The following is a 57671-nucleotide window of genomic DNA, read 5'->3' on the forward strand; positions in this document are numbered from 1 at the left end:
AGGTTGGGTAACACTAACTGGAGGACCGAACCGACTAATGTTGAAAAATTAGCGGATGACTTGTGGCTGGGGGTGAAAGGCCAATCAAACCGGGAGATAGCTGGTTCTCCCCGAAATCTATTTAGGTAGAGCCTTGAGCGGACACCTTCGGGGGTAGAGCACTGTTTCGGCTAGGGGTCCATCCCGGATTACCAACCCGATGCAAACTACGAATACCGAAGAGTGATACTCAGGAGACACACGGCGGGTGCTAACGTCCGTCGTGGAGAGGGAAACAACCCAGACCGCCAGCTAAGGTCCCAAAGTCTATATTAAGTGGGAAACGAAGTGGGAAGGCTTAGACAGCTAGGATGTTGGCTTAGAAGCAGCCATCATTTAAAGAAAGCGTAATAGCTCACTAGTCGAGTCGGCCTGCGCGGAAGATGTAACGGGGCTCAAATATAGCACCGAAGCTGCGGCATCAGACGAAAGTCTGTTGGGTAGGGGAGCGTTGTGTAAGCGGATGAAGGTGTGTTGAGAAGCATGCTGGACGTATCACAAGTGCGAATGCTGACATAAGTAACGATAAAACGGGTGAAAAACCCGTTCGCCGGAAGACCAAGGGTTCCTGTCCAACGTTAATCGGGGCAGGGTGAGTCGGCCCTAAGGCGAGGCTGAAGAGCGTAGTCGATGGGAAACAGGTTAATATTCCTGTACTTGGTAAAGCTGCGATGTGGGGACGGAGTAGGTTAGGTTATCGCACTGTTGGATATGTGCGTTTAAGTTGGTAGGTGGGAAGTTTAGGCAAATCCGGACTTCCTTAACACTGAGAGATGATGACGAGGCTCTACGGAGTTGAAGTAACTGATACCACACTTCCAGGAAAAGCCACTAAGCGAAAGGCTTTACTAAACCGTACTGAAAACCGACACAGGTGGTCAGGTAGAGAATACTCAGGCGCTTGAGAGAACTCGGGTGAAGGAACTAGGCAAAATAGCACCGTAACTTCGGGAGAAGGTGCGCCGGCGTAGATTGTAGTCCCTCGCGGGCGAAGGTTGAACCGGTCGAAGATACCAGCTGGCTGCAACTGTTTATTAAAAACACAGCACTCTGCAAACACGAAAGTGGACGTATAGGGTGTGATGCCTGCCCGGTGCTGGAAGGTTAATTGATGGTGTAATCGAAAGAGAAGCTCCTGATCGAAGCCCCAGTAAACGGCGGCCGTAACTATAACGGTCCTAAGGTAGCGAAATTCCTTGTCGGGTAAGTTCCGACCTGCACGAATGGCATAATGATGGCCAGGCTGTCTCCACCCGAGACTCAGTGAAATTGAAATCGCCGTGAAGATGCGGTGTACCCGCGGCTAGACGGAAAGACCCCGTGAACCTTTACTATAGCTTGACACTGAACATTGAATTTTGATGTGTAGGATAGGTGGGAGACTTAGAAGTAGTCACGCCAGTGATTATGGAGTCGTCCTTGAAATACCACCCTTTAACGTTTGATGTTCTAACGAAGATTACGAAACGTGGTCTCGGACAGTGTCTGGTGGGTAGTTTGACTGGGGCGGTCTCCTCCCAAAGAGTAACGGAGGAGCACGAAGGTTTGCTAATGACGGTCGGACATCGTCAGGTTAGTGCAATGGTATAAGCAAGCTTAACTGCGAGACAGACAAGTCGAGCAGGTACGAAAGTAGGTCATAGTGATCCGGTGGTTCTGAATGGAAGGGCCATCGCTCAACGGATAAAAGGTACTCCGGGGATAACAGGCTGATACCGCCCAAGAGTTCATATCGACGGCGGTGTTTGGCACCTCGATGTCGGCTCATCACATCCTGGGGCTGAAGTAGGTCCCAAGGGTATGGCTGTTCGCCATTTAAAGTGGTACGCGAGCTGGGTTTAGAACGTCGTGAGACAGTTCGGTCCCTATCTGCCGTGGGCGTTGGAGAATTGATTGGGGCTGCTCCTAGTACGAGAGGACCGGAGTGGACGCACCACTGGTGTTCCGGTTGTGTCGCCAGACGCATTGCCGGGTAGCTAAGTGCGGAAGAGATAAGTGCTGAAAGCATCTAAGCACGAAACTTGCCAAGAGATGAGTTCTCCCAGATTACAAATCTGTAAGGGTTGTTTAAGACTAAGACGTAGATAGGCATGGTGTGTAAGCGGTGTGAACCGTTGAGCTAACATGTACTAATTGCCCGAGAGGCTTAACTATACAACGCTCAAGGGTTTTGGGTGTTGTAATGATACAAAGACGAAACTCAGAGAAGAAAGAGAAAGTATTGAAGGTGAATCAGCTTGTTTGGTTGTGAGACGCTAGAGATAGCGGAGCAGAGAGAAATAGAAAAGTTATTAAAGGAATAATCCTGGCGGCGATAGAGCGGTGGTCCCACCTGACCCCATACCGAACTCAGAAGTGAAACGCCGATGCGCCGATGGTAGTGTGGGGCTTCCCCATGTGAGAGTAGGACACCGCCAGGTACTTTTTATTTTGTTAGTTTATTTTTAGAGTAAATTAACAAAATAAAAATTTTGGCAGCAACAGTGCAATGGTCCCACCTGAATCCATATCGAACTCAGAAGTGAAACATTGTTACGCCGATAGTAGTGTGGGGCTTCCCCATGTGAGAGTAGGTCACTGCCAATTATACCTCATTTAGCGGAGTGGTAGTTCAGCTGGTTAGAATACCTGCCTGTCACGCAGGGGGTCGCGGGTTCGAGTCCCGTCCATTCCGCCAATTCTTAATACCAATAGGGGCGTAGTTCAATTGGTAGAGCACCGGTCTCCAAAACCGGGTGTTGGGAGTTCGAGCCTCTCCGCCCCTGCCATTATTCCATATCAATTTATCTTTAATTTTTTATAAGAATATTGTCTATTTTGTTATTCGTTTTATACTAATTGCATTTTAGTGTTTCAGAGATATTCTTATGCGTTATTCTATTCAAGATTTTATTCAATTAATTGCACAATTACGTAATCCTAATGGAGGCTGTCCTTGGGATCTTAAACAAAATTATGACTCCATGATTCCTTGTTTAACTGAAGAAACTTATGAAGCCATTGATGCCATCCAAAAGAAAGATATTGCTAATTTAAGAGAAGAGCTTGGTGATCTTTTATTACAGGTGGTGTTTTTCAGTCAGCTGGCTTCAGAGGATGGTTATTTTACATTTGATGATGTTCTTAATGATGTTTCTGAAAAGATTGTACGTCGCCATCCCCATGTATTTGCTGATGCTACAGCTGGAAATGAAGAAGAAGCGTTATCCCGTTGGAACAGTATCAAAGCACAAGAAAAATCAGCTCAAAAACAACAGTCTATTTTAGATAATGTTCCGAATGCTTTTCCTGCATTGTTAAGAGCACAGAAAATGCAAAAACAATGTTCAAAGATAGGATTTGATTGGAATGAACTTGAACCTGTATTGGCAAAAGTAGAAGAAGAATTACAAGAAGTACGGGATGAAGTTAATCAAATGCCTCGCAATCAAGAAAAAATAGAAGAGGAAATCGGGGATTTATTTTTCGCAATGGTTAATTTGTCTCGACATCTCAAATGTAATGCAGAAGAGGCTTTGCGTAAGGCGAATAATAAATTTGAACAACGTTTTCGTAAAGTAGAAGAAAAGGCATTGGAACGAGGTTCATCAGTTAAGGATCTTTCTTTAATCGAAATGGATATCCTATGGGATGAAGTGAAAAGAGAAGAAAGATAATTGAAATGGCAGAGGACATTCTCCTCTGCCATTTTTTATTTTATAGCATGGATAAGTAACATATAGGCACTGATCAACAATAGAATAATGCCTAATAGTTTTTTGACTAAGTGCGGTGATAATTTACCTCGGATTTTCATCGAAAAAAATCCGGTTACAAAAGCGCTGAGTACGACAATAATCACAATCGAAAAATTAACATAACCGATTTGCCAACCAAAGTAATGGGGAGAGCTTTTTGAAAGATAGCCATAAAGGCTACCTAGCCCCCCAATAAACATCATCGCATTGGTATAAGGGGCAATTTGATGGGCTTTAACGGATTTTAACTGACCAATTAAAGGCGCCATAATTGAGCCTCCTCCAATGCCTGTCATGCCGGCAATAAACCCGCCTACCGTTGAAAGACCGATTCCTTTAATCGTTTCATCTGCTGTAGATTGCTGAGTTATAGCGGTTTCTTTACTAAAAATAGTACGAATTGCCAATAGGGAAAGAGTGATAACAAACACACTGATAATAGCAATATCAGGTACATAAAAACTGGATTCGAATCCTAGCTGCACACCAATAATCATACCCACAGACCAAATGAGCATCGCTTTGTAATTAATCGATATTTTTTGTTTGTAAAAATAAATTAAGTTAATAAAGGATGAGCCCATGACAATCGTCAATGATGTCGCGGCAATCATTTGTAAAGGAAACTGTGGGAATAAGGTGTAAAGAATAGGCACCATCAATACGCCGCCACCAATGCCAAAAATAGCGGACATCATATTTGTCATCACACCACATAAAATTAAAATAAAAATTAACTGTAAGCTCATTTCAAACTCCTTTTTTGTGGGAGTACGGCATTATTATTCTTTTGGATAAATAAATAATTTATGATCTTGCTCATAATTATCTATAAAAACAGACTTTATTTTAATTTTGTGATCCTTCTCACACAATCAGTATGACAATTATCATATGCTCTTTATACACCTAGCAGTAGTCTATAAATGGAATTTAATAATGGCTTCTACAAGGAGGAGTGTATGCTATTAACGGTTTCGAGTTTCCTCATCGTAACGGCTTTAGTGGCCTATATTTCATGGCTACGTACTAAAAACGATGATTTAACCACCTCGAAAGGTTATTTCTTAGCGGGACGAGGATTAAGCGGTATTGTGATTGGTTGCTCAATGGTGCTAACTTCACTTTCTACTGAGCAATTGATTGGCGTGAATGCCGTTTCTTATCAAAATAACTTTTCTATTATTGCATGGACAGTGCCAACTGTGATTCCGCTTTGTTTTTTGGCACTTTATATGTTGCCGAAATATTTGCGTAACGGTTATACCACCATCCCTGAATTCTTTGAAAATCGCTTTGATCGACAAACGCGTTTGATTATGTCAGGGTTATTCTTAGTCTTCTATCTTTTAATCGTTATTCCGACCGCACTTTATACTGGAGCAATAGCCTTTAATAAAATCTTCAATTTAGAGACTATCTTTGGATTAAGCTACGCTCAAGCGATTGTCTATACGGTGATTGCTATTGGTGTAGTGGGGGCGATTTATGCGATTTTTGGTGGGTTAAAAGCGGTGGCGGTTTCCGATACCATCAATGCGGTAATCTTAGTGATTGGTGCATTGCTTGTACCTGTCTTTGCGTTGCTTTATTTAGGTAATGGCAGTATTTCAGAAGGCTTGAATATTATCACCACCACTCACGTTGAAAAATGGAACGCTATTGGTAGTTCAACCGACTCTACCCTTGGCCAACAATCTTTACCGGTATTATGGTTGTTCACTTCTTCTATTGGACAACAAACCAAGCTATCGTACAACGTTGTTTAGGGGCGAAGGATTTAGCATCGGGTCAAAAAGGGATTTTAATTGCTGCACTTTTCCTACTCACATTACCGATTATTCTTAATTTACCAGGTTTATTAAGTTTCCATATTTTAGGTGAAGGATTAGATCCAATTGATACCTCTTATCCATTATTGGTCAATAAAGTGATGCCGACTGCATTACAAGGCTTCTTTATTGCCGCACTTTTCGGTGCAATTTTAAGTACCTTTAACTCATTCTTAAACTCTGCAGCGACCATTTATTGTAAAGACTTATTACCATCTATCAGTAAAAAACAACGTACCGATCAAGAGTTGATCGTTTATGCGAAAAAAGTCTCTACCATTATGGCGATTGTGACCATGATTATTGGTCCACTTTTGATGTTCGGTACAGATGGTATTTTCTTAATCACTAAACGCTTTGCCGGTTTTGTGAATATTCCAATCGTGGCGTTATTTGCTGTGGGTTTATTTAATAAAACTGTTTCTGGCTTGGCTGCACGTATTGCTTTACTTGTACACGTAGTACTTTATTTCAGTATTGTGTGGGTGTTCAATGTGAAAATCAATTTCGTGTATGTAATGGGTGGATTATTCGTATTTGATGTTGTTTTCATGTTGATTCTAGGTCAATTCTTAAAACGTGAACCTTATGTGGAAAATACCATCAATAAAGGCGATGTAGACTTAACCAATTGGAAATACATTAAAGTAACATCTGTTTCATTAATTCTTGGTTTAATTGCGCTTTATGCTTTCTTATCACCAATTGGTATTGCTTCTACAGACGGTAATCCAATGTTAGTGTTGAAAGTGTATGCGGTATTACAACTCATCGTGTTGATTGTCTTTAGACCAAAAAATGAAAAAACAGAACATCAATTACATCTTTCTAACCAACATTAACCAGTCGGGCGTACATCACGTACGCCCTTAAAATAGATAAGGATTGTGTATGAACATTATCTATATTTTACTCGACCAAGTGCGTAAAGATATGTTGGGGGCTTATGGTCACCAGATCGTTAAAACCCCGAATATTGACCGTCTAGCTAAAGATGGCGTACGTTTTAATAATGCTTTTACGCCAGCCTCCGTTTGTGGACCCGCACGGACTTCACTTTTTACCGGTTTAATGCCATCCACACATGGCATCATTCGTAATGGTGAAAAAGGTGGTACAGGAGAAGTGAGCGAAACTGCACCAAATATCGGCAAACTAGACGGCTATAATACCTATGTCGTAGGAAAATGGCACGTTGGGACCAAATCTGTACCAGAAGATTATGGGATCAAAGGGCATAACTTTGATGGCTATGGTTACCCAGGTAGTGGCGTGTATAAAAATTTAGTGTTCAACCAACCGCCGACACATTCCAATCGTTATAAAGAATGGTTAGATGAAAAAGGTTATGAGATCCCTGAAGTGAGTCGTGCTTATTTCGGTGATAACCCACATTTGCGAGTGCAAGAGCTTTGCGGTTTACTTTCAGGCACAAAAGAACAAACCATCCCGTATTTCATCATTGATGAAGCGAAAAGCTATATTAGTGAATCACTTGCTGAAAATAAACCGTTCTTTACATGGATTAATTTCTGGGGACCGCATACGCCTTGTATCGTGCCAGAACCGTATTATTCCATGTATCGAAAAGAAGATGTGGTGCTAGATGAAAGCTTCTTCAAGCCACTAGAAGGCAAACCAGGACACTATCGTACCATCTCTAAAATGTGGGGAATGTGGGAAGCGAGCGAAGATCATTGGAAAGAAGTGATCACAAAATTCTGGGGTTATATCACCTTAATTGATGATGCAATTGGTGAGCTATTTTCCTTCTTAGAAAACAACGGCATTTATGACCGCACTTTTATTGTGGCAACTGCTGACCATGGGGATGCGATGGGTGCTCATCGAATGATTGAGAAGGGGGAGTTCATGTTCGATACCACCTACAACATTCCGATGATTATCAAAGACCCAAATTCAAATCGCGTTAATCAACAAGATGATAACCTTGTCTATCTCCATGATTTAACCTCTACCGTTTATGATCTCGCTAATCAGCCGATTCCTTCTGCCTTTGAAGGAGAAAGTATTTTGCCGATCGTTCGTCAAAATCAAGATAATCAACGCAAAGGGATATTGGCACAGTTGGCAGGGCATTTCGTTTATTTTGAACAACGCATGTGGCACCGTAAAGACTATAAATTGGTGTTTAATGCCTCGGACATTTGTGAGCTTTATGACGTAAAAAATGATCCGGCTGAAATGCATAATTTGTTCTATAAGCCAGAATATGAAGCAGTTAAAAAAGAGATGCTAGAAGAAATGCGTCAAGAAATGAAACGCTTAAATGATCCGCTAGAAAACTGGGTATATCGAATTATTCACGAAGTATAAAAAACAAAGAAAAAACTGACCGCACTTTGAAGGACGTTTATGGAAAATTGCTCAATCAAGCCTACTGAGTTATCGCATTGTCAGCTCACCGAGTTACATCACTTGCCGAAAGGCTCCTTCTTGTATCAACAAGGTGAGGTGGCACATGAGTTTTATTATGTGCAATCAGGCTTGATTGGCTTATTTCATACCCTTGAAAATGGCAAGGAAAGCTTGGTACGGTTATATTCTAAAGGGGATTATTTTGGTTTTCGAACCTTATTTTCCATGACGGATAAACACTATCATTGCAATGCGAAAGTCTTAATTGATGCAGAGATTACTCGCATCAAGCCCAATGTAGTGAGCGAGTTTTTTACGCATAATACGGTGATGAGCCAATGTTTACTGCAGATCTTGGCAGATGAACTACGTGAAGCCGAAGAGCGTTTAGCAAAAAGTGCCTATTTGCGCACCTTAGATCGTGTGATGGATAGTTTATATTTCCTCAAACAACATTTTCCTGATTATAATTGGACGTATCGCGAAATTGCAGAATATGCTGGTTGTGAAACCGAAACCGCCATTCGTATTGCGAAAGAACTCAAACAAAACGGTGCATTTGATCGAATATCAGGTCATAAATAATGTTGTAACAAAGGATGGTTGATGTCTATTTTTCCACCACAAGCTTATTTTCACTTAATGGCGAAACCAAGCAGTTTTCACTGTAACATTCAGTGTGAATATTGCTTCTATTTGGAAAAATCAGAACAGTTTGGGCAATATGCGCCTTTTATGTCAAAAGACACCTTAAAACATTACGTCAAAAACTATATCCAATCTCACGCCGGCAATGTGGTTGAATTTGCTTGGCAAGGTGGTGAACCCACTCTTTTAGGCTTAGATTTTTATCGACAAGCCGTTGAATATCAGCAGGAATTTGCTCAAGGTAAACAGATCACAAACGCCTTTCAAACCAATGGTATCTCACTTAATCAGCAATGGGCTGCATTTTTCAAACAGCATCATTTTCTCATTGGGCTTTCTATTGACGGTTTAAGTGCTGTGCATAATCGTTATCGAATTTCAGGTAACGGTAATCCCACCTTTGAAAAAGTTGTGAAAGCATTAAATTTACTTCAAGAATATGGTGTGGAATTTAATACGCTTACCGTCATTAATGATCAAAACTGGCAAAAAGGAAGAGAAACTTATTTAGCACTCAAACAGCTTGGCTCGGCTTATATGCAGTTTATTCCTATTGTCGAACGTCATGCACAAACACAATCTGTCACTGATTTTTCAGTGCCATCAGAAGGTTATGGACAATTTCTCGTAGATGTCTTTCATGAATGGTATGAGCATGATGTAGGAAAAATTTATGTATCGCAGTTTGATAATCTGCTTGGACAATGGCTTGGTTATCCTTCCACAACCTGTGTTCATCAACCTACTTGCGGGCAATCGCTTGTCACGGAAGCCAATGGCGATGTGTATACTTGCGATCATTTTGTGTATCCCGAATACAAGGTCGGCAATCTAACTCAGCAACCTTTAACGGAGATTGTGCTTTCCAGTAAACAGCAACAATTCGGTTTAGAAAAATCACAAAAATTGACCGCACTTTGCCGTCATTGTGAGTTTCGTAAACTCTGTTATGGCGGTTGCCCGAAACATCGTTTTGTTTCTCTCGAAAATGAGCCCAATCCACATAATTATTTATGTGCCTCTTACCGTTATTTCTTTGAACAAACGGCGCCTTATATGCAAGCCATGGCTCGCCAAATTCGGTTACATCCATCAGCCGCTTAAGGTAGAATAGAATTTTCTACTTTACGTTTTGATTGATATGAACCCTTGGACATTACTTGCTATCTCTATTTGCCTTGAAATCGTGGCAACGAATTTATTAAAAGTCAGTGATGGCTTTACCAAATTTTTACCCACCGTTGGCTCATTAGCGCTATACTCCATTTCATTTTATTTTGTTTCCATTGTTTTCCGAACACTTTCTGTTGGCTTGGTTTACGCCATTTGGTCGGGCGTCGGCATTGTTCTGACCGCCATTGTGGCATATTTCGCTTTTGGTCAGAAAATCGATACTGCAGGGCTAATAGGTATGGCCCTGATTATCAGTGGCGTTTTAGTGATTAACTTGTTTTCTCAAACAGGACATTAATCCTTCAAATGAAACGTGATCAAGCTCACAAATTTTATTTTTCTTCAAAATAAAATTATGTCAGCAATCGATTCACCGCTATAACTCCCCGGCATTTTTAACCGCACTTTGTGCAACTTTAAAGGAAATTCTATGAAAAAATTACTTTGCTCATTATTTGCGCTTTCTGCAATTAGTACTGCAATGGCACAAGAAGTGAATATTAAATTATTAGGGACCTCCGATGTTCACGGCCGTATCGTACCTTGGAGCTATGGTGCAGACGTAGAGGACAAATCAGGTTCTTATGCACAAATTGCAACTTATGTGAAAGATGTGCGTAAAAATAATAAAAACGTGGTGTTAGTGGAAGTTGGTGATGCGATCCAAGATAACCAAGTCGATGTGTTCGCAAAAGATAAAAAATATTACAAAAATCACCCAATTCCAAAAGTATTAAACGAAATGAATTATGATATTTTCGTATTGGGTAACCACGAGTTTAACTTTGGGATGAAAGCGTTAGATGAAATCCTAAAAGATATCAAAGCGAAAAAATTAACCGCCAACTTCTATCATAAGAAAAATGACAAACGTTATATTGATGCGACAACCATCATTGAAAAAGATGGTGTGAAGCTAGGGATTATTGGTTTAAGTACTCCGATGTCCTCAAAATTTGAAGAAGACACGGGCAACCTAAAAGACATGAAGTTTACGTCACCAACGGAAGAAGCGCGTACACAAGTTGAGAAATTAAAAGCAAAAGGCGTGGATGCGATTATTGCGGTGACTCACATGGGTATCGAAAATGAAAATAATATTCCTGATACCGGTATGCGTGATGTGATCAATGCGGTAGATGGAATTGATGTAGTTATCGCAGGTCACATGCATAAAGATGTACCAAGTGAAACCATCAAAAATACACTAATCACTGAACCACACCGTTACGGTACCGTGGTATCTGAAGTGGATTTAACTTTTGATATCAAGGATAAAAAAGAAGTGAAATTAGTGAAGAAAGAATCTAAAACGGTTCCAGTTAAAGCACTTGAAGCAGATAAGAAAATTGAGGAAATTTACAAGCCTTACCATGAGAAATTACGTGAATTAAACAACGTAGTAATCGGTCAAACTGCGAATGAAATGGTACCTCAAGAGACTAAACACGGTGTATCTGCTGCATTCTCAAAAGATACCGGTTTATCTTCATTCATTAATGATGTTGAACAATATTACAGTGGTGCAGATGTTGTCACTTTCTCTTTCGACCATCAAAAAGCACGTATGGATAAAGGCGATATCAAGAAAAAAGACATCATCTTTAACTATCGTTATGCGGGCGGTGATGTCACTGTTTATGAAATGACAGGTAAACAATTGAAAGAATATATGGAATGGTCTGCGAACTACTTCGATACTATTCAACCAGGTGACACTGAATACCGTTACAATGCGGAGCGTAAAAAATCAAAATATGTGACTTACGACATTTTCGGTGGCGTAAATTACAAAATTGACTTACGTAATCCACAAGGTAGCAAAATCGTTGATTTAACCCTTGCTGACGGCAAACCGGTAACTGACGATATGAAATTAAAAGTGGGTATGAACTCATATCGTTTCGCTCAATTAAACGGTAAAGGTGGTATTTGGGAAGGTCAACAAATTCCGGTACTTTGGGAATCTAAAGTGGCAATGGGCCGTGAAAAAGGCACTATCCAAAATATGATGATCGATTACATCACCAACGTAAAAAAAGGTAAAATCGATGGTCAATCTCACAATCGTTGGGAAATCATTGGATTAAACTAATCGGTCTTTTTAAAATACGATAAAAACCAACCGCACTTTGAGGCAATTGAATCAAGTGCGGTTATTTTTTTCTTTGTTTTCAGATAAAACTTGTAAATAATCAAGGTAAAATTGAGCTCAACGTAGTAAACTACAAGCACTTTTATCCTTTAGGAGATAACAAATGAAACCTTATTTAATCGCCCCTTCTATCCTTTCTGCAGATCTTGCTCGTCTTGGTGATGATGTGCAAAACGTATTGAATGCTGGTGCGGATGTAATTCATTTTGATGTAATGGATAATCACTATGTGCCGAATTTAACCTTTGGCCCAGCGGTGTGTAAAGCTTTGCGTGATTACGGTATTAAAGCACCTATTGATGTGCATTTAATGGTGAAACCAGTCGATCGTATCATTCCTGATTTTGCCAAAGCCGGTGCGGATTACATTACATTTCATCCTGAAGCCAGTGAACATATTGAGCGCTCTTTGCAGCTCATTCGTGATCACGGTTGTAAATCTGGTTTAGTGTTTAATCCAGCAACGCCATTAAGTTATTTGGATTATGTATTAGATAAGGTGGATGTGATTTTGTTAATGTCCGTGAATCCAGGATTTGGTGGGCAATCCTTTTTACCTTCCACATTGAAAAAATTAAAACAGGCACGTCGTCTGATTGATGAAAGTGGTTTAGATATCCGTTTAGAAGTTGATGGTGGGGTAAAAGTAGATAATATTGCAGAAATTGCCGCAGCCGGTGCAGATATGTTTGTGGCAGGCTCAGCGATTTTTGGTAAACCAGATTATAAACAAATCATTGATAAAATGCGTACGCAATTAGCTTCAGTAAAATAAATGGTAGTAAGAATGAACACTCAATTTAAAGTTATCGGTTTTGATTTAGATGGTACGCTCGTGAATAGTTTGCCAGATTTAGCGTTGTCTGTGAACTCTGCTTTAGCAGACTTTGGTTTACCTCAAGCACCAGAAGAGTTAGTGTTAACTTGGATTGGTAATGGGGCACCTGTATTGATTGCTCGCGCTTTAGAATGGGCAAAAGGGCAAACAGGTAAAGACTTTTCAGATGCTGAAATGGAGCAAGTGAAAGAGCGTTTTAATGTGTATTACGCGGAGAATCTTTGTAATGTGAGCCGTTTATATCCAAATGTAAAAGAAACATTGGAAACTTTAAAGGCTCGCGGTTATACCTTAGCCGTGGTAACGAACAAACCAACTCGACATGTTCAGCCAGTATTGGCGGCATTTGGTATCGATCATCTATTCAGTGAAATGCTTGGTGGGCAATCATTACCCGCGATTAAACCACATCCAGGTCCATTGTATTATTTATGTGGCAAATTCGGTGTAGAGCCTCGCCAAGTGTTGTTTGTAGGTGACTCTCGAAATGACATTCTCGCGGCACATTCAGCAGGTTGCCCAGTTGTGGGTTTAACTTACGGTTATAACTACAACATTCCAATTGTGGAATCAAACCCCGATTGGGTGTTTGACGACTTTGCGAAGTTATTAGAGATTCTTTAATCTATCTTAAAGCGTAAAGTGCGGTCAAAAATGATCTGCACCCCAAAAGTTGGACTCAACAAACCAACAATTGAGGTGCAGATTTTTTTATGGGTAAACACTACACAATCGAATTTAAATTACAGGCTCTCCAACCTATTTTGAATGGAAAAATGAGTATTAGAGAAGCTGCGCGTTTTTACAATATTCCTTCCAACGCCCTAGTCGGGACATGGTTGAAACGGTTTGAAAAAAGTGGCATAAAAGGACTTATTCCCCGTAAACCATCAGGACGACCGCCGATGAAACCCAAATATGCAAAAATGCCACCGCCACCCAAAACTGAAGAAGACCGTTTACGCCTGAGAATTTTACAGCTTGAAGCGGAGGTGGCCTACCTAAAGGAGTTGAGAAGGCTCAGACTTCAGGACGAAGCCGAGCAACGGAAATTATCCAAAGGTTAAGAACACGCTATCCGTTAAAATGGCTTTTAGGCTTTGCACAGTTAGCGCGTAGTACGTTTTTTGCGAAACGTCAGATTAAACCGGATAAGGATGAGTTGTTGAAAAAGACCATTAAACGCATCAAAGCCAATCATCCTGATTATGGCTACCGACGAGTTCATGCCAGCTTGCCAGGCGTGAATCATAAAAAAGTTCAACGTTTAATGCAGGCACTTGGGCTTCAAGTGCGGTCAAGAAAAAGCAAGAAATTTACCACCTATCGAGGCACAATAGGCCATATTGCTCCGAATCGTCTTGAGCGAGATTTTAGTGCAACGGCCCCGAAACAAAAATGGGTGACCGATATCACAGAGTTTAAGGCGAAAGATGGGAGTAAAGTCTATTTATCTCCAATTTTAGACTTATTTAACAATGAGATAATCTCCTATAACCTCAGCTATTCCCCAAACTGGGCGCAAGTAGAGGACATGTTAATGCAAGCCGTCAAAGGATTAAATAAAGCTTGTGGTGTCATTTTACATTCAGACCAGGGATGGCAATATCAAATGGTAGCTTATCGTCGAATCTTGGCTGAACATGGCATCATTCAAAGTATGTCGAGAAAAGGGAATTGCTTAGATAACGCCGCAATGGAAAGTTTCTTTGGGCGATTAAAAACGGAATGTTTTTATGGTCGGGAATTTAAAACAAAAGAAGAGATAGTTGATGCTGTCAGAGATTATTTGGATTACTATAATCATCGACGGATTCAACTAAAATTAAAAGGACTGAGTCCGATACAATATCGAAAACAATCCTTTAAATAACAGTCTAACTTTTTGGGGTCAGATCAAAAATGACCGCACTTTTTCTTAAACCTCCCACCAAATTAACGCCCATTTGTGTTGTCCGTGTTTTATCGGTTCATTGTTTATTTGTTTTTGTTGATAGAATTGAGACAAACTTTGTTTTTCTTTTTCGGTGAGATTGCCGAGAGAAAACTCCACAGAATTTAATAAATCTTCAAAGGTTTCGCCTTGGAAATGGCCTGATTCGGTTTCAATAAAACTCACATTCGCGTGAATGCCTTTTTGGTAAAGGCGATTAACTAAATAAATATAAGTTGGGAAGCCTACATCATCACGGCCAATGGCTTCAAATACACCTTCATCGAGAAAATGGCGTTGTGTCACCGAGGTTAAAAAGACGCGTTTTTTTGCCTTACTTTGCAGCTTTTCAATCATGTCATCCAAATCATCCACAAGCGTCGAGCGAGAGGCGAGTATAACATCCGCTTGAGGTACATCATCCCAGTTATCCGACCATGATTTATGTAGAAGCGTAATATTATTCAGTTGATGCTTTTCTTTATATTGCTGAACCATCTCTAACATGCCTTGGCTGTAATCGAGGGCATACACAGCTTGGCATTGTTGGGCTAAAGGAATCACAAACGTTCCGGGGCCACAGCCGATATCTAATACGGTTTCATCAGGTTGTACATTCATGGCTTTGAGTAACGTTTCATTATAACGACTTGGTTTGCCCACTAAATTCTCAGCCATTTTAGGGGCTTTTTTATCCCACTTTGTTGGTGGAAGATTATAGTGATTACAGGATTTTAGATGTTGTTGATAGAGATCGTTGAAATTGATGTCGTTGATGATCATAGTGACGCCCCAAAGTGCGGTTAGTTTTCAGATTGTTTTGAATTGCTTGCTGATTATATGCTTTCTCCTACTTAAAATCATTTGAAAATGATTGACGCAAACGTTTTCGTTTTAGTGCGTTTTCCTTTATAATAGCCCGCGATTTTCATCTCAAACACAACTCAAAGGTACCCGTATGTTTCAAACTTTTCGTGGCTCACCCGCCCTTTCTGAATTCCGTATTCAAGGCTTAATGCAAAAATTCCAACAAAATCAATTACCGGTGAAATCGGTTTATGCGGAATATTTGCATTTTGTGGAATTAAATCGACCGCTTGTTAGCGAGCAGGAAGCTAAGTTAAAAGCGTTGTTACATTACGGTCCAACCTTGGCTGAACACGATGCCAAAGGCAAAACTTTTATTGTGATTCCACGCGTCGGCACGATTTCTTCTTGGTCTTCTAAAGCAACGGATATTGCGCATAACTGTGGTTTAAGTGAAGTGGAGCGTATTGAGCGTGGTTTGGCGTATTATTTTGAGTTAAGCCAACCGCTTGATGAGAAAACGACAGAAAAATTGACCGCACTTTTACACGACAGAATGATGGAAACTGTGGTGCGTCGTCCTGAAGATGCAGAGATCTTATTCCGCCATCAAGATCCGAAACCATTCAAAACTGTGGATATTTTAAAAGGTGGACGCGAAGCTTTGGTGACTGCTAACGTAGAATTAGGTTTGGCGCTGGCAGAAGATGAAATTGATTATTTGGTGGAAAACTTCACACAATTAGGGCGCAATCCGCACGATATTGAACTTTATATGTTCGCGCAAGCCAACTCTGAGCACTGCCGTCATAAAATCTTTAATGCAGATTGGATTATTGACGGCAAAAAACAGGATAAATCCCTGTTTAAAATGATTAAAAATACCTTTGAGAAAACTCCTGATTTCGTACTTTCAGCCTATAAAGATAATGCTGCAGTAATGGAAGGCTCAAAAGTCGGCCGTTTCTTTGCGGACCAAGATGGGCAATATCGCTATCACAATGAAGATGCACATATCTTAATGAAAGTGGAAACCCACAACCACCCAACCGCGATTTCGCCATTCCCAGGAGCGGCAACAGGTTCGGGCGGTGAAATTCGTGATGAAGGTGCAACGGGTCGTGGTGCAAAACCAAAAGCAGGTTTAACCGGGTTTTCGGTATCAAACCTTATCATTCCAAACTTTGAACAACCTTGGGAAAATCCACTTTCCAAACCAAATCGTATTGCCTCTGCCTTAAATATTATGATTGAAGGCCCATTAGGTGGCGCTGCATTTAACAATGAATTTGGTCGCCCTGCCTTATTGGGTTATTTCCGCACCTATGAAGAGAAAGTCAACAGCTTCAACGGTGAAGAAGTGCGTGGTTATCACAAGCCGATTATGTTAGCGGGCGGTATCGGTAATATTCGTAGCGAACACGTTCAAAAAGGCGAAATTCCCGTTGGTGCGAAATTGATCGTATTAGGCGGTCCAGCCATGAACATCGGCTTAGGCGGTGGCGCCGCTTCTTCTATGGACAGCGGTAAATCAAAAGAAGATCTAGATTTTGCCTCTGTTCAACGTGAAAACCCAGAAATGGAACGCCGCTGCCAAGAGGTGATTGACCGCTGCTGGCAATTAGGCGAAGAAAACCCAATTCTCTTTATCCACGATGTGGGTGCAGGCGGTTTATCAAACGCAATGCCTGAATTAGTGCACGATGGCGAACGTGGCGGTAAATTTGATTTACGCTCAATTCTTTGCGATGAAAAAGGCATGTCACCATTAGAAATTTGGTGTAACGAATCACAAGAACGTTATGTCTTAGCCGTTGCGCCAGAAAAACTCGAATTATTTACCGCACTTTGTGAGCGTGAGCGTGCGCCGTTTGCGGTCATTGGTGAGGCAGCGGAAGAGAAACATTTAACCTTGCACGATAGTCATTTCGACAATAACCCAATTGATTTGCCAATGAATGTGTTATTAGGCAAAACGCCGAAAATGACGCGCGAGGTTTCGTCAAAAACTGTCGAAAATCGACCGCTTGCAACGGAAAATATTCAATTAAAAGAAGCCTTCCATCGCGTATTACGCTTACCGGTGGTGGCAGAAAAAACTTTCTTAATCACCATTGGCGACCGTTCGGTAACGGGTATGGTGGCGCGCGATCAAATGGTCGGCCCATGGCAAATTCCGGTATCTGATGTGGCCGTCACAACCGCTTCATTAGACAGCTATCACGGCGAAGCGATGGCAATGGGCGAACGTGCACCAGTGGCATTATTAGACTTTGGTGCTTCTGCACGTTTAGCGGTGGCTGAATCTATCACTAATATTGCGGGCACCAACATTGGCGATATTAAACGCATCAAACTTTCTGCAAACTGGATGTCTGCAGCAGGACACGGTGGTGAAGACGCAGGCTTATATGAAGCGGTGAAAGCGGTGGGCGAAGAACTTTGCCCAGCATTAGGCATTACCATTCCAGTGGGTAAAGACTCCATGTCGATGAAAACCACTTGGGAAGAAAATGGCGAGAAAAAATCAGTAACAGCTCCGCTTTCTTTAGTGATTTCATCTTTTGCTCGCGTGGAAGATGTCCGCAAAACCGTGACACCTCAATTACGCACAGACAAAGGCGCAAGCCGTTTATTGTTGATTGATTTAGGCGAAAGAAAAAATCGCTTAGGCGCGACCGCACTTGCGCAAGTGTATAAACAATTAGGTGACAAACCAGCCGATGTGGTGAACGTAGCCAAACTGAAAAACTTCTTTGATGCAATGCAAGCATTGGTGGCAGAGCGTAAATTATTGGCTTACCACGACCGTTCAGATGGTGGTTTAATTACCACACTTGCAGAAATGGCGTTTGCGGGTAACTGTGGCGTGGATGTGGATATTTCTGCATTAGGCGACAATGATTTAGCAGTGTTATTCAATGAAGAATTGGGCGCAGTGATTCAAGTCTCTGAAAACGAATTAAGCGCAGTGCGTGAGGTATTAAAAGCCCATGACTTGCTTGGTTTAACTTATGAACTTGGTTCTGTAAGCACAGAAGATCGTTTTGAAATCACGCGTGGTAGCAAAAAACTATTAAGTGAAAAACGCTCTGAATTGCGCGGTATTTGGGCAGAGCTCACTCACCAAATGCAACGCTTACGTGATAACCCAGAATGTGCTGATCAAGAATTTGAAGCGAAAAAAGCAACAGATAACAAAGGTTTATCTGCTCACTTAACCTATGATGTGAATGAAGATATTGCTGCGCCTTACATCAGCAAAGGCGTGAAACCAAAAGTAGCCGTATTGCGTGAACAAGGCGTAAACAGCCACGTTGAAATGGCAGCGGCTTTTGACCGTGCAGGCTTTGCAGCGATTGATGTTCACATGAGTGATTTAATGGCAGGTCGTTACAATTTAAACGACTTTAATGCGATGGTGGCCTGTGGTGGCTTTTCTTACGGTGACGTATTAGGTGCAAGTGGTGGCTGGGCGAAATCCATTTTGTTTAATCCACAATTACGCGATCAATTCAGCCAATTCTTCGCCAATGAAAACACCCTTTCATTAGGTGTATGTAACGGCTGTCAACTTATCTCCACCCTTGCAGAAATTATCCCAGGTGTAGAAAACTGGCCACGTTTCGTGCGTAATAAATCAGAACGTTTTGAAGCCCGTGCTGCGATGGTGAAAATCAACGACACCAACTCATTGTGGTTTAAAGGCATGGCAGGTTCACATATGCCGATTGCGGTTGCTCATGGTGAGGGGCGCGTAGAATTCAAAACACCAGAAAACTTGACCGCACTTCAATCCCAAAACTTGATTGTGGCACAGTATATCGACAGCCATTTAAATGTGACTGAAACCTATCCGGCCAACCCAAATGGCTCGGCATTAGGGATTACTGCCATTTCTAACGTCGATGGCCGTATTGCGGCGATGATGCCACACCCTGAGCGTGTATTCCGTGCCGTGAGCAACTCATGGTATCCAGAAGATTGGTCTGAAGATGGTGCTTGGATGCGAATTTTTAGAAATGCGAGAGTGAATTTCAAATAATGTGAGATTGTTCACAGCAAATTAATACAAAATAAGAGATACTAAGAAATTGGTATCTCTTTTTTATTGCATAACCTGAGTAATAAAAAAATGCCAACAATATTAGAGAGTAATATTGTTAATGATTTATATAAATACTTTATATAAAAATTCTTGGACATTATGCCCGTAATATCAATTGAACTATATAAGGAGTTCTAAATGAGTGCATTAGTTACATTGCTAGCTAATATTGTTGCGCCATTGCAACGTCAATTTATTAACTTTATCCGCATTGCGATTTGTGTGGTGATGGTTTGGATTGGAGGTTTAAAAGTTTGCCAATATGAGGCAGATGGTATCGCACACTTTGTGTCAAATAGTCCTTTCTTAAGCTTCCTTTACAAAAACGGTGCAAATGAAGTGACAAATGATAAGGGTGTTTTAGTGAAAGAATATACCTTATATAAAAACCCTGAAGGCAAAATGGTCGCAAAAAATATCGAATGGCATAAAGCTAATGGCACCTATACAGCTTCTTATATTATTGGCGCAATCATTGTGACAATTGGTATTTTAGTATTAGCGGGGATTTGGTCACCAACTCTCGGGCTATTTGGAGGCTTACTCACCTTTGGTATGTCGATAGTCACGCTGTCGTTCCTCATATTTACACCAGAAACCTGGGTGCCGAATTTAGGTGGGGACTTCCCAACACCTAATTATGGCTTTCCATATCTCTCAGGTGCTGGCCGACTCGTGATTAAAGATATTATTATGATGGCGGGTGGTTTAGTTGCTGCAGCAGAATGTGCGAAACGCTATTTAGAGAATAAAAAGCAGTTTGCGTAGTAAATAGATTTTAAAGGGCTTGCTGGGATAAGCAGCAAGCTTTTTTACTAAGATATAAAAAAGTAGTAGTTAATAATACTCAAATATTGATTATTGCAATAATTAGTGCCTAGAATATGTAGGCTACTAGTTGACTAAATCTTATAGTATCTAAAGATTGGTCTGAAAATGTTGTTTGGATGTTGATTTTAGAAACAATAGAGTAAATTTCAATAAAATTGAAAAATAAGGGATATTAATATGGTCATGAAATACTTGCCATTCTCAGTTATTGAGAGCAGATGGTTTGATGAAGGAAATGATACAGTTAAATCTGTTTTTGAGTCTATCGCCTCAATACATTGTAATAATTCAGATGCTTTTCTTCATCATTCATTTAGCGAGAAAAATTCTTTAAAGATTGCGTTTGAAAATTGCAGCAAGGATAAAAAAACTGAAGTTATATATCTAGCAACCCATGGCAATTCCAAAGTTATAGGACCTGATGAGGTGGATATTTCAAGAACAGAATTAAGAAATATTATTTCAAAAGTAAATACAAGAAAAACCATAAAAGGTCTATTTTTAGGTACATGTGAAACAGGCAATGAAGGTATTGCTCGTTATTTATTGGAGGATAAAACCACAAACTTAGAATGGGTTGCTGGCTATAATTCTACAATTGATTGGATAGATGGGACTGCAATGGATATGATATTTTTCTCAAAACTCGCTACACAATATAATAAAAATAAAACTCGCAAAAAAATAAATTTTCTGCAAGAAAAATGGCTCATCTAGCAGCTAGTGATTTATTGAAAATTGTTCCTGGAGCATTTATTGGATATGGGTTTAATATATATTTTCATGAGAAAAATAATCTTACTAGTATGTTTATATCTAGTGTTGAATAGATAATGCTTATTTACTTTAACTATTTTCAATTTTCCAGGATGGCTAGCGATCAAAAATCACAACGAATTTTGACCGCTCTTTTTATTCCGTTTACTTACGTATTATTTTTGTTTTTTCAAAAACTCAACGCCAGTGTCTGGGAAGTCGGTGAATACACCGGTTGCACCAGATTTATTCAATAATGCATCGTACATTTGATTCACGTCAGTGAAGAATTCAGGTAAAGCATCTTTACGCACGGTGTATGGGTGTAATTCCACTTTGTATTGTGCAAGTTCTTTCACTAATGGGGTGTATACGATATTGCCTGGTTTAGATTTTTCTTTATCCACTAACATGTACCAGCCTGGACCAACACCATCAGCATATTTTACCACTTCTGCCATTGCGCCTGGTTTGAACATCCAATCGTAATCGTAGTTCACCCATTTGCCTTTCGCATCTTTTTCTTCAGTTTCATGCCAGTCGGTGTATGCCACTAATTGAACAAGTTTTAAATCCATGCCCATTTTTGGTAGCAATTCGTTTTTGATACGTTTTAACTCATTGAAGTCGAAGGTTTGTAAGTAAACCATGTCAGATTTCTTGTCGTAACCGTATTTTTTCAACACTTTAAGGGTTTCAACTGCAATGTCTTTGCCGTTTTGGTGGTGGAACCAAGGTGCTTTGATTTCAGGATAGATACCCACTTTTTTACCTGTGGATTTTTCTAAACCTTGGATAAATTCGATTTCATCTTCAAAAGTGTGAATTCTGAAATGCGATTTCCAAAGTGGGAAACGGCCTGGATAAACTTGAGCTTGTTTACCATCTTTAGTTTCAAAGTTTTCAGTCATTTCTAAACTTTGAATTTCTTTTAAGGTGAAGTCGATTACGTAGTAACGACCATCTTTACGATGACGATTTGGGAATTTTTTCGCGACATCAGTTAATCCATCTAAGAAGTGGTCATGGATAACAACTAAACGACCATCTTTTGTCATCGCTAAGTCTTGTTCTAAGTAGTCTGCGTGTTGTGCAAATGCAAGCGCTTTAGATTCAAGCGTATGCTCTGGTAAGTAACCACTTGCACCACGGTGAGCAATGATAATTTTGTCTGATTTCATAGTGTCCACAGAAGAGTGTGCGCTACATCCTGCAAGTACGCCTGCAGCTAATAAAGAAAGCGCTAAAGTTTTGAGTTTCATAAGCATTTCTCCTTGAAAGTGCGGTTAAAAATTCAGTTGTTTTTTGTAATAAAAAAGGCGGCAAGCCTTCGCCTGTCGCCTTTAATTTATAGATTATTTAGTACCGTAGGTATCGCCTAATCTTGCTTTGTGTTTACCTTCTTCAACCATTACGATGAAGAGTAATAACACCGCTAAGACACCACCACCGATCATGACGTAGAAACCGCCGTCCCAGCCGTAGTGTTGTGCTGCCCAACCGATAACAGCTGAAGCTGACACAGTACCACCTAAGTAACCGAATAAACCGGTGAAACCTGCTGCTGTACCTGCTGCTTTTTTCGGTGCAAGCTCAAGCGCGTGTAAGCCGATTAACATTACAGGACCGTAGATTAAGAAGCCGATTAAGGTCATTAATACGAAGTCAGTTAATTGATATGGGTTTTCATACCAAGCTGCATAGTTTGCAAGCTCTGCTTCAGGTGTAGCTGGGTTCATCCAGTATGCCACTACAGCTGCTGTAGTTAAGATCATGAAGATAAAACCTGTTAAACCACGTTTACCTTTGAATACTTTATCTGATACCCAACCACATAATAATGTACCTGGAACTGCTGCTAATTCATAGATTGTATAGGCCCATGCGGTACCTTTGATGTTGAAGTGTTTCACTTCACTTAAGTAAACCGGAGACCATTTTAATACGCCGTAGCGGATTAAGTATACGAATACGTTAGCAATCGCAATGTACCATAACAATTTGTTTTTCAATACATAAGTTACGAAGATTTCTTTTGTGCTTAAATCGTTTTCGTAAGTTTTTTCGTTATAGTCATCTGGGTAGTCATTACGCCATTTTTCGATGGACGGTAAACCACAAGATTGTGGAGTATCACGCATGACAAAGTAAACAGGAATTGCACAGATCATTGCAGCAATACCAGGATAGTAGAGAGATTGTTGCCAAATGTCTTTTGCTTGTGCTTCAACGCCGTGAGTGCTGAAGAAGACAGCACTTGCTAATAGCACCATTGCACCTGGCATCATACCACCGATGTTGTGCGCGGTATTCCAGATAGATACAATAGTACCGCGTTCTGATTTAGACCACCAGTGTACCATTGTACGACCACATGGAGGCCAACCCATACCTTGGAACCAACCATTTAAGAAGATCATTACCCACATGATGAATGCCTGAAGTTGCCCATGGGAATAAACCCATCATGGTCATACAAAGACCAGAAAGCAATAAACCAAATGGTAAGAATACACGAGGGTTCGAACGGTCAGACATACCTGCCATTACGAACTTAGATAAACCGTAGGCAAGACCGGCTGCTGAGCCGATAACACCTAATTCCGCTTTTGAGTACAAGCCAGCTTGAATTAAACCAGGTTGTGCTAAGTCAAAGTTTGCACGTACAAAATAGTAAGCGGCATAACCAAAGAAGATCCCTGCAAACACTTGCCAACGTAAGCGTTTATACGTGGAATCAATTTTCTCCGCAGGAAGTTCCGCAATATGCGGTGCGGGTTTAAATGGTCCAAACATAATTTTTCTCCAAAATCATTTTAATTATGAGTCCACCCCGACAATGGGGATAGCGTGCATGATAAAATAAAAATAGAAATTAAAAAGAGAAATAATTCAAAAATGTGATGTATTTCACAAAAAAAATTTTAACAAATGAGCGAATACGAAAATTGCGTGATCTATATCACAAAACAGTTTTCTTTTTCGCTCAAAATGTTGTGAATTTAATTGCTCTCCCATACAATAGCAGCAGACTTCGTAACAGTTTTTACGTTTCTTTTAATTAATATTTTGGCTTTGGGGGTAACAATGGGATTATCGCCTAATATGTATCGTGATGTGGGGGATTTTTCACCTATCTCGACGGATGTGATTATCATTGGTGGTGGTGCAACAGGTGCGGGGATTGCTCGTGACTGTGCATTGCGTGGAATTAACTGTATTTTATTAGAGCGTCGTGATATTGCGACAGGTGCAACAGGTCGTAACCACGGTTTGTTACATAGTGGTGCGCGTTATGCCGTAAACGATCAGGAATCAGCAGAAGAATGTATTAAAGAAAATAAAATTCTGCGCAATATCGCCCGTCACTGTGTGGATGAAACAGAAGGTTTATTTATCACCTTACCTGAAGATTCCCTTGATTATCAAAAAACGTTCATCGAAAGTTGTACCAAATCCGGTATTGAAGCCGTCGCCATTGATCCTAAACTTGCCCAGATTATGGAACCATCAGTAAACCCTGATTTAGTTGGTGCCGTTGTTGTGCCAGATGGTTCAATCGATCCTTTCCGTTTAACAGCCTCAAACGTGATGGATGCTACCGAAAATGGCGCGAAAATGTTCACTTATTGCGAAGTGAAAAACTTAATTCGCGAAGGGGGCAAAGTAATCGGTGTGGATGTTTACGATCACAAAAATCGTGTAAACCGTAAATTCTTTGCGCCATTAGTCGTTAATGCAGGTGGTATTTGGGGACAAGGCATTGCAGAATATGCGGACCTTAAAATTAAAATGTTCCCAGCCAAAGGCGCATTACTTGTCATGGGGCACCGTATCAATAAAATGGTGATTAACCGTTGTCGTAAACCGGCGGATGCGGATATTCTTGTACCGGGTGATACTATTTGCGTTATCGGTACAACCTCTAGTCGTATTCCTTACGATCAAATTGATAACATGGAAGTCACCCCAGAAGAAGTGGATATTCTTTTCCGTGAAGGGGAAAAACTCGCACCAAGCTTGCGTCATACTCGCGTATTACGTGCTTATGCAGGTGTTCGTCCATTGGTGGCGACGGATGATGATCCATCTGGTCGTAACGTAAGCCGTGGTATCGTGTTACTTGACCACGCAGAACGTGATGGCTTAGACGGCTTTATTACTATCACTGGCGGTAAATTAATGACTTATCGCTTAATGGCTGAATGGGCAACGGATCTCGTTTGTAAAAAACTCAATAAAACAGCACGTTGTACGACTGCAGAGCGTCCATTGCCAGGTTCAACCGAAAGCCGTGCAGAAACCAATCAGAAAGTCATTTCACTTCCAAGTACGATTCGTTATTCAGCCGTGTATCGTCATGGATCCCGTGCTACCCGTTTATTAGATAAAGAACGTCTCGATCGTTCAATGGTGTGCGAATGTGAAGCGGTGACAGCGGGTGAAGTACGTTATGCTGTTGATGAATTAAACGTCAATAACTTAGTAGATTTACGTCGTCGTACTCGTGTGGGTATGGGGACTTGCCAAGCTGAGCTTTGTGCGTGCCGTGCGGCGGGCTTAATGAACCGTTTTGAAGTGGCAACACCTCGCCAATCCACCACACAATTGACTTCTTTCATGGAAGAGCGTTGGCGCGGTATTGAGCCTATTGCATGGGGCGAAGCGATTCGTGAAGCCGAATTTACTTCATGGATGTATGGCAGTGTGTTGGGCTTAAATGATGTTCAACCGCTTGAAACTGACAAACAGCAAGGGACGGATAACAATGAATTTTGATGTAGTGATTATTGGTGGTGGCCTTGCAGGTTTAACTTGCGGCATCACCCTACAAGAACAAGGCAAACGTTGTGTCATTATTAATAACGGTCAAGCGGCGATTGATTTTGCATCTGGCTCCTTGGATTTATTAAGCCGTTTACCAAATGGCGCGTTTGTTAAAAATATTCCTGATAATTTGACCGCACTTTCCGCTCAATTACCACAACACCCTTATAGCATTATGGGAGCTGAACGCGTATTAGCAAAAGCGCAAGATTTCGAAAAATTAGCGGAATCGTTAAATTTAGATTTAATTGGCTCAAGTGCAGAAAATCATCTTCGCGTAACGGGTTTAGGTAGCTTACGTGGTGCATGGCTTTCACCAAATAGTGTACCAACTGTACAAGGCGACACACCATTTCCGTATAAAAAAATTGCGGTTTTAGGCATTGAAGGCTATCACGATTTCCAACCAGAATTATTGGCGGATAACCTTACGCTCAATCCACAATTTGCCCATTGTGAAGTGAAAACGGGCTTTTTAAATATTCCTGAATTGGATCAGTTACGTGCAAATTCGCGCGAATTCCGCAGTGTAAATATTGCACAAGTTTTAGAATATAAACTGAAATTTGATGATCTGGTGGCTGAAATGAAAGAAGCCGCGAAAGGCACCGAAGCGATTTTCTTACCAGCTTGTTTCGGTCTAGAAAATCAAGAGTTTATGGAGTCACTTCGCAAAGCAACCGGCTTGCCATTATTTGAATTACCAACTTTACCGCCTTCTTTATTAGGTATGCGTCAACGTATTCAATTACGCCATCGTTTTGAGAAATTAGGCGGACTTATGATGAATGGTGATAGTGCATTAAAAGCGCATTTTGATGGAAGCAAAGTTCGCGCCATTCAAACTCGCTTGCACGAAGAGGAAGAAATCACGGCAGAGCATTTCGTATTAGCGTCAGGCAGCTTCTTCAGTAAAGGTTTAGTCTCTGAATTCGATAAAATCTACGAGCCCGTATTTCATTCTGACATCATCGGTGTGGAAGGCTTTAAAGATACTGATCGTTTTACTTGGACAGATCATCGTTTCTCAAATCCACAACCGTATCAATCTGCGGGTGTGGCGATCAATGCTCAATGCCAAGTACAAAAGAGCGGTCAATTTTTAACGAATTTATATGCAGTGGGTAATGTGATTGGTGGTTTCAATGCGTTAGAACTCGGTTGTGGTTCAGGCGTGGCAGTGGTAACAGCGCTTGCTGTTGCGGATGAAATTCTTCACAACACACATTAAGGAGGTGTTATGAACATTCAACAATTAATTGAAAATGCAAAACAATCCCTTAATGCACCACAACATCATCATGCCTTTGATGAAAGTTTTGAGAGCTGTATTAAATGTACGGCGTGTACGGCAGTATGTCCTGTTTCGCGTCAAAATCCAAACTATCCAGGTCCAAAACAATCGGGTCCAGATGGTGAGCGTCTACGCTTAAAATCAGCCGAGCTTTATGATGAAGCATTAAAATACTGTACCAACTGTAAACGTTGTGAAATTGCGTGTCCGTCTGATGTAAAAATTGGTGACATTATTGTTCGTGCAAGAAACAAATACCTTGCTCAACAACACAAGCCAGCAGTGCAAAAATTACGTGATGCAATTTTAAGTAATACCGATATTATGGGGTCACTTAACACGCCACTAGCCCCAATTGTGAACACAATTACGGGTTTGAAAGCGACAAAATTTGTGTTGGAAAAAGCGTTAAAAATCAGCCGTCATCGTACGTTACCAAAATATTCCTTTGGTACGTTCCGCAGCTGGTATATGAAAAAAATGGTGGAAAGCCAACAAAAATTCGAACGCAAAGTGGCGTATTATCACGGTTGTTATGTGAACTACAATAACCCACAATTGGGTAAAGAATTTATTCAAGTGTTCAATGCTATGGATATTGGCGTGGTGTTATTGGAAAAAGAAAAATGCTGCGGCTTGCCATTAAGCGTAAACCAATTCCCAGAGAGAGCGAAGAAAATCGCACAATTTAACACCGATTACATCAGCAAAATGGTGGATGAAAATGGCTTAGATGTGATCAGTGAGGCATCAAGTTGTTCCCTAAATTTACGTGATGAATATCATCATATTTTAGGTATCGACAATGCGAAAGTTCGTCCACATATTCACATGGTGACACCATTCTTATATCAACTCTTTAAAGAAGGTAAAACCTTACCGCTTAAACCATTGAAATTGCGTGTGGCTTATCACACCGCATGTCACGTGGATAAAGCAGGTTGGGCGCCATACACCTTGGAAGTGTTAAAACAAATTCCAGGTTTAGAAGTGGTGATGTTACCATCACAATGTTGTGGTATTGCAGGAACATACGGTTTCAAAGAAGAAAACTACGAGGTTTCGCAAGCCATAGGGAAAACACTGTTTGATAACATCAATGCAGGCGGATTTGATTATGTGATTTCTGAATGTCAAACTTGTAAATGGCAGATCGATATGTCATCTAACGTGACTTGTATCCATCCATTGACGTTATTGTGTATGTCGATGAATCAATAATCGAATCACAAATTTCACCCGCCTACTAGAACAAAAGGCATAGTAGATAAAATGACTTATGATTTTCTCTACTATGCCTTTCAAAAGTGTCCTTAAAAACGCCCGCGAAAACAATCGCACTTTACCCGCCTGAAACAATTCAGTGTTTAAATTGAAATGAAAATCGTTTTCATATAAAATTGCGTGACTTTTGACAACCGACTAAATAAGCTGTGGTGAAACCGTGTTCCGACTTGATCAGATTTCTTTTCGCATTCCGCAGCGTACCTTGCTCTTCCCCACTTCATTAACGTTTGATGCCGGCAAGGTGTACGGTTTGATCGGGCATAACGGTTCCGGCAAATCCACCTTAATCAAATTAATGGCGCGTCAGACCCAACTGTCCGGCGGTTCGATTTTGTTGGACGGCAAAGATATTGCGCACTGGAACCAACGAGAATTTGCCAAACGGGTCGCCTATCTGCCGCAACATCTGCCCGCCACCACCAATTTAACCGCGCGCGAATTAATCGGCATGGGACGTTATGCGTGGAACGGGCTATTCGGACGCCAAACGGCGGCGGATAAACAGGCGATCGCCGAAGCGTTGCGCCTGACCCACACGGAAAAATTCGCCGATCAGCTGGTGGATACGCTGTCCGGCGGCGAACGGTCGCGCATTTGGCTCGCCATGCTGTTGGCGCAGCAAAGCCGTTTTCTGCTGTTGGACGAACCGCTCGCCGCGTTGGATATTGCGCACCAAGTGGAAGTTATGCAGTTAGTGCATCAATTAAGTCGCGATTTGGGGTTGGGCGTGGTGATCGTGATTCACGACATCAATCTGGCGGCGCGTTTTTGCGATCATTTGGTGGCGCTGCACAGCGGCAAACTGCTGGCGCAGGGCGACGCGCAGCAAATCGTCAACCCGCCGTCGTTGGAGGCGATTTACGGCATTCGGCTGAACGTGATCCCGCACCCACAAACCCAACGTCCGGTGAGTTTTTATTAAAATGCGTAAATTATTAAAAACACTGCTCGGAATGACCGCACTTTTAGCGCACAGCGTGCTATTTGCCGCGTCGCATAACGGCTACGCCACGGTGGATTGGACGGTGGCGGAAACCCTCATTGCATTGGGCGAACCGCCGCTCGCGGTGGGCGATATGCAAAGTTATCAAACTTGGGTCAAGCAACCCGAATTGCCGAAAACTACCGTCGATTTAGGCGTTCGTTTACAGCCGAATTTAGAACTTATCGCCACTTTGTCACATTCTGCCGATGACCTGAATTTAGTTTTCATTAACAGCAATTTTTATGCGTCACTCAATAATTTACTGCGTCCTTATGCGCAAGTGCATAACGTAGATTTTTATCAGGCGGGCGACGCGTGGCAAAACGTGCTGAGCGCCACCCGAACTATCGGGCAAATTATCGGCAAACCGCAGGCAGTGCAACAACTGCTGGCGCAATATGAACAAGACGTGCAACGGCTGAAAACAGAATTAAGCGCCTTTACCGCTCGCCCGCTCGCCTTGCTGCAATTTATCGATACCCGTCACCTGCGCATTTACGGCGAAAACAGTCTGTTCGGCGCGGTGGCGAAACAACTCGGCTTCCGCAACGCCTATCTGCCGGAGGTGAATTACTGGGGTTTTCAGAATATCGACATCACCGAACTCGCCAAACTGCCGCCGAACACTCGTTTTGTGATCGTCAAACCTTATCCCGCCAACATTGCCAGCGCGCTCACGCATAATACGCTGTGGCAACATTTGCCGATGACCAGAGAAGCGTTGATTCTGCCGGCGGTGTGGTCGTTCGGCGCGATTCCATCGGCACTGCGTTTCGCCCATGTGTTCGCCGATGGCTTACTGCACGGAGGTGACGCATGGTAAACCGCGCCGCATTATTGATTGTCGTGTTGAGCGTGATTTTCGTCGCGCTCGGCGCATTCTTACTGCACCTGCAACTGCCGCCCGACGCGGCACTGACCGATTTATTGCGCGCCGGCGATTCGCTGCCGTTATTGTTGGTGCAAAGCTATACTCTGCCGCGCATTAGCATCGCGTTACTCGCCGGCGGCGGGCTGGCGTTCGCCGCGTTATTGTTGCAACAAGTGATGAGAAATCCGCTCGCCTCCGACAACACCCTCGGTATCAGCGGCGGCGCGCAGTTCGGGCTGTTTTTAAGCGCTATTTTCGCGCCGCAGTTATTGGAATACGGCAGCGGCTTAATCGCGTTGCTCGGCGCGAGCTTGAGTTTATTGTTGGTGATGAGCTTGTCGCTGCGCAAAACCATGTCGCCGTTATTGTTAATTTTGGCGGGCTTGGTGGTTAATTTATATTTCGGCGCGTTCACCGGCATGATGATGTTATTTTATCCGGAAGAATCGCGCGGCTTGGCGCAATGGGGCGCCGGCTCGTTGGTGCAGGAAAGCTGGCGAGACAGCCAGTGGCTGCTGGCGCAAAGTGCGATCGGTTTTTGCCTTGTTTTTTCATTTATCCGCCCGCTCACCATTCTGACCTTGAACGATAGCAACGCGCAGAGCCTCGGCGTGCCGGTGGGCAAATTGCGCCTGTTTGCGGTGATCGTCAGCGCGTATTTAATCGCCGCCGTGGTCAGTGCGGTGGGTATGCTCGGTTTCATCGGCTTGGCGGCGGCAACCATTGTGCGACAGCTCGGCGTGCGAACTTTAGCATGGCAGTTAATTTCGGCATTTTTGGTGGGCGCGTTGTTATTGGCGATCACCGATTTATTGCTACAACTACTTAATTTTTATACGCAACTCAGTTTCCCGACCGGCGCCGTCACCGCCTTATTAGGCACGCCGTTATTGCTGTGGCTGATGTTCCGCGCGTTGCCGCACAGCGGACGGCTAACCGGCGAGGAACGGAAAAAACAACGCCGATTTCGACTGTACTTTACTTGGCTGCTGATTATGCTGTTCGCCGTCAGTTTGTGGCTGGCGCTGAATGTAGGCAAAAGCGCGTTCGATCAGTGGTCGGTGCTGGATTTCAATCACCCGTTTGCGCCGGAAATCCTCAATCTGCGCTATCCGCGCATTTTAATCGCGCTGTGCGCCGGCATTTTGCTGTCCGTTGCCGGCGTGTTATTGCAGCGCCTGACCTTAAACCCAATGGCAAGCCCGGAATTATTGGGCGTGTCTTCCGGCGCGAGTATGGGGATTTTGCTGCTATTGTTCGTGTTTTCCGCCCAGCAGCCGCTGTGGTTCTGGCTGGCGGGCATCGGCGGCGCGCTGGTCGCCCTGTTGATTTTATCCGCGATTAATCGCCACAACGGTATGTTGCCGGAAAAAGTGTTGCTGACTGGTATCAGTTTGTCCGCGCTGTTCGACACCTTACAACGGATTGTGATTGCCAGTGGCGATCCACGCGCCAATCAACTGATCGCGTGGACTTCCGGCTCGACGCAAAACACCACGCCGGAACTTGCCGTGCCGTTTATGGGGTTGAGCCTTGTTCTGCTGGCGGGCAGTTTATTGTTCAGCCGTTGGCTGGAATTGTTGAGCCTGCAAGCGCCAATGGCGCAGGCTTTAGGCTTGAACTTAAAACGTGCGCGCCTGCTGCTGATTTTATTCAGCGCCGTGCTGACCGCACTTGCCACGCTGATGATCGGTCCGTTAAGTTTTATCGGGTTGCTAGTGCCGCATCTGACTTATTCCTTAGGCGTGCACAAAGCCAAGGCGCAACTGCTGATTTCCGCTTTGTTAGGCGGCACGATTATGTTGCTGGCGGATTGGTTCGGGCGGCAAATTTTGTTTCCGTACGAAATTCCAGCGGGCTTGGTCGCCACCCTACTCGGCGGTACTTATTTCTTGTTCATGCTGCGGAAAATTTAATCCGCCGCAGGAATTTTTATGGTAAACCCGTTCTGCGCCAAAGGCACAACGCGGCTTGCCGAAAATGTAAATGTAGTTTGACGACTACGCAATTTAACCTTTATTTAGGAGCATTTTTATGCAAAAAACCTTTATGCGCACCATGATCGCAAGTGCAGTGCTTTTTGCGCTTAATTTCGCTTATGCGCAAGAATCAACCCAAAGCGAACAATTGGAGACGATCGAAATCAGTGCGGACGCTTCCTATGACGGCTTAAGCAAAGAATTTGCCGGCGGACAGGTTGCCGCCGGAAGCCGTGTCGGTATTTTAGGCAACAAAGCCAATTTGGAAAATCCGTACTCGACGACCAGCTACACCAATAAATTCATTCAGGACAAACAAGCCCGCAGCGTGGCGGACGTGCTCAAAAACGATCCGACCGTTCGGGTGGCGCGCGGCTTTGGTAATTTTCAGGAAGCCTATTTTATGCGCGGTTTCATTACCAACTCCGATGACATTTTATATAACGGCTTATACGGCTTATTACCGCGCCAATATATCGCCTCCGAAATGTTCGAGCGGGTTGACGTGCAACGCGGCGCGTCGGCATTCTTAAACGGCATGGCGCCGGGTGGCGGCTCTATCGGCGGCACGATTGCCTTAATGCCGAAACGTGCACCGCAAGAAGATTTAAACCGTTTAAACATCGGTTACAGTTCCAGTGAACGCACCAACGTCGGCGCGGATATTTCCCGTCGTTTCGGTGATAACAAAGAATTCGGCGTGCGTTTAAATGTGGCGCATACGGAAGGCGAAAGCGAAATTGATCACGACAATGCGCGTAATACCGTGTTCCACCTCGGCTTGGACTGGAAAGGTGAACAAGCCCGCGTATCCGCCGACTTAGGCTATCAAAAAAATAATCTGAGCGGCACACGCCCAAGCGTCACCTTATTCGGTGTCAGCAGCGTACCGGCGGCACCAAAAGCCACCTCAAACTGGGCGCAACGCTGGACTTATTCCGACGAACGCGACGTATTCGGTACTGTGCGGGCAGAATATGATTTCCTACCGAACTTAACTGGCTATGCCGCTTACGGTTTCCGCGACGGTAAAGAAGAAAACGTATTAGCCAATCTTACCGTGCAAAATGTAAACGGTGACGGCAAGGAATATCGTTTTGACAATGCGCGTCGCAATATTATCCATACCGGCGAAGTGGGCGTAAAAGGTTCCTTTGCAACCGGTGCGGTAGATCATGAAGTTGTGCTTGCCGCCAATCGTTATCAGGAAAAACGCAAAAATGCCTATGTCATGGACTGGCAGAATACTTTTGCCACCAATTTATATCGTCCGACTTACATTAACGGCATTAGCTATTCCGCCAATGCGCTAAAAGGTAACGATCTTGCTTCGCCGGCATTGACCAACCGCGTTGTCTTAAACAGCGTGGCGCTTGCCGATACGCTATCGTTCTTGGATAAAACTTTACAAGTCACCCTTGGCGCACGTTGGCAACAGCTTTATACGCAAAACTTCGCTTATAATACCGGCGCGTTGAATCAACGTTATAAAGAAGCGCACGTCAGCCCGAGCCTCGGCGTAGTTTACCGTTTCACGCCGGAAATATCCGCGTATGCCAACTACATTGAAAGTTTGGCGCAAGGCGAAACCGCACCGTCAACCGCACGCAACAAAGGCGATATGCTCAGCCCGTACGTTTCCAAACAGAAAGAAGTCGGCGTGAAATATGAATCGCAAAGCGGTTTCGGCGCAAGTTTAGCCTTGTTCTCAACGGAAAAACCGCGCGGTTATGTAGATGAAAATCTGATTTTCAGCGAAAAAGGGAAAGATCGTCACAACGGCGCTGAAATCAATGTGTACGGTCAAGTAATCGACAATGTACGCTTGTTAGGCGGCGCCACTTTCTTACACGCTAAACAACGCAACACCGGTTCTGCCGATACGGACGACAAATACACTATCGGCGTACCGAAATTCCAAGCCAACCTCGGCGCAGAATGGGACGTTCCGGCATTGCAAGGTTTAACCTTAGAATCCCGTCTGACTTACACCGGATCCAGCTACGCCAATGCGCAAAACACACTTAAAGTGGGCGACTGGACGCGCGTGGATGTCGGCGCACGCTATATCGTGATGTTGGGCAACACGCCGGTAACCTTGCGCGCCCGCATTGACAATTTGGCGAATAAAAAATACTGGGAATCCGTCGGCGGCTATCTGGGTCGAGGCTACCTTGTATCCGGCGCACCGCGCACATTCTCATTCAACGCATCATTTGATTTCTAAGCAAAAGGGTCGGTTAAAACCGACCCTTATTATTTTTATCAAATGAAGGAATGTTGAAAAAAACGTTGGAAAAATGACCGCACTTTTTATTTTCTCTTTCGATTAAAGAATATGTTGATATTGTTCTAACATTTCTTTTGGCCATACACTTGATTGCACTTCACCAATGTGTTTTTTGTGAAGTAAAAACATAGCCATACGAGATTGACCGATACCACCACCGATGGTGAGAGGTAATTTGCCGTTTAATAAATCTTGGTGCCAATCCATTTTTAAGCGATCTTCATCACCGGTTAAGCCAACTTGTAAACGTAATGCTGATTCATCCACACGAATACCCATTGAAGAAAGCTCAAACGCTTTACCTAACTCAGCGTTCCACACCAAAATATCACCGTTTAAGCCTTTGTAGCCGTTTTCAGATTCAGTTGTCCAGTCATCATAGTCTGGTGCACGACCATCATGTGGTTTACCGTCTGATAATTTGCCACCAATACCGATTAAGAACACGGCGCCATATTCTTTACAAATCGCATTTTCACGCTCTTTGCTTGAAAGATCTGGGTAGCGTTTCACTAAATCCTCACTGTGAACGAAGGTGATTTCTTTTGGTAAGCTTGATGGGATATCAAAACGAGCTTCTACTGCTAATTCAGTTAAACGGATTGCACGATAGATAGAACGTACAGTTTCTTTTAAATAAGCAAAGTTACGACGACCTTCAGGAATCACTTTTTCCCAGTCCCATTGATCCACATAAACAGAGTGAGTTGGATCCAATGAATCTTCATCTGGACGTAATGCTTTCATGTGCACAAATAAGCCTTCGCCTTCTTTAAAGTGGAAACGTGCTAAAGTGTGACGTTTCCATTTTGCTAATGAGTGAACCACTTCATAAACCGCATTTGGGATGCATTTCACGTTTACTTGAACCGCTTTCTCAATGCCTGATAAGTTATCTTGCATACCGTTGCCAACTTCACTAAGAATTGGACCTTGTACTTCGATAATGCCAAGTTGTTCAATCAAGTTTTGAGTAAAGGTGTTCTTCACAAAGCTGATTTCTTGTTGTTGTAAAATAAACGTCTTTTTCATATTTATCCTTCTTTTTATAATAACTGATAAGATTTGTTGTGCATTATTCAATAAAATTGTAATTTATTTCAAGTAATTTCTTTACATTGTTTTAAATGTTGAATATTATCAAAAATAAAGAAGATATTTTAAAAAAGATCTAATAAGGAGTGTTTTATGAACAATATCGATATACTCGATCGCCAAATTCTCCGTGTACTGACTAAAGATGCTCGTACACCTTATGCAGAAATGGCGAAAAACTTTGGGGTGAGCCCAGGGACGATTCATGTCCGCGTAGAGAAAATGCGTCAGTCTGGTCTGATTGAAGGGACAAAAGCGATTATTGATGAGCGTAAGCTGGGTTACGATGTGTGCTGCTTTATTGGCATTATTTTGAAAAGTGCAAAAGATTATGAAAAAGTGATTAAAAAGCTTGATACCTTTGATGAAGTAGTGGAGGCCTATTACACCACAGGAAATTATTCTATTTTTATTAAAGTGATGACACACACGATTGCTGAATTACATTCCGTGCTGGCGACTAAGATCCAGTTAATTGATGAAATTCAATCAACGGAAACCTTGATTTCGATGCAAAACCCTATTTTACGAGATATTAAACCTTAAATGTCATTGAAACAATAAGGGCGTGTATTAAACACGCCTTTTGTTTTTTTAATTAACGATAACGATCGAGGAATTTGTAATAGAGTACGCCGATCTTGGTGGCTAAGTTTTTAAGATATTTTCCACCATAAAATGAAGGCACTTTTAATCCTTCAAAAATTTTTAAACGTTCGTCATTGCCTAGGATTGCTTCTGCAATAATGCGTCCAGCAAGTCCAGTGAGAGCGACTCCATGTCCAGAATAGCCTTGTGCAAAATAAATATGTGGTGAAATGCGACCAAAATGTGGGCTTGCGTTGAGTGTCATATCAATCGGTCCTGCCCAGCCATAGTCAATTTTGACGTTTTCCAATTGCGGGAAAACATGCAACATATTGCGACGCATAATTTGCACCATGTCTTTTTCTGAGCTCGAGTCACTACCAAATAACAAACGGTTATCCGCACTCAAACGATAATAATCGAGCAAGATATTGTTATCGCAAACAGACATGCCGTTATTGATCACGGAATCCGCTGTGGCTTGATCTAGGGGGTCGGTCGCAATAATAAAGCTCTCGACTGGTAAGATTTTACGATTAATGCCGTGATGAATGGATTTCGGTAGTGCATCAATATAAGCGTTGGTGGCTAAAATAACGTCTCGAGAAATGACCGCACTTTTATCGGTTTTGACTTCAATGCAGCCTGATTTTTCGACTAAATCCACAACGGGAGATTGTTCATAAATCTGCACGCCTAAATCTAAGCAGGCTTTTGCTAAACCTAAGCAATAATTTAATGGGTGTAAGTGGCCTGAGTTGCTATCGTATAAACCGCCTACATAAATATCACTGCCTAGATGTTGTTTAAGCTTGGCTTTATCCCAAAGTTGCATTTTGTCATAGCCAAAAGTCGCGTGGCTGGCTTTTTCCATTTCAATGAGATCGTCCATACGACGTTCATTTAACGCCAATGTGGCATAACCTTTTTTCCAATCACATTGAATACCATATTTCGCAATACGTTCATCAATAATATCAATGGCTTCCAGCGACATATCCCAAAGTTTTTTCGCTTTATCAAAGCCCACTTGAGCAATATATTCGTCAATGCCTTCTTCAAAACCGTTGATAGCTTGGCCGCCACTTCTCCCTGAAGCACCAAATCCCACTCTGGCACCTTCTAACACAATGACTTTCTTGCCTTTTTCTGCTAATTCAAGGGCAGCGGATAAACCGAAAAAACCCGCCCCAATAACGCAAACATCCGCTTCTTCTTGCTGAGTGAGAGGCGGTAGTTCGAAAGTTTGGTTTCGACTGTCGAAATAATAAGATTTGATATGTTCTTGATGAGCAAATTCGAGCATGATTGATGCCTAATTAACATAAAATTGAAATTGAGGGAATCTTACCCTGATGGGAAAATATGTCAAACCTTTTGCTAAAAAGGTGCTATACTCCCCAAGTTTATACAAGTAAACGATTACTTAAGGTTTATTTTGATTGTCCTGAGGAGGTCAATAAATTGAAAAAAAATGCTGTTCAATACATCAAATCACTTTGTCTTTCTGCCGTTGCATTTGCTGCAACTTCTGCTGCACTTGCTGCTGAAAAACTGTATGTTTACAACTGGACTGACTATGTGCCATCAAATTTGGTTGCAGAATTTACCAAAGAAACGGGCATTGAAGTGATTTATTCTACGTTTGAAAGTAATGAAGAAATGTATGCTAAATTGAAGCTGACCTCTAGCACAGGCAGTGGTTATGATTTAGTTTTCCCATCAAGCTATTACGTCAATAAAATGGCGAAAGAAAATATGTTACAAGAGCTTGATCACAGCAAATTAAGTAATTTTAAACAAATTCCGGCAAACTTATTAAACAAGGAATTTGACCCAAATAACAAATATTCTTTGCCTTATGTTTATGGCTTAACTGGTATCGGCGTGAATGCGGATGATATTGATCCAAGTAAAATCACAAGCTGGGCTGACTTATGGAACCCAGAATTTAAAGGCAAAGTATTATTAACCAGTGATGCGCGTGAAGTATTCCATATTGCATTGATATTAGATGGAAAATCACCAAACACCACGAATGAAGAAGAGATTAAAGCGGCTTATGAGCGCTTAGTTAAATTGTTACCAAATGTGGTGACCTTTAACTCTGACTCGCCAGAAGTACCGTTTGTTCAAGGTGAAGCCTCTATTGGTATGTTATGGAATGGTTCGGCTTATTTAGCACACAAAGAAAATCCAAGTATCCAATTTGTGTATCCAAAAGAAGGCGCGATTTTCTGGATGGATAACTACGCGATTCCCAAAGGTGCGAAAAATACAGAAGGCGCTTATAAATTTATCGACTTCTTACTTCGTCCTGAAAATGCGAAATTAGTCGTTGAGAAAATGGGCTTCTCTATGCCAAATGAAGGCGTGAAATCATTACTTTCACCTGAAATGGCGAATAACCCAACCTTATTCCCATCTGCTGAGAACATTGAAAAAGGCATTATGCAAGGCGATGTGGGTGAAGCAGTGGATATTTACGAAAAATATTGGAATAAATTAAAAACGAATTAAACTTGCTTTAAAAGAATTGAGCCCAGTGCAATACCGAGCTCAATATTTAAGTTAACTAACCTGTCCAACTTTTGGGGGGCAGATCACTTTGATTTTTTAGGGCATGAAAAGTGCCCTTTTATTTCTTAAAGTTTTTCCACTAACTCAATGGCTGCACCGATGTAGGTGGCAGGGGTAAGTTGTTGTAAACGCGCTTTTTCATCTGCAGGGATATCCAGTTTCTCGATGAATTCACGCATTGCTTTTTCATCAACGCGTTTACCGCGGGTGAGTTCTTTTAATTTTTCGTATGGTTTTTCAATACCATAGCGACGCATCACCGTTTGAATTGGCTCAGCTAAAACTTCCCAGTTTTGGTTGAGTTCATCACGGAGATGTTGTTCGTTCACTTCTAATTTGCTGATACCTTTACGGGTTGAAGCATACGCAATTAAACAATAACCTAAACCCACACCTAAGTTACGTAATACAGTAGAGTCGGTTAAATCACGTTGCCAGCGAGAAATCGGTAATTTTTGGGCAAGGTGAGTCATCACAGCATTGGCTAAACCTAAGTTACCTTCTGAGTTTTCGAAGTCGATAGGATTCACTTTATGCGGCATGGTGGATGAACCAATTTCACCCGCGATAGTGCGTTGTTTAAAGTGATTTAATGCAATGTAGCCCCATAAATCACGGTCGAAGTCGATGATGATGGTATTAAAACGTACCACGACATCAAAGTATTCAGCAATGTAATCGTGAGGTTCAATTTGTGTGGTGTATGGGTTCCAATCTAAACCTAATGAGGTGACAAACTCTTCGCTAAATTTGTGCCAGTTAATATTTGGATAGGCGGATAAATGCGCATTGTAGTTACCCACGGCACCGTTGATTTTACCCAAGATTTCATTTTGTTGGAGTTGTTTGAGTTGGCGTTTTAAACGGTAAACCACGTTTGCCATTTCTTTACCTACAGTACTAGGAGAGGCGGGTTGGCCGTGTGTACGAGAAAGTAATGGGATAGTTTTATATTCGTTCGCTAAACGGGTGATTTCATTAATCAGTTTTTGCCATTCAGGTAAGATTACTTCTTCACGTGCTGTTTTTAACATCAAGGCATGAGAAAGGTTGTTAATATCTTCTGAGGTACAAGCAAAGTGAATAAATTCAGAGACTTTGGCTAATTCTGGTAAGGCTTCACTTTTTTCTTTTAAGAAATACTCAACCGCTTTAACGTCATGATTCGTAGTGCGCTCAATTTCTTTAATACGTTCAGCATCTTGAAGACCGAACTCTTCCACAATTTTATTAAGGTAATCGTTTGCTTCTTTAGACAAAGAAGAAACTTCTTGGATTTCAGCGGTCGCCGCCAATTTTTGTAACCAACGTACTTCCACGGTGACACGGAATTTGAGCAAGCCAAATTCACTAAAAATACCACGCAATGTGGTGGCTTTATCTTGATAACGACCGTCAATCGGGAAAGAGCGGTTAATGCGGAAAGTTGCATAAGAGTTCTCCAAGGATTAATTTAAAGTTGAGTAGAGTTGTCGCGCCGCTTGCACTAATTTTTTACGATGAAACAACAGTTGCCATTTTCTGCCGCCGACTTGACGCCACAAGACGGCAGAACGAATGCCGGCAAGTAAACACGCACGAATTTTGTCTTGCACGTTTTGTTGCTGTAAATGATATACCGAACCAATAATATGAATGCGTTTGCCTAAAGGACTAATTGTATCGATATAAATGTTTGCCATGATAGAAAACATCTCATCATCAAATTGATTGTCGTGATAAGCAAGTTGCTCAGGTAAACGCGCAATTCTGCGGCCAAGTTCTTGTTTGATTTCAGGTTGCTTGTTTAATCTGCTCTCTAACGCTAACAGGCTACCCCAATAATTCAATAAATTTTTGTCATTTAATTGGGTCAGTTGCTCAATAAGTGTGTTTAATCCCACTTTAAGATGTTGAACATCACCGCCAAATACGGCTAATGTATCTTCAGGTTGAGTGATGAGAAGAGAATGAATGGTAATTTGGAATGCATCTTGATCATCAACTTCGCCTTTTTGTGCTAATTGACTGATTAATAAGACTGATTGACAAACACCGGCAAGAGCCAGAGCCATATCATTATAATTTTTCATTGAGATTATAAATTGTGAGCTGCAGAAATTTTGGGCGTAATATAGCATTTTTACACATTGTTTTGAACTCAATCATTAAAAAACGCCCCATCTTTTGTTATCATAGCGCCAATTCAGTTTACAGAATGAAAGGATAACTAATGACAAAACCAATTGTATTCAGTGGCGTGCAGCCTTCCGGCGAATTAACTATCGGAAATTATTTAGGTGCACTTCGCAACTGGGTGAAAATGCAAGAAGATTATGAGTGTATTTTCTGCGTGGTGGATTTACACGCCATCACTGTACGGCAAGATCCTGCAGCACTTCGCAAAGCCACCCTTGATGTACTCGCCCTTTACTTGGCTTGTGGCATTGACCCGAATAAAAGTACGATCTTCGTGCAATCTCATGTACCAGAACATACTCAACTAAGCTGGGTGTTAAACTGCTACACCTATTTTGGTGAAATGAGCCGTATGACGCAATTTAAAGATAAATCAGCACGTTATGCCGAAAATATTAACGTAGGTTTATTTGACTATCCAGTTTTAATGGCGGCAGATATCTTACTTTATCAAGCGAAAAGTGTGCCAGTAGGGGATGATCAAAAACAACATTTAGAAATCACTCGTGATATAGCTGCTCGTTTTAATGCCCTTTACGGTGATATTTTCACGATCCCTGAAATCTTCTTAGGCAAAGCGGGTGCGCGTATTATGTCTTTGCAAGATCCTGATAAAAAAATGTCAAAATCCGATGATAATCGTAATAATGTGGTGACTTTGCTTGAAGATCCAAAATCGGTGGCGAAAAAAATCAAACGTGCGGTAACAGATTCTGATGAACCACCTGTTGTACGTTATGATGTGCAAAATAAAGCGGGTGTATCTAACTTATTGGATATTCTTTCTGCAGTAACTGATAAATCTGTGGCTGAACTTGAAAAAGAATTTGAAGGCAAAATGTACGGCCACTTAAAAACAGCCGTTGCAGATGAAGTATCAAACTTACTTGCCGGTTTACAAGAACGTTTCTATCAATATCGTAATGATGAAGCACTTTTAGACGAGATTTTACGTCAAGGTGCGGAAAAAGCCCGTGCAAGAGCGAAAGAAACCCTTGATAAAGTATACGAAGCCGTCGGCTTTGTTGCAGCAAAATAATTTTAAACTTAATAAGCCGTGTTCTGTCACGGCTTTTTAGATAAGGAGAAAAAGATGGCCATTCAAACTGAAAAACCAATCGAATGCGTAGGTTGTAATACTTTCGATATGAAATCATTGTTTGATAACAGCGATTGTAGTTTACCTATCGAACAGTTTTACGCGACTCGTCAAGATGCAGAAGGCGCATTGGAATATTTCACGTTAAAAGCACGTGATGTCGAAAGTGAACCTTGTCAAATTCAGTCTGAAATTCAACAGGTTGAAGAGGGATATGTACTTAAAGCGGTTTTCACATTCTGCTGCCAAGCGGAATTAGTGATTTTCCAAATGAAACTTTCGTAAGTGATGGATTACTCTAGAAAACAGCATTTTTTGTGACCGCACTTTCTAATATTTATGTTCCCCTGCATCGTATTATTCCTTTTTCTAATGTAGAAGGGCAGGGGAATCGCACCAGTATTTTCTTACAAGGCTGTAAGTTAAACTGCCTTTATTGCCATAATCCAGAAACGATTCCCCGTTATGCAGAGGGGGCTCATCAAGTCAGTCTACAGTATTTGTATGAGCAAGTGATGGATGCAGTACCTTTCATTCGTGGTGTGACGGTTTCAGGCGGGGAACCCAGCATTCACCATAAAAAGCTCGTACCATTGTTTCAAAAACTACGTGAGGAAGGGCTAACTTGCTATTTAGATAGCAGTGGTTTCTTTGAGTTTGAGGCAGTTCGACCTTTAATTGATGTGACAGACAAATTTCTCTTTGACCTGAAAGGAGAAGGGCTTGGCTTACAAAGTTTGTGCTTTGATAGACAAAATCGCCAAGGCATTGTCCCTCAAAACATCATTCCTACTCATCAACATATCAAGCAAGAAAATTTAGATCGCAATTTGAAGAACTTGGCGCAACTTTTGCCATTAAATAAAGTGGAAGAAGTGCGGTTAGTTTATGTGGCGAATTTTTTTGATGCTGAACAGTTGGTGGAAAAAGTCGCTTCCTTATTGAAAGATTATCCGGATGTTTTGTTCAAAATTATCCGAATGCACACAAAAGGTGCGCGCGATGCCGAAGGGCTAACACCTTATGTCCCAACCGTTGAGCAAACGCAAGCGCTTGAAAACTACGCGAAATTTTGTGGTCTGACCAAAATCATGACCATTTTATAAGCAAACATATCGAAAAGTATCAAAAATATTCCGACTTTTTACTGAAAAACAAGTAGAATAGGACAATTTTATTCACTTACTTATCTAACCAACCTAGGGGAAAAAAATGGGTATTTTAGGTAGCGTTTTAGGCATTGTCGTATTACTGATCATTGCCGTATTATTTTCAAATAATCGTAAGGCGATTAATTTACGTACTGTGTTAGGGGCTTTGGCGATCCAAATCGGATTTGCGGCCCTTATTTTGTATGTGCCGTTTGGTCGAGATGCATTACAAGCGACAGCAAATGGTGTGTCAAATGTTATTGCCTATGGTAATGAAGGGATTAACTTCGTCTTTGGTGGCTTAGCGGATCCTTCAAATGTCGGCTTTATCTTTGCAGTGAAAGTTTTACCAATCATCGTCTTTTTCTCCGGTTTAATTTCTGTGCTTTATTACTTAGGCATCATGCAAGTCGTCATCAAAGTGATTGGTGGTGCATTACAAGCAGCATTAGGTACATCAAAAGCAGAATCTATGTCTGCTGCAGCGAACATCTTCGTAGGTCAAACAGAAGCACCGTTAGTGGTTCGTCCTTACATTAAAAACATGACCCAATCTGAATTATTCGCCATCATGGCGGGTGGTACAGCCTCTATCGCGGGTTCAGTAATGGCGGGTTACGCAGGAATGGGCGTGCCGTTGACTTACTTAATCGCAGCATCTTTCATGGCTGCACCAGCAGGTTTATTATTTGCGAAAATTTTATTCCCACAAACTGAACAATTTAACGATAAACAACCTGAAACGGATGATAGCGAAAAACCGACTAACGTGCTTGAAGCAATGGCAGGCGGTGCGAGTGCCGGTATGCAATTAGCGTTAAACGTAGGTGCAATGTTAATCGCATTCGTGGGTTTAATCGCTTTAATTAATGGTATCTTAGGTGGCGTAGGCGGTTGGTTCGGTTACGGTGATTTAACGTTACAATCAATCTTTGGTTGGATCTTCAAACCATTAGCCTACTTAATCGGTGTATCTTGGGATGAATCTGCAATTGCGGGTCAAATGATTGGTATGAAATTAGCCGTGAACGAATTCGTAGGTTACTTAGAGTTCGCGAAATATTTACAACCGGACGCTGCAGTTGTGTTAAGTGAAAAAACTAAGGCAATCATCACTTTCGCATTATGTGGCTTCGCTAACTTCAGCTCTATCGCAATCTTAATCGGTGGTATCGGTGGTATGGCACCAAATCGTCGTGGTGATGTGGCTCGCTTAGGTTTAAAAGCAGTTGTTGCAGGTACATTAGCTAACTTAATGAGTGCAACTATCGCAGGTTTATTCATCGAGTTAAGCGGCGTAGCAATGTAATTAAAATGTGGTGAAATTTGACCGCACTTTATCTCTCAACACCACGAATTATTCGTGGTGTTGTACTTTAAAGCAGGCGAAAACGTTTGCTTAAATGATTTTTTATTTATCAACAAGAGGAAAAAACAATGACTCCACATATTAACGCTCCTGAAGGCGCATTTGCAGATGTTGTATTAATGCCAGGCGATCCGCTTCGTGCAAAATATATTGCTGAAACATTCTTAGAAGATGCGAAAGAAGTGACTAACGTTCGCAATATGTTGGGTTATACCGGTACTTATAAAGGTCGTCGTATCTCTGTTATGGGTCACGGTATGGGTATCCCATCTTGCTCAATTTATGCGAAAGAATTAATTACTGAATACGGTGTGAAGAAAATCATCCGTGTTGGTTCTTGTGGCGCTGTACGTATGGATGTTAAAGTACGTGATGTCATCATCGGCCTTGGTGCATGTACCGATTCAAAAGTAAACCGTATTCGTTTCAAAGATAACGATTTTGCTGCGATTGCTGATTTTGATATGGCACAAGCTGCGGTTCAAGCAGCAAAAGAAAAAGGTAAACAAGTTCGCGTAGGGAATCTCTTCTCTGCAGACTTATTCTACACGCCAGATTTCGACATGTTTGATGTGATGGAAAAATATGGCATCTTAGGCGTAGAAATGGAAGCAGCGGGTATCTATGGTGTAGCAGCAGAATATGGTGCAAAAGCACTTTGTATTTGTACCGTTTCAGACCATATTCGTACACACGAGCAAACCACTGCAGAAGAACGTCAATTAACCTTCAATGATATGATTGAGATTGCGTTAGAGTCTGTATTAATTGGTGATAACGCATAATCTGTCTGATTGATAGAATAAAAGAGCGGTCAATTTGATCTGCACCCCAAAACCTGGACACCTAATTTGAGGTGCAGATTATGTCCTACTCGTATCAATTTCGTTTGAAAATTATCAAACTCGTCACCGAACAGGATTATGGTATCCGTGAGATGGCTAAACTTCATAAAATTTCCCATGCTATTGTTATTTTTGGCTAAAAGCATTTCGGGAAAGAGGGCTTGATGGCGTAAAATCGCCTTATAAAAACCTTCAAACACCGAAAATAGCGAAGCCAAAGATGAAAAAGAAAGACATTGAAATTCCAGAAACCACAGACTTTTCACCTAAAGCGTTTAAAAAGTTACAACGAGAGCTCGCCTTGGCTCGTGCGGAGATTGCTTACCTAAAGGAGTTGGAGAAGCTCGACCGTCAAAAACAACGACAGAAAAAAGAAAAATCATTGAAAGATTGAAGCCGGACCATGCGTTAAATGATTTACTTCATGTGGCTAAAATGCCTCGCTCAAGCTTTTACTATAAAGAGACTAAGCGAAATTATCACGAGGTAAAAGAGGCTATCTTATCGCTGTATAAAAAGAACAGAAAACGAGATGGTTATCGCCCCATGACGTTTAAATTACGCCAAATGGGTTTTAATTTGAATCATAAAACGGTGTTAAAGCTAATGAACGAGTTAGGTATTCATTCCATTTTACGCAAGAAAAGACATGGAAAACGAGGAAAAACATCGCATATTGCCCGAATTTGCTGAATCGTGATTTTACAGTAACGGCACTCAATCAAAAATGGGTAACCGATGTTACCGAGTTTCAGGTTGGGCAAGAGAAGCTCTATTTTTCACCGTTGATGGACTTGGCTAACCGAGAAATTATTGCCTATAACTTTGCGACACGCCCAAAGTTTTCATTGGTAAAAAAGATGTTAGAACAAGGGCTTAGTCGGCTTAAACCGACAGAATGCCCGATTATTCATAGCGACCAAGGTGTATTGTATGGCACGGAGGAATGGGTAAAAATGTTGGAGGGTAAAGCGGTGCAAAGTATGAGCCGCCGAGGAAATTGCTATGATAATGCGGTGATTGAAAGCTTTTTTGCGATATTAAAATCAGAGTGTTTTTACTCTCGGACTTATCATTCAATTGCTGAATTAAAGGCTGAAATTGAAGAATATTTAGTGTATTACAACCAAAAACGCATTAAACTTGCTTTCAAAGGATTGAGCCCAGTACAATACCGAGCTCAATATTTAAGTTAACTAACCTGTCCAACTTTTTTGGGGCAGATCATATTTTTTATTTCATCGCTGCTATGAATAAATTTGCTTTTCCTTTTCTTCTTACTCTTTTTTCATCAAATGTTTGGGCTGATGATATCACCCAATCGCTCCAACAATCTAAACAGCAATTCGCTGATCTACAGAGCCAAAATCAACAACGTTGGCTAGAACAACATCAATTCCAATCTACTTCTCAAGCGGTTGAAAATGGCGATTTCTCGCAAATTTGTTTAGATTATCAAGGTGTGAAATTTAAAGGAATAACGCTTATTGATCCAATGCCTTTTGCGCCTAAATCGGGCGAATGTTTGAATGAAGCTCGTCTTAATCAGCTGAGTCAACAACTTACTCAAGCCTATGTGAGAAAAGGCTACATTCACAACCCTTTTCAGTTTGAAGACGATCAATCAGGCGTTTTAACTCTGCATGTATTTGAGGGCAAAATTGCTGCTATAGAAAGCGATAACAAGCGGTTTAATTTAAGCCAAATTTTACCAAATGCGATAGGTAAACCGCTGAAAGTGCAAGATCTTGACCAAGCACTTGACCAAGCGAATCGCATCACGGGAAACAGCGTTTCTGTTGATGTTTTGCCAGCTAAAAATGGCGAAGTTAAACTGAAATTTACGAACGAACCAATTTCTCGTTTCAATGGTTCAATTGGATTGGATAATTACGCGTCAAGAACCTACGATCGTTGGCAGGTACGTTCTTCTGTTAGCATTAGCAACCCTTTTGGCTTATCAGATACGCTTTATCTAAGCGGTTCGCATACACTAAAATCTCGTCATCAATTTAGCCGCTCGGCATTGCTCTATTATTCCTTACCTTATGGTTATTGGACATTCAGTGGCTTTGCTTCTATTTCCCAATTTAAAACGCCGCTTTCACTTCAGACATTAAGCCTGCAACAAAAAGGGCAAACTCTTCAAACGGGATTAACCGCAGATTATGTTTTCCATCGTGGCTCTAATCATATTTCAACATTTTCAACGCAGATCGAGAAAATTAACAGCAAAAACCGACTGGATGATGTGATTTTAGATCTTCAAAGCCCTAAATTAACGAGCATTTCTATTGTGCTAAATCATTTGCAGCTGTTTGAAAATGCTACCTTTGCTACAGATTTCCGCTATGAACAAGGGCGAAACAAAGGCAAAAATCAGCCAGAAGATCTTTTTAGCCGTTGGAATTTTGAGCTGAAATTTAACCGCTATCAATCAATTGGAGATCAACTTTTTCGCCATTCACACCAGCTTACAGCACAATATAGCCACGATTATTTGTCTTCGATTAAACAGGAAGATTTGACGGGGCGTTATCGCGTACGTGGCTTGAATGATTTAAGTTTATCAGCAGAGAAAAATATTGTTTTACACAACGATATTGCTTGGGTAAAAGTAACCGAATTCGGTACATTTTTGCCTTACGTTGGCATTGATTTTGGCGTACAAAAATCAACACAAGCGAATGCTCAGCGAGAACAAGCCTTTGCTTATGCTGTTGGGGTGAATTGGGAGCAGAAAGCCTTTCAAGCTAACCTTGAATGGGCAATGGGGCGATTGTTTTCGAAAACTGATGATGTCAAACAAGAGCGATTAGTGTTGGGAAGCATCAGCTATAAATTCTAAGTTTATTACACTAATGCACACTTGATTTTTTACTCAATAAATTATTTTTTTGTGAAGCAGATCACATTTTTACTCCATAAATGACTGGTCTAACCTATTCATTTTTGTTTTAATACGAGCATTTCTTATTTAGTTATGTTCCATTTTACGAGGTACAAAATGTCTAAAACTTACTCTTTAAGCAAAATTTCACTCGCCATTGCATTCAGCATTGCGGGGCAATCTGCTTTTGCAGAAATCAGTGCGGCAGATGCCAACACACAAATTAGCAAAAAACAAGGCATTGAAATTATCAATATCGCCAATCCAAGTGCCGCAGGGTTATCGCATAACCGATATGATAAGTTTAACGTAGATAAATCTGGTGCTGTGCTAAACAATGCTCGTCAAAATGGTAAATCTCAACTTGCAGGCGATCTGAACGCCAACCCAAATCTCAAAACCCAATCCGCAAAAGTGATTCTTAATGAAGTAGTGAGTCGCAACCCATCTAAAATTGCAGGTCAGCAAGAAATCTTTGGTGATAAAGCCGATTATGTATTAGCAAACCCAAACGGCATTAGCGTGCAAGGTGGTGGCTTTATTAACACGACTCGTGCTTCGCTTGTAGTAGGTAAGCCTCAAGTCGTAGAAGGTAAACTTAAAGGCTATGATGCAACAGGCGATAACGCGTTAAGCACCAGCGGCAAAATTACCAGTTCTGGCGACATTGATTTAATCGCCCCGCAAGTGGCCGTTGGCGGTCAAATTACCACCAGCGAAGGGGTGAATGTGATTACGGGCAAAAATAAAATTGCACGTGAAGACAATGGCACGCTTAAAATCACGACTACAGAGCGTAAAGGCCAAGTGCTAGATGGCAAAGTCGTGGGTAGTATTCAAGCAGGCAGAATTCGTATTCATTCAACCGATGATCGTGCGACTATCACCGCTCAAGCGGCTGATTTACAAGCAAAAGAAGTGGATATTACCGCAGGCAATGCAAACTTAAACGGTAGAATTAGTCGTCATACAGATCGTGGTAAAGCAAAAATTACGCATCAAAATGGCGTACAGTCTCGCGATCATCAAAGTGGCTCAAGCGAAACCTACCAAGCAACCCGTGTGCAAACTGATCAATTTAACGTGAATGTCGGTGGTAAATTGAACATTTCAGGAGCAGATATTCAAGCCAAAAATAGCAATATTCTCGGTGGCAATGTACACTTAGGGGCAGAAAAAACCGTAAATTTACGTGAACACAGCAAAAACCAAAGCAAAGGCAGTTGGTATCGCAATGAACAAGAGAGCAATCGTGTTGAAACCACACACCGCACTACGATTGCAGGCGATAGTGTAAACATTGAAGCAACCAAAGGTAAAGTGACCACAGAAGGTGCAAAAGTTTCCGCAAAAACGACCGCTATTTATGGCGAACAAGGCGTGAATTTACGTGGTGCAAAAGCCACTACCACTCAAACGGCTCGTGCTGAATTTAAAAATGAAACTGCACGTTTAAAAACAGGTTTAAGTAGCCAAGATAGTAGCGTGCAGCACTACACTGCAACAGAATTAACGACCGAACAAGATCTTATTTTAGGCGGTAAAGGCGACCTGTATTTAAACGGCGTCGTGGCAAATGTAGATGGTACATTGCTTGCGAAAAATAGCGGTTCGCTTTCATTCGGCTCAGAAAGATCTAGCGAAAGTTATAACCTCAGCGATGATATGCGTTTCTGGGGTGGTTTAGCAGGCTCTAAAACCGTTGGTACAGGTAGAAGTGCAGAAACTGTTCACGGGGCAGATATTACCGTGAAAGGCGATACGACTTTAGATGCAAGCCGTGGCGTGCATATTTCAGGCAGCCGTGTCGTAACGGGCGGTAATGGCGTGGTAAAAGGCAATGCAGGTGCATTAGTTATTGATAGCACTCAAGCGAAAACCACTGCAGTTGATTACGCTCGTCAAGGTACTATTTTTGATATTACCAAGGCTCGCCAAAGTAGCTATACACATACCTCTACTGCAAAAGGTTCAACTTTAAAATCAGAATCAAATCTCCAACTTTCTACCAACAAAAACGTGAGCATTGTGGGCTCAACCGTGCAATCTGCAGGGTTGCTCGATATTGCAGCAAAAAGTGGTATTGAAGTGAAAGGTGCAGCTAACCACGTTCGTACGGAATCAAGTAAGGGTGGTTTTAGTTTCGCGGGCGGTTTCGACAGCCTCAAAACATCATTCCAACACGGGCATTTAACCGCAAATCTCAACCTTGATAATAACAAAGGTAAGCCAAGCGTGGATGCAGATGTTGAAATTAGCAAAGAGAAAAAAGCAGATGCTGTAAATGCAGAAGGTAAATTCCACTTGGGCTTGAACGTTTACAATAACAGCCAAAATAGTCACACAACAACGTATACAGGTTCAAGCGTAAAAGGTAACGATGTAGCATTGAATGCAAAAACTGTGACTGTTTCAGGTAGTGAAGTGGCGGCAACTCACGGTAATTTAGTCATTAACGCGGATAAAATCACGACACAAGCGGCCCAAAATCAAAGCATTAACAACAACATGAAAAACGAAGTGGATGTTGGTTTGAGCGGCACCGTAACCGAGAACAAATTAAGTGCCACTTTAGGTGTTGGCGTAGCTCATTCCTTGAATTCAAGCGTGGAAAACAAAGCCCAAGTAAGCAAACTTTCAGCGGCAAATGATGTAAAACTTAATGCAAATAGCATTGAGCATCAAGGCAGCCAAGTGCAAGCAGGCGGAAATATTCAAGAAAATGCGAAAGAGGTACTCCACACTACTGCGAAAAACAGTACAAATAGCTTTGGCAATAATGTGAATGTTGATCTCACCGTGTCTGCGAGCATTGATAAATCCAAAGCTTTCAGCGTGGAAGCAGAACTTGCTGCAAAAGGTGGACGTGAAACCGTATCAAGCATAACGCATACCGCAACGCAGTTACAAGCAGGTAAAAATATCAGCGTGAATGCAAACCACATTCAAGATAATGCTACCCAATACAGCGCAGGAGAAACGGCACAATTTAATTCAAGCAGCCATCAACTTGTAGCAGTTGCAAATCGTGTTGAGAAAAACAGCCTTTCAGCTGGGGCGAGTTTAGGCGTTTCAGCCGATACTACCGACTTCCAACGCTTTAACGTTGCAGCAAAAGTAGGAGCAAATTACAATCAATCTGCTAGCCAAGAAAGCAATGCTGTGCAAGGCTCAATTAATGCGAAAAACATGAACATTCACACAGGCAAATTTAATAGCCAAGCAAATATTAACGCAAGTGAAAATGTGAATATTCAAGCTCAAAGTGCTCAATTCAGCCAAGCAACAAGCAGTAAAACCCAATCAGGTGGTGGTTTTGAAGCGAAAGTAGGTGTTGGTGCAATGGTTGTGCCATCAGCAGGTGCAGCAGTTCCATCTATTGATTTAAGCCTTTCTGCAAATGGTAAAAACGGCAACCAAAGCCAAGCGGTGACGAACACCATTGCGGGTAAAAACGTAAATGTACAAACACAAGGCGTATTGAACTTGCAAGGCACAAACGTGCAAGCGGTTGAAAATGCTCAACTTTCTGGCAAACGTGTGAACATTACAGCGGGCAATAATCACGTTCAAAATGTGGCAGCTTCTGTCGCAACAGGCGTGAATATTGGAGCTAAAGTAGCAAATGCAGGCTTTAATACAAATGTAGGCGTAAACACTGAAAACAGCCAAACGCACACAGGCGTGGCAGTAAACGGTAAAAATGTGAGCATTCAAGCTCAAAACGGAGTGAATTTAAAAGGCGTGACCTCAACCTCTGAAAAGCTCAATCTTAATGCAGGCAAAGGCAATTTAGCGTTAACGGCAGCAACAGATAGCGTGAATAAAACCGATGTTTCAGTAGGCTTAAAACTAGGCGGTGGCGTGGCTGAACAAAAATGGACTCCGTCTTCAGGTAGCGGTCATCTTGCTGTGAATGTGGTGCGTAATGAGACACATACCGAAACCACTCTCAACACCGATACAGCTAAAATCAATGCTGGTGGTGATGCGAAATTTATCGGTGGCTCTGTCAATGCTAACCACGCAAGCGGTACGATTTCAGGCGACTCTCACAGTGAGCAATTAGCCAATAAAGTCAATGAAGTAAGTGTAAGCCTTGCTGCGAATGGTAGTGGTAAACTTGCTGTACCAACTACAGATAAGTGGGCAGAAGCAGCAAAAAATGACTGGAATAACGGTTCCATTGCAGGTGTGAAAGCGGATGCAAAATTAGAAGTTAATGCTAAATATCAGCAAACAGCAACTAATGCTGGCGTGAATGCAACACAGGATACAGTTGTAGTCAAAGGTGTGAAATCTCGTACTGAGATGAAAAATCATCATAGTCGCCAAATACATTTTAAAGCGGAAGCTACTACAGCGATAAAAAAACAAGTTGAAGCAAAAATTCCTGAAAAAGTAAGACAGGTAGTAAAACCAATACGTGCAGTAAATTTACAACTTATTAAAAATAATAAGGTAAATTATAAAGTACGTGTAAGACACTAAAACCCATCAAGCAGTCAATTTTTGTGAAACTTTTCACGGAATTGATCTGACCCCAAAAAATTAGACTGTTATTTAAAGGATTGTTTTCGATATTGTATCGGACTCAGTCCTTTTAATTTTAGTTGAATCCATCGATGATTATAGTAATCCAAATAATCTCTGACAGCATCAACTATCTCCTCTCTACTGTTAAATTCCCGACCATAAAAACATTCCGTTTTTAATCGCCCAAAGAAACTTTCCATTGCGGCGTTATCTAAGCAATTCCCTTTTCTCGACATACTTTGAATGATGCCATATTCAGCCAAGATTCGACGATAAGCTACCATTTGATATTGCCATCCCTGGTCTGAATGCAAAATGACACCACAAGCTTTATTTAATCCTTTGACGGCTTGCATTAACATGTCCTCTTTACATATTTGGGTTTCATCGGCGGTCGTCCTGATGGTTTACGGGGAATCACTCCTTTTATGCCACTTTTTTCAAACCGTTTCAACCATGTCCCAACTAAGGCGTTGGAAGGAATATTGTAAAAACGAGCAGCTTCTCTAATACTCATTTTTCGATTCAGAATAGGTTGAAGAACCTGTAATTTAAATTCGATTGTGTAGTGTTTACCCATAAAAAATCTGCACCTCAATTGTTGGTTTGGTTAGTCCAACTTTTGGGGTGCAGATCATTTTAACCGCACTTTTATAGACTTGATTATGAAAATGCTTGTAATTCAGGGTTGATTGGAGTTTCAGCAATATTGTTCACATAATTACATAATGTGGCGAGGCTAACACCTAAAATCACATCAATAGCATTTTCTTGGGTATAACCTGCATCAAAGAACGCGTTAAGTTGTGCTTCGGTTAATTTTGCTTTTTGTAAAATAACAGCAAGGGTGAAACGCGCTAAAGTATCGAGTTTTTTATCACTTTCAATACGAGCAGTTGCACGAATTTGGTTTACAAGCTCTTCTTCAAGTTTTAACGCTTTTAAAGCGATCTTCGTGTGGCCTGCTACACAGAAACCACAGCCATTGACTACGGCAGCAGTAATTTGCACCACTTCGCGTTCTGTTGCGGTTAGGCTATTACGACCATTAATACCTCCCACTGTACGATAAGTTTCAAGTGCAGTAGGGGCATTTGCGAGAACACCAATTAAATTTGGAATAAAACCATTGGCATTTTGTACGGCTTTTAAGGCTTCTTGTGCCGCTTCCGGTGCAGATTCAATGGTGTGAATTTTAAATTGAGACATAAACCACTCCTAAGGGATAAATCATAAATTTCCGCTTGATAATACCTTTCTAAATTCAGTAAGAAAAAGAAGAAAAGCTTATTTCATATAGCCAAAAGTTATGATTATTTTGGCGTCGCTATGCTAAATGTGTTTTGACGACAGACAGTAATCTCTCCAACTCTTTTTTGCCTTTTTCGGGAAGGACTTTATTGTCGCGCAACATTTGGGTGGCTCGTGCTTCAATAAAGCAGAGGTAATCGCTGTTTTGGGTTTCTTGGAATTGCTTTTCGGCTATGGATTTGAAGATTAGCGTCAAATAAAGAATAGTCAAATAGTGATCAAGATCAAATAAACAGGTAAGATGACTTACAACTTTTGAGGTATTTATGAATTAAATGCAAAGTGCGGTTGATTTTGGGACGATTTTTGCCGAATAGAAAGCATTTCACGGTAAATTAGAAAAGGTTAAAATAAACTAAATTTTATGTTGGGAGTCTCGATGTTTTTTGTTTATCTCATCGTCGCTTTAGCGGCAGGCGTAGCACTCGCCACGCAATCAGCTATTAATACACAATTGGCGAAAGTCATGAGTGGCGAAGCGGTGATTGCTACCTTTATTTCTTTTGCGGTAGGTACGATTTTTCTCTTTTTTATCGCATTGGCTAAAACTGATTTATGGGGCAACTTATCCACGATTCCATCACAACCTTGGTGGAAGTTAATTGGTGGGGTACTCGGAGCCGTTGTCGTGTTCACAACCGTTTTGCTTGCACCTAAATTAGGGATTACTGCGATGTTATTTTTTATCATCATCGGGCAATTAATTACGGCTGCCACTATCGATCATTTTGGTCTTATCGGTATGCCGATCCGAGAAGTGAACATCACAAAATTCATCGGATTAATTATTGTCGGTTTTGGATTAGTATTTTATTTCTTTGGAGATAAGTTGGTTGAGCTATTTAGATAAATTTAATGTTAAGAAAATAGTTTTTATATCACCTAAGTATAAATATTTATAATATGAAAAAAGTTATTTTATTATCTTGTGTATCAAAGAAAGCAAATGAAAAGGCAAAGGCAAAAGATTTATACCTTAGTCCACTATTTAAAAAGAGCCTAGCTTATGCCTATAAACTTAAGCCTGATGCGATATATATTCTATCGGCAAAGCATCATTTACTTGAGTTAGATAGTGTAATAGAACCTTATGATGTAACGCTGAATAAAATGAAAAAAAATGATAGATTGAACTGGGGCAGAAAAGTTATTGAGCTACTGAAATGGAAAGTTGACTTAGAAAGTGATCGATTCATTATTTTAGCGGGTAATAACTATATTTTACCAATTAAAGATAGCTTAATTCATATTGAACAGCCGTTCTATAAAATGAGATTAGGTGAGAGATTAAGTTTTCTAAATAAAGAACTAGAGGATTATAAAGAAGAATGACTTCATTAGCTTATGAATTACATTGTCTGCTGAATAAGAAAGAACGATTTAAGTTTCCTTTTGACAAGTTTAAGCTGCCTAAGAATGGTATTTATATCATCTTTGAGAAAGGTGAAAATTTTGGAAAAATGGACAGAATAGTGAGAATCGGTACTCATACAGGTGAAAATCAGTTACGTTCACGTCTGATGCAGCATTTTGTCAAAGAAAATAAGAATAGAAGTATTTTTAGAAAAAATATAGGTCGCTGCTTTTTGAACATAGAAAATCAAGATTATTTAGATTCATGGGAACTTGACATAACTTCAAAAGAAGGAAGAGAAGATAAACTGAAAAGGATTGATCGTGAGTTTGAAAAAACGTTAGAAAAGCGTATTAGCCAATATATTCAGGATAATCTTTCGTTTTGTGTTTTTGAAGTTAATACTAAAGAAGAGCGCTTATTTTGGGAAAGTAAAATTACTTCAACACTTTCTAATGCTGCTAAATTTGGTGAAATTAAACCTTCAGAAAATTGGTTAGGTAATCACTCTACAAAAGATAAAATTAGAGAAAGCGGCTTATGGCAGGTTAATGAGTTATATAAAGAAAGTCTAACTGAAGCTGAATTAAAAAAACTAGTGGCTCTTGTGAAATAATTATTTAGGCCTAGATATTTTATTCGTAACTGTATAATTGGGGAAACTATGCGAAAGCGTTGCCTGTGGGCTTTGATTATTTTGTTGCTGTTGATCGTAGTAAGCGTTGGCTTAGTACGCGTTTTTGCGACCCCAAAACATGTAGCGCAACTAACGAATCATTTTTTATCACCGCATTATCACATTGAATTAGCCGATGACTGGCAATGGGAAACAACAGGTTTAACGCTGCCAGAGCTAAAAGTGAAAACAGATCAATGTACGCTTGTGAACCTGAATAATACTCAGGTGACTTGGTGGAATACGCATAGTCTTGATGTTGAAAAGGCTAGCTTGAATTATGATTGTTTAACCCATTTACCCAGTGATAATGCTGAAAAAACACCGCCAAATTTGACCGCACTTTGGGCGGCATTACCTATTTCTGATGTCAAAGTTAAACACTTTCAATTAACGAATACCGAAGCGCTGAAACAAGCCGCTTTGCAGCCTTTTTTATCGGCTGACTGGGCGTTAGATGCAAACTATAACGGCAACCAATTAGCACTTGAAGCGCAAGCGAATAATGATGGGCTTGAGCTACATCACCAATCTACTGTTACTCCACAAGATGGTATTTTCCAATGGACGGGGAGTAGTGAAATCAAACAAGCGGGAGATAAAACCTACGATCTTCAGTTCAGTGCAAATTTTGAGCCTGATCTTTCTCAACTTCCTCAACAAGGAAATGTTTTATTCAATTGGAATAACCCTGAACTGGCTGTAACCAAAGGCGAGGCAAAAGTGTCGTGGCAAGGTACAGATGGGCAGTTGAACGTTCAAGACTTAACGGCAAATTCGCCGTTGTTAGATGTGCCTTTCATATTTACCAAAGATGGCGTGGATATTTCGTGGGGAAGTTTTATTGGACTTTCGATAGCTATCAACCAGTTAAAGGCTTTCTTGGGTTATCTATTCACCGTGCTGCAGAAGGCTTATTGCCATTAAGCATTGATATGAACGTGATCTTGCAAACCTTTGGCGAAATGGGCAAAGGGGAGATTGTGATTTCAGGAAAAAATGGCGAAATCGGTGGGGGCGATGACAATAACGAATTGGATTTTGAGCTGAAAACACGCGGGGATTTACGTTATAACGCTACCGTGGCGCAAACCAATTTAACCTATCATCTCGGCGGGCTCTTCACACATCCAGTGGTGTATTTTTATCCGGGTTCCGTCTTTAAAATGGATACCGTTCAGCCAGATACCAAGTTGCACGTTCGTTTGCCATTGGATGATATTATTATTG

Annotated in this window: 42 protein-coding genes, 2 tRNA genes, 3 rRNA genes and 6 pseudogenes (2 of these 53 cut by a window edge); 42 read left to right on the forward strand and 11 right to left on the reverse strand. The window is 41.4% G+C overall.

The genetic code is table 11. From position 1 onward, the window contains the following. From DX522_RS06325 to mazG, 6 genes are all read left to right on the forward strand, one after another. Positions 1–2193: ribosomal RNA gene (locus DX522_RS06325) — 23S ribosomal RNA — on the forward strand; it begins 702 nt to the left of the window's first position. A gap of 150 nt (positions 2194–2343) precedes the next feature. Continuing rightward, positions 2344–2459: ribosomal RNA gene (rrf, locus tag DX522_RS06330) — 5S ribosomal RNA — on the forward strand. 50 nt (positions 2460–2509) lie between these two features. Next, positions 2510–2625 (forward strand): 5S ribosomal RNA (gene rrf / locus DX522_RS06335). Positions 2626–2639: 14 nt separating this feature from the next. Further along, positions 2640–2716: transfer RNA gene (locus DX522_RS06340), tRNA-Asp, on the forward strand. A gap of 15 nt (positions 2717–2731) precedes the next feature. Beyond that, positions 2732–2807, forward strand: a tRNA-Trp gene (locus tag DX522_RS06345). Positions 2808–2906: 99 nt separating this feature from the next. Then, a complete protein-coding gene (gene mazG / locus DX522_RS06350; protein ID WP_115180193.1) occupies positions 2907–3695 on the forward strand; it encodes a nucleoside triphosphate pyrophosphohydrolase in 789 nt (262 codons plus the stop codon). A gap of 35 nt (positions 3696–3730) precedes the next feature. Here the strand turns inward: mazG and DX522_RS06355 are convergent, their stop codons facing one another. Further along, positions 3731–4525 carry a sulfite exporter TauE/SafE family protein gene (locus tag DX522_RS06355; RefSeq protein ID WP_115180194.1) on the reverse strand — a complete coding sequence of 265 codons (795 nt, stop codon included), beginning with the start codon at positions 4523–4525 and terminating at the stop codon, positions 3731–3733. A 213-nt stretch (positions 4526–4738) separates the two neighbouring features. Here DX522_RS06355 and DX522_RS06360 point away from each other — a divergent pair. The 10 genes and pseudogenes from DX522_RS06360 to DX522_RS06405 all read left to right on the forward strand — a co-directional run bounded on the left by DX522_RS06360 (position 4739) and on the right by DX522_RS06405 (position 14674). Next, positions 4739–6450 (forward strand): annotated as a pseudogene (locus DX522_RS06360) (solute:sodium symporter family transporter). A gap of 49 nt (positions 6451–6499) precedes the next feature. Continuing rightward, the gene (locus tag DX522_RS06365) at positions 6500–7945 is read left to right on the forward strand and encodes a sulfatase-like hydrolase/transferase (RefSeq protein ID WP_115180195.1); all 1446 of its coding nucleotides are present in this window, start codon (positions 6500–6502) and stop codon (positions 7943–7945) included. A 39-nt stretch (positions 7946–7984) separates the two neighbouring features. Then, on the forward strand, positions 7985–8572 hold the full coding sequence (locus tag DX522_RS06370) for a Crp/Fnr family transcriptional regulator (protein ID WP_115180196.1): 588 nt from the start codon (positions 7985–7987) through the stop codon (positions 8570–8572). A gap of 21 nt (positions 8573–8593) precedes the next feature. Continuing rightward, a complete protein-coding gene (locus DX522_RS06375; protein WP_115180197.1) occupies positions 8594–9739 on the forward strand; it encodes an anaerobic sulfatase maturase in 1146 nt (381 codons plus the stop codon). A gap of 37 nt (positions 9740–9776) precedes the next feature. Beyond that, positions 9777–10106, forward strand: a complete 330-nt coding sequence (locus DX522_RS06380; protein WP_115180198.1) for a DMT family transporter — start codon at positions 9777–9779, stop codon at positions 10104–10106. Between the two features lie 132 nt (positions 10107–10238). After that, positions 10239–11903, forward strand: coding sequence for a bifunctional metallophosphatase/5'-nucleotidase (locus tag DX522_RS06385; protein ID WP_115180199.1), 1665 nt, complete (start codon positions 10239–10241; stop codon positions 11901–11903). A gap of 163 nt (positions 11904–12066) precedes the next feature. Then, on the forward strand, positions 12067–12738 hold the full coding sequence (rpe, locus tag DX522_RS06390; RefSeq protein ID WP_115180200.1) for a ribulose-phosphate 3-epimerase: 672 nt from the start codon (positions 12067–12069) through the stop codon (positions 12736–12738). A 12-nt stretch (positions 12739–12750) separates the two neighbouring features. Beyond that, the gene (locus DX522_RS06395) at positions 12751–13425 is read left to right on the forward strand and encodes a phosphoglycolate phosphatase (RefSeq protein WP_115180201.1); all 675 of its coding nucleotides are present in this window, start codon (positions 12751–12753) and stop codon (positions 13423–13425) included. An 89-nt stretch (positions 13426–13514) separates the two neighbouring features. Further along, a complete protein-coding gene (locus DX522_RS06400) occupies positions 13515–13868 on the forward strand; it encodes a helix-turn-helix domain-containing protein (RefSeq protein ID WP_048950757.1) in 354 nt (117 codons plus the stop codon). Then, the gene (locus DX522_RS06405; RefSeq protein WP_262054259.1) at positions 13856–14674 is read left to right on the forward strand and encodes an IS3 family transposase; all 819 of its coding nucleotides are present in this window, start codon (positions 13856–13858) and stop codon (positions 14672–14674) included. The genes DX522_RS06400 and DX522_RS06405 overlap by 13 nt, the downstream gene beginning before the upstream one ends. 45 nt (positions 14675–14719) lie before the next feature. Here the strand turns inward: DX522_RS06405 and DX522_RS06410 are convergent, their stop codons facing one another. Then, positions 14720–15517, reverse strand: coding sequence for a class I SAM-dependent methyltransferase (locus DX522_RS06410; RefSeq protein WP_115180202.1), 798 nt, complete (start codon positions 15515–15517; stop codon positions 14720–14722). A 175-nt stretch (positions 15518–15692) separates the two neighbouring features. Between DX522_RS06410 and purL the strand changes: the two genes are divergently transcribed. From purL to DX522_RS06425, 3 genes are all read left to right on the forward strand, one after another. Continuing rightward, complete coding sequence (gene purL, locus DX522_RS06415; protein WP_115180203.1) at positions 15693–19586, forward strand: phosphoribosylformylglycinamidine synthase; 3894 nt, start codon at positions 15693–15695, stop codon at positions 19584–19586. Between the two features lie 201 nt (positions 19587–19787). Next, the gene (locus tag DX522_RS06420; protein ID WP_005697450.1) at positions 19788–20417 is read left to right on the forward strand and encodes a YkgB family protein; all 630 of its coding nucleotides are present in this window, start codon (positions 19788–19790) and stop codon (positions 20415–20417) included. 240 nt (positions 20418–20657) lie between these two features. Beyond that, a complete protein-coding gene (locus tag DX522_RS06425) occupies positions 20658–21197 on the forward strand; it encodes a hypothetical protein (RefSeq protein WP_115180204.1) in 540 nt (179 codons plus the stop codon). Positions 21198–21412: 215 nt separating this feature from the next. Here the strand turns inward: DX522_RS06425 and glpQ are convergent, their stop codons facing one another. Together glpQ and glpT are read right to left on the reverse strand one after the other, a co-directional pair. After that, positions 21413–22498, reverse strand: a complete 1086-nt coding sequence (gene glpQ / locus DX522_RS06430) for a glycerophosphodiester phosphodiesterase (protein WP_115180205.1) — start codon at positions 22496–22498, stop codon at positions 21413–21415. Positions 22499–22591: 93 nt separating this feature from the next. After that, positions 22592–24032, reverse strand: a pseudogene (glpT, locus tag DX522_RS06435) (glycerol-3-phosphate transporter). A 291-nt stretch (positions 24033–24323) separates the two neighbouring features. Here glpT and glpA point away from each other — a divergent pair. The 7 genes from glpA to DX522_RS06470 all read left to right on the forward strand — a co-directional run bounded on the left by glpA (position 24324) and on the right by DX522_RS06470 (position 34706). Continuing rightward, positions 24324–26015, forward strand: a complete 1692-nt coding sequence (gene glpA / locus DX522_RS06440) for an anaerobic glycerol-3-phosphate dehydrogenase subunit A (RefSeq protein ID WP_115180206.1) — start codon at positions 24324–24326, stop codon at positions 26013–26015. Then, positions 26005–27294: a glycerol-3-phosphate dehydrogenase subunit GlpB gene (glpB, locus tag DX522_RS06445; protein ID WP_115180207.1), complete on the forward strand. Its 1290-nt coding sequence runs from the start codon at positions 26005–26007 to the stop codon at positions 27292–27294. The genes glpA and glpB overlap by 11 nt, the downstream gene beginning before the upstream one ends. Before the next feature lie 9 nt (positions 27295–27303). Then, positions 27304–28578 carry an anaerobic glycerol-3-phosphate dehydrogenase subunit GlpC gene (gene glpC / locus DX522_RS06450; RefSeq protein ID WP_115180208.1) on the forward strand — a complete coding sequence of 425 codons (1275 nt, stop codon included), beginning with the start codon at positions 27304–27306 and terminating at the stop codon, positions 28576–28578. A gap of 223 nt (positions 28579–28801) precedes the next feature. Then, positions 28802–29566: an ABC transporter ATP-binding protein gene (locus DX522_RS06455; RefSeq protein ID WP_115180209.1), complete on the forward strand. Its 765-nt coding sequence runs from the start codon at positions 28802–28804 to the stop codon at positions 29564–29566. Between the two features lies 1 nt (position 29567). Next, a complete protein-coding gene (locus DX522_RS06460) occupies positions 29568–30452 on the forward strand; it encodes an iron-siderophore ABC transporter substrate-binding protein (protein ID WP_115180210.1) in 885 nt (294 codons plus the stop codon). Beyond that, on the forward strand, positions 30446–32416 hold the full coding sequence (gene fhuB / locus DX522_RS06465) for a Fe(3+)-hydroxamate ABC transporter permease FhuB (protein ID WP_115180211.1): 1971 nt from the start codon (positions 30446–30448) through the stop codon (positions 32414–32416). Before DX522_RS06460 ends, fhuB begins: the two co-directional genes overlap by 7 nt. A 118-nt stretch (positions 32417–32534) precedes the next feature. Continuing rightward, positions 32535–34706 (forward strand): TonB-dependent receptor, encoded by a 2172-nt coding sequence (locus DX522_RS06470; RefSeq protein WP_115180212.1) that lies wholly within the window; start codon positions 32535–32537, stop codon positions 34704–34706. A 102-nt stretch (positions 34707–34808) separates the two neighbouring features. Here DX522_RS06470 and asnA read toward each other — a convergent pair whose 3' ends face one another. Then, positions 34809–35801, reverse strand: a complete 993-nt coding sequence (gene asnA, locus DX522_RS06475; protein ID WP_115180213.1) for an aspartate--ammonia ligase — start codon at positions 35799–35801, stop codon at positions 34809–34811. 156 nt (positions 35802–35957) lie between these two features. Between asnA and asnC the strand changes: the two genes are divergently transcribed. After that, a complete protein-coding gene (gene asnC, locus DX522_RS06480; RefSeq protein ID WP_075876149.1) occupies positions 35958–36410 on the forward strand; it encodes a transcriptional regulator AsnC in 453 nt (150 codons plus the stop codon). Between the two features lie 52 nt (positions 36411–36462). On the opposite strand, the gene DX522_RS06485 is transcribed toward asnC, so the two are convergent. Further along, positions 36463–37758, reverse strand: a complete 1296-nt coding sequence (locus DX522_RS06485) for an NAD(P)/FAD-dependent oxidoreductase (protein ID WP_115180214.1) — start codon at positions 37756–37758, stop codon at positions 36463–36465. A 182-nt stretch (positions 37759–37940) separates the two neighbouring features. Here DX522_RS06485 and DX522_RS06490 point away from each other — a divergent pair, with 182 nt between their 5' ends. Beyond that, on the forward strand, positions 37941–38972 hold the full coding sequence (locus DX522_RS06490; protein ID WP_410002741.1) for an extracellular solute-binding protein: 1032 nt from the start codon (positions 37941–37943) through the stop codon (positions 38970–38972). 125 nt (positions 38973–39097) lie between these two features. Here DX522_RS06490 and purB read toward each other — a convergent pair. Next, a pseudogene (gene purB, locus DX522_RS06495) lies at positions 39098–40464 on the reverse strand (adenylosuccinate lyase). 16 nt (positions 40465–40480) lie between these two features. Continuing rightward, positions 40481–41104: a high frequency lysogenization protein HflD gene (hflD, locus tag DX522_RS06500; RefSeq protein WP_115180894.1), complete on the reverse strand. Its 624-nt coding sequence runs from the start codon at positions 41102–41104 to the stop codon at positions 40481–40483. 140 nt (positions 41105–41244) lie between these two features. Here hflD and trpS point away from each other — a divergent pair, with 140 nt between their 5' ends. From trpS to DX522_RS06550, 10 genes and pseudogenes are all read left to right on the forward strand, one after another. Next, entirely contained in the window at positions 41245–42249 is a 1005-nt protein-coding gene (gene trpS / locus DX522_RS06505; RefSeq protein ID WP_115180215.1) for a tryptophan--tRNA ligase, read from the forward strand. A 54-nt stretch (positions 42250–42303) separates the two neighbouring features. Beyond that, positions 42304–42594, forward strand: a complete 291-nt coding sequence (locus tag DX522_RS06510; RefSeq protein ID WP_049369748.1) for a YfcZ/YiiS family protein — start codon at positions 42304–42306, stop codon at positions 42592–42594. 32 nt (positions 42595–42626) lie between these two features. Continuing rightward, positions 42627–43415 (forward strand): 4Fe-4S cluster-binding domain-containing protein, encoded by a 789-nt coding sequence (locus DX522_RS06515; RefSeq protein WP_115180216.1) that lies wholly within the window; start codon positions 42627–42629, stop codon positions 43413–43415. 106 nt (positions 43416–43521) lie between these two features. After that, positions 43522–44769: a NupC/NupG family nucleoside CNT transporter gene (locus DX522_RS06520; protein WP_115180217.1), complete on the forward strand. Its 1248-nt coding sequence runs from the start codon at positions 43522–43524 to the stop codon at positions 44767–44769. 128 nt (positions 44770–44897) lie between these two features. Beyond that, positions 44898–45614, forward strand: coding sequence for a purine-nucleoside phosphorylase (deoD, locus tag DX522_RS06525; protein WP_049362431.1), 717 nt, complete (start codon positions 44898–44900; stop codon positions 45612–45614). 80 nt (positions 45615–45694) lie between these two features. After that, positions 45695–46068 (forward strand): annotated as a pseudogene (locus DX522_RS06530) (transposase). After that, a complete protein-coding gene (locus DX522_RS06535) occupies positions 46065–46367 on the forward strand; it encodes an IS3 family transposase (protein ID WP_262054175.1) in 303 nt (100 codons plus the stop codon). Before DX522_RS06530 ends, DX522_RS06535 begins: the two are co-directional and overlap by 4 nt. Beyond that, positions 46361–46870 (forward strand): IS3 family transposase, encoded by a 510-nt coding sequence (locus DX522_RS06540; RefSeq protein ID WP_262054176.1) that lies wholly within the window; start codon positions 46361–46363, stop codon positions 46868–46870. The genes DX522_RS06535 and DX522_RS06540 overlap by 7 nt, the downstream gene beginning before the upstream one ends. 53 nt (positions 46871–46923) lie before the next feature. After that, positions 46924–48522 carry a ShlB/FhaC/HecB family hemolysin secretion/activation protein gene (locus DX522_RS06545; RefSeq protein WP_115180219.1) on the forward strand — a complete coding sequence of 533 codons (1599 nt, stop codon included), beginning with the start codon at positions 46924–46926 and terminating at the stop codon, positions 48520–48522. A gap of 159 nt (positions 48523–48681) precedes the next feature. Next, positions 48682–53055: a hemagglutinin repeat-containing protein gene (locus DX522_RS06550; protein WP_115180220.1), complete on the forward strand. Its 4374-nt coding sequence runs from the start codon at positions 48682–48684 to the stop codon at positions 53053–53055. Between the two features lie 68 nt (positions 53056–53123). On the opposite strand, the pseudogene DX522_RS06555 reads toward DX522_RS06550, so the two are convergent. The 3 genes and pseudogenes from DX522_RS06555 to DX522_RS06565 all read right to left on the reverse strand — a co-directional run. Beyond that, positions 53124–53462: pseudogene (locus tag DX522_RS06555) on the reverse strand (transposase); the annotation flags it as partial. Then, positions 53456–53680: a helix-turn-helix domain-containing protein gene (locus DX522_RS06560; RefSeq protein ID WP_115180222.1), complete on the reverse strand. Its 225-nt coding sequence runs from the start codon at positions 53678–53680 to the stop codon at positions 53456–53458. The gene DX522_RS06560 and the pseudogene DX522_RS06555, both read right to left, overlap by 7 nt. A gap of 83 nt (positions 53681–53763) precedes the next feature. Beyond that, positions 53764–54309, reverse strand: a complete 546-nt coding sequence (locus tag DX522_RS06565; protein WP_115180223.1) for a carboxymuconolactone decarboxylase family protein — start codon at positions 54307–54309, stop codon at positions 53764–53766. Between the two features lie 481 nt (positions 54310–54790). Between DX522_RS06565 and DX522_RS06575 the strand changes: the two genes are divergently transcribed. The 4 genes and pseudogenes from DX522_RS06575 to DX522_RS06590 all read left to right on the forward strand — a co-directional run. Then, the gene (locus DX522_RS06575; protein ID WP_115180225.1) at positions 54791–55261 is read left to right on the forward strand and encodes a DMT family transporter; all 471 of its coding nucleotides are present in this window, start codon (positions 54791–54793) and stop codon (positions 55259–55261) included. A 53-nt stretch (positions 55262–55314) separates the two neighbouring features. Next, positions 55315–55743 carry a DUF6884 domain-containing protein gene (locus DX522_RS06580; protein WP_115180226.1) on the forward strand — a complete coding sequence of 143 codons (429 nt, stop codon included), beginning with the start codon at positions 55315–55317 and terminating at the stop codon, positions 55741–55743. Then, the gene (locus DX522_RS06585; protein WP_115180227.1) at positions 55740–56381 is read left to right on the forward strand and encodes a hypothetical protein; all 642 of its coding nucleotides are present in this window, start codon (positions 55740–55742) and stop codon (positions 56379–56381) included. The genes DX522_RS06580 and DX522_RS06585 overlap by 4 nt, the downstream gene beginning before the upstream one ends. A 48-nt stretch (positions 56382–56429) precedes the next feature. Next, positions 56430–57671: pseudogene (locus tag DX522_RS06590) on the forward strand (YdbH family protein) (it continues 1493 nt past the right edge of the window).

It is taken from the genome of Haemophilus parainfluenzae, assembly GCF_900450995.1.
Classification (GTDB): Bacteria; Pseudomonadota; Gammaproteobacteria; order Enterobacterales; family Pasteurellaceae; genus Haemophilus_D; species Haemophilus_D parainfluenzae_O.

Bases quoted from the DNA above. Each gene is read 5' to 3' on its own strand.
- glpC (WP_115180208.1), top strand. From the start codon at position 27,304: ATGAACATTCAACAATTAATTGAAAATGCAAAACAATCCCTTAATGCA.
- DX522_RS06580 (WP_115180226.1), top strand. From the start codon at position 55,315: ATGAAAAAAGTTATTTTATTATCTTGTGTATCAAAGAAAGCAAATGAA.
- deoD (WP_049362431.1), top strand. From the start codon at position 44,898: ATGACTCCACATATTAACGCTCCTGAAGGCGCATTTGCAGATGTTGTA.
- DX522_RS06375 (WP_115180197.1), top strand. From the start codon at position 8,594: ATGTCTATTTTTCCACCACAAGCTTATTTTCACTTAATGGCGAAACCA.
- DX522_RS06560 (WP_115180222.1), bottom strand. From the start codon at position 53,680: ATGGGTAAACACTACACAATCGAATTTAAATTACAGGTTCTTCAACCT.
- rpe (WP_115180200.1), top strand. From the start codon at position 12,067: ATGAAACCTTATTTAATCGCCCCTTCTATCCTTTCTGCAGATCTTGCT.
- glpB (WP_115180207.1), top strand. From the start codon at position 26,005: ATGAATTTTGATGTAGTGATTATTGGTGGTGGCCTTGCAGGTTTAACT.
- DX522_RS06400 (WP_048950757.1), top strand. From the start codon at position 13,515: ATGGGTAAACACTACACAATCGAATTTAAATTACAGGCTCTCCAACCT.
- glpQ (WP_115180205.1), bottom strand. From the start codon at position 22,498: ATGAAACTCAAAACTTTAGCGCTTTCTTTATTAGCTGCAGGCGTACTT.
- DX522_RS06365 (WP_115180195.1), top strand. From the start codon at position 6,500: ATGAACATTATCTATATTTTACTCGACCAAGTGCGTAAAGATATGTTG.
- DX522_RS06565 (WP_115180223.1), bottom strand. From the start codon at position 54,309: ATGTCTCAATTTAAAATTCACACCATTGAATCTGCACCGGAAGCGGCA.
- DX522_RS06520 (WP_115180217.1), top strand. From the start codon at position 43,522: ATGGGTATTTTAGGTAGCGTTTTAGGCATTGTCGTATTACTGATCATT.
- fhuB (WP_115180211.1), top strand. From the start codon at position 30,446: ATGGTAAACCGCGCCGCATTATTGATTGTCGTGTTGAGCGTGATTTTC.
- mazG (WP_115180193.1), top strand. From the start codon at position 2,907: ATGCGTTATTCTATTCAAGATTTTATTCAATTAATTGCACAATTACGT.
- DX522_RS06550 (WP_115180220.1), top strand. From the start codon at position 48,682: ATGTCTAAAACTTACTCTTTAAGCAAAATTTCACTCGCCATTGCATTC.
- DX522_RS06485 (WP_115180214.1), bottom strand. From the start codon at position 37,758: ATGCTCGAATTTGCTCATCAAGAACATATCAAATCTTATTATTTCGAC.
- DX522_RS06355 (WP_115180194.1), bottom strand. From the start codon at position 4,525: ATGAGCTTACAGTTAATTTTTATTTTAATTTTATGTGGTGTGATGACA.
- asnC (WP_075876149.1), top strand. From the start codon at position 35,958: ATGAACAATATCGATATACTCGATCGCCAAATTCTCCGTGTACTGACT.
- DX522_RS06585 (WP_115180227.1), top strand. From the start codon at position 55,740: ATGACTTCATTAGCTTATGAATTACATTGTCTGCTGAATAAGAAAGAA.
- glpA (WP_115180206.1), top strand. From the start codon at position 24,324: ATGGGATTATCGCCTAATATGTATCGTGATGTGGGGGATTTTTCACCT.
- DX522_RS06425 (WP_115180204.1), top strand. From the start codon at position 20,658: ATGGTCATGAAATACTTGCCATTCTCAGTTATTGAGAGCAGATGGTTT.
- DX522_RS06370 (WP_115180196.1), top strand. From the start codon at position 7,985: ATGGAAAATTGCTCAATCAAGCCTACTGAGTTATCGCATTGTCAGCTC.
- DX522_RS06545 (WP_115180219.1), top strand. From the start codon at position 46,924: ATGAATAAATTTGCTTTTCCTTTTCTTCTTACTCTTTTTTCATCAAAT.
- DX522_RS06575 (WP_115180225.1), top strand. From the start codon at position 54,791: ATGTTTTTTGTTTATCTCATCGTCGCTTTAGCGGCAGGCGTAGCACTC.
- DX522_RS06385 (WP_115180199.1), top strand. From the start codon at position 10,239: ATGAAAAAATTACTTTGCTCATTATTTGCGCTTTCTGCAATTAGTACT.
- DX522_RS06395 (WP_115180201.1), top strand. From the start codon at position 12,751: ATGAACACTCAATTTAAAGTTATCGGTTTTGATTTAGATGGTACGCTC.
- DX522_RS06410 (WP_115180202.1), bottom strand. From the start codon at position 15,517: ATGATCATCAACGACATCAATTTCAACGATCTCTATCAACAACATCTA.
- DX522_RS06420 (WP_005697450.1), top strand. From the start codon at position 19,788: ATGAGTGCATTAGTTACATTGCTAGCTAATATTGTTGCGCCATTGCAA.
- DX522_RS06380 (WP_115180198.1), top strand. From the start codon at position 9,777: ATGAACCCTTGGACATTACTTGCTATCTCTATTTGCCTTGAAATCGTG.
- trpS (WP_115180215.1), top strand. From the start codon at position 41,245: ATGACAAAACCAATTGTATTCAGTGGCGTGCAGCCTTCCGGCGAATTA.
- DX522_RS06510 (WP_049369748.1), top strand. From the start codon at position 42,304: ATGGCCATTCAAACTGAAAAACCAATCGAATGCGTAGGTTGTAATACT.
- DX522_RS06460 (WP_115180210.1), top strand. From the start codon at position 29,568: ATGCGTAAATTATTAAAAACACTGCTCGGAATGACCGCACTTTTAGCG.
- asnA (WP_115180213.1), bottom strand. From the start codon at position 35,801: ATGAAAAAGACGTTTATTTTACAACAACAAGAAATCAGCTTTGTGAAG.
- purL (WP_115180203.1), top strand. From the start codon at position 15,693: ATGTTTCAAACTTTTCGTGGCTCACCCGCCCTTTCTGAATTCCGTATT.
- hflD (WP_115180894.1), bottom strand. From the start codon at position 41,104: ATGAAAAATTATAATGATATGGCTCTGGCTCTTGCCGGTGTTTGTCAA.
- DX522_RS06470 (WP_115180212.1), top strand. From the start codon at position 32,535: ATGCAAAAAACCTTTATGCGCACCATGATCGCAAGTGCAGTGCTTTTT.